The organism is Micromonospora sp. NPDC047730 (genome assembly GCF_043204765.1).
In the GTDB taxonomy this organism is placed as follows: domain Bacteria; phylum Actinomycetota; class Actinomycetes; order Mycobacteriales; family Micromonosporaceae; genus Micromonospora.
Window position 1 is genome coordinate 111,420 of record NZ_JBIDCU010000004.1, and the last position, 54,744, is coordinate 166,163.

Consider the following 54,744-nt stretch of genomic DNA (forward strand, 5'->3'; position numbering starts at 1 on the left):
TGATCGCCTGCGTGGACAGACCGTGCCGGCGCGCCAGGTCAACCGGCCTGAGCTGTGTGCCGTTTTGAGGGTTCTGCCGCACTGTCCCGCCGATGTCGCGCATAACTTTCAACCGTCGGTTCAACGATACCGTTTAAGGCATGATCACCGGTATCACAGACACCGCTCATGTCGTTGACGCTGCCGCTGTCATGGGGCTGCTTCCGGCTCGGCCCCGACTGCTCGCCTTGGGCGAGCCCACCCACGGCGAGGACGCCCTGCTCGACGTGCGAAACGAGCTCTTCCGGCAACTCGTCGAGCGGGAGGGTTACCAGACGATCGCTGTCGAGAGCGACTGCCTGATGGGCCTGGTCGTGGACGACTACGTCGCCTCGGGCACGGGCACCCTCGACGAGGTCATGGAGCGCGGCTTCAGCCACGGGTTCGGCGCGTCCGCGGCCAACCGCGAGCTGGTGAGCTGGATGCGCGCGTACAACGACGGACGGTCCGCGTCCGAGCGGCTGCGCTTCGCCGGTTTCGACGGCCCGCTGGAGATCACCGGCGCCGCGAGCCCCCGGCAGGCCCTCACCGCACTCCACGCCTACCTCACCGCCTGGGTTGACGCCGACCTGCTTCCCTGCACCCCGGAAACGCTCGACCGCCTGATCGGCGCCGACGACCGGTGGACCAATCCCGCCGCGATGCTGGACCCGTCCCAGTCCGTGGGGCAGACGCCCGAGGCCAGACAGCTGCGGCTGCTCGCCGACGATCTGGTAGCCCTGCTCGACGCGCAGACGCCACACCTGATCGCGGCGTCCTCGCCCGACGACTGGGACCGGGCACGCATCTACGGTCGTACCGCCACCGGGCTGCTGCGGTACCACTTCTGGATGGCCGACACGTCACCGAGCCGCATGGCGCGGCTGCTGGGCGGGCGGGCTTCGATGATGGCCGCCAACCTGCTCGCCATCGCCGAACGGGGCCCGGCGCTGGCGCACGCCCACAACGGGCATCTCCAGCGGGACAAGAGCAGGATGCAAATGGGCGGCCTGCCGGTGCAATGGTGGAGCGCCGGCGCGATCGTCAGCGCCCGACTGGGCGAGGGGTACGCCTTCCTGGCCACGGCCCTCGGCACGATCCGCCACCGCGGTGTGGACACCCCACCCCCGGACACCGTCGAAGGGCTCCTGTACGCGCTCCCGGAGGACCGATACGTCGTCGACGCCCGCCGGCTGGTCGTCGCCCTCGACGACGTGACGCCCGCGCCCCGCGTGTCCCCCTGGTTCGGCTACGCCCCGTTCGACCCGGCCCACCTGGCAAGCAATGACGGGATCGTGTTCGTCAAGGACGCCCCTGCGGGGCAAACGTGGTGGCCGGTGGCGTGAGCGTCGGCAGGTTCTTCCGGAAGCCGTCCAGCTAGGTCTCGATGGTCTGCGTGTTGCGCGACATCCTCGTCCTCGGCGGGCCTGCCCCTACGGCAGACCCGCCGAAGCTGGCCCCGCGGTGCGACACCCGAGGCGGAACGCGCCGGCCGGCCCGGAGACCGTCCGGTCAGGACGGGGTGCGGCGGGCCCGGTGGTTGGCGTGCTTGCGGACCGCGAAGTCGTACGCGTCGGCCAGCAGCGTGCGCACCGTGTCCAGGGTCGCCTCGCCGGGGTTCACCACGCACACCCAGTGCTGCGCCGCGTAGACCGGATGCGGCAGCACGACGTCCGTCGCCGCGTGGTCGACGCGCGCGTCCGTCTCGCCGTGCTCACCCCGCGTCGACGGGGCCCCGAACAGGGCCGCGTACCCGGACCGGGTCAACCCGATGTTGAGCCGCCAGAAGCCCGGCCGGCTCAACGCGGAGGCGGTGTCGTAGTGGTCGCCGGTCACGATCGTCGCGAACGGCAACTGCCGCTCGGCCGGCAGGTCCCGTTGCGGGTCGTAGAGGAAGAAGGTGTCCCCGTTCGCCTCGGGTGCGGTCACCCCGGCGAAGGTCCGGCAGATGTGGTGCTTCATTTCGTCGACGTCCATGCCTCAAGTTTTTCATTGAAATGCTTATTGAGGCCTGCGTACCATTTGTCTAGGTTCAGTGGCGCTAACCCTCAACTCGCGGCGTAACCCGGCCGGGCGCCGCAGCGACCGCGCGCCCCCGGCGGCGGGCGAGGCCGCCGGGGGCGCGCACACCACGGGCGGCCGCTAGCCGGTCGCGTCGAGGACGGGGATGAGCTGCTCCTCCTCGTACGCCAGATGGGCCTCCAGCTCGGTGGTGAGCCGCGCGACCTCCCGGCGGACCTCGGCCGGGTCGGCGTCGGGAGCGCCGACGACCTGCTGGAGGCGTGCGACGAGCGCCGCGATCCGTTGGTGTTCCTCGCGCAGCCGCGCCAGGGTCGGGGCGAGGTCGGGGCGTTGCCCGTCGAGGGCGGCGAACATGCCGTCGTCCTCGTTGGTGTGGTGGTGGTGCAGGCCCTGGCAGACGGTCAGGCAGTTCACCCGCAGCTGCGCGCCCAGGCCCGCACCGGAGCGGTCGACCTCGTCGCGGATCAGCGCGAGTTCCCGCCGGAACGCGTCGTGGACCAGTTTGAGCGCCGCGCCCCAGGACGGCGCGTTCGGCGGCCCGCCCGCCACCTGGTGCAGCGCCAGCACCGGGATCACCCGCGACGTCTTCGCCTGGTACGCGGCCCAGCCCGGGTCGGCCTCCACGGCCCTGGCGAAGACCGCGTCGCGTTCGTCCCCGGTCAGCACCTCCGCGCGCGCCTGGTAGGTGAAGACGCCGTCCTCCACGGTGGCGAGCGGGTCGGCACGCAGGTTGTGGTACCAGTCCGGGTGTTTCGGGCCGCCTCCGGCGGAGGCGATGACCAGGATGCGGTCCGAGTCGGGCAGGTAGCCGACCGGGGTGGTGTGCGGGGCTCCGGATCGGGCCCCGGTGGTGGTGAGCAGGATGAGCCGGGCGCCCTCGAAGGGGCCGCCGACGCGGCCGGCGTTGGCGCGGAACTCGTCGATGATCTGCTGGTTGAAGTCGTTGGGCATGCTCTGCTTTCTGTTGGGCAGGAGGAGTGCGGCCACAGTGGATCGCCCGTCCGGCGACCGGTGGCGGCGAAGGTGGAGTCGCGCCGGCGTACGACCGGCGTGGACGGTGGGAAGGGCGCGCGAGGCGGTGGACGCGACGTCGACACCGGAAGATGTGGCGCATCGGCGGGCCGCGGGCCCGCCCCCGGCTCACCGGATGGCCGGGTGCCCTGTCCGCTCGTGGCCTATGGCCGACCCGGCAGTCACGGGTCCGACCCTAGCGGCCCGCGGCGGCCGAGGGCAACGATGTTCGGTTGCGCCGTGCGTGGGACGCTGGCACGGTCGGGGAATGATCGAACTGACCGGCGCCGACGTGGACCGCGCGGTGGCCGAGATGACCGCCGTCCTCGGCCCGCACACCGGACGGGACTGGAGCGTGCCCGCCGGCGGGTTGGAGTGGAGTTGCTGGACCACCGCCGCGCACGTGGCGCACGACCTGCTGGCGTACGCCGGTCAGGTCGCCGGGCGACCCGAGGCGGCATACCTGCCGTTCGACCTGGTCGTCTCCCCCGCCGCCGGGCCGGCCGAGGTGCTGCGGGTCGTCGCGGCCTGCGGTGGGCTGCTGCGGGTGGCGGTCGACGCCGCAGCGCCGCAGACGCGCGCCTGGCACTTCGGCCCGTGCGACCCGGCGGGCTTCGCCGCGATGGGGGTGGCGGAGACGCTGCTGCACACCGACGACATCGCCCGTGGTCTCGGCGTGCCGTGGCAGCCGCCGGAGCGGCTCAGCGCCGGCGTCGTGCGTCGGCTCTTCCCGGACGCCCCCGCCGGGCCGGCGCCGCAGGTGCTGCGGTGGCTGACCGGCCGCGGTGAGCTGCCCGGCCGGCCGCGCCGCACCTCATGGTCGTGGCGGGCCGCGGTGGTGTGACGCGGGCTACGCCGCCCGGCGGCGCCAGGGCAGGCGCCAGGCCCGCCGGGGCCTGGCGCGCGGCGGGGCGGGTGGCGCGGGCGCCGGTGCCGTCGCGGCGGCGAGGTGCCGCTCGGCTCGCCAGCGGCGTACGACGTCGTCGGCGTTGACCGGCCGCACAGTGACCCGCGGGCCGGTGGGCATGCGCAGCCAGGAGATGATCTGGGCGTTCAGGTCGGCGACGAAGGCGCGCACCGACTCCTCGGTGGGCAGGTCGCGCACCTCGTCGGGCACCTGCTCGACGCGGCGGCGCAGTTGCAGCGGGGTCGGCAGCAGCAGGTCCGTCGGGAGCTTCTCCCGTTCCAGGAAGCTCTTGATCCACCACGACTCGTCGTACGGCTCGCCACGGCCGGGAATCGGCTTGCCCGCGCCGGGCAGGTTGTCGAACTCGCCCTGCTCCTGGGCCGCGCGGATCCGCGCCTCGACCGTCGCTTCCCAGCTGTCCACCCGCCGACACCTCCCCGGCCCACGGTAACGCGGCCCCCGCCCGCGGGGCCGCCGGAAGGGACAGCGTGGTGGCGGTGCCGGGCATTCCCGGCGGTCAGGCCCAGCGGGCGTGCCGGTGGCCGTCGCGGGGAAACGGCGGGCGGGCCGCCAGCACCTCCTGGAAGCGGTAGCCGGCCTTCTCGGCGACGCGGCAGGACGCCGGGTTGTCGACCTGGTGCATCAGGTCCAGCCGCCGCAGGCCGGCGAACCGGGCGAACGCCCAGCCGGTGACCGCGTCCAGGGCGTGCGGGGCGATGCCCCGGCCCCGGGCGGGCGCGGCCGTCCAGTAGCCGACCTCGGCGTCCCCGCGCCCCGCGGCGACGTACTTGAGCACCACCTGGGCGACCAGCGTCTCGCCGGCGGGGTGCGGCTCGACCACGGCGAAGCTGAACCGGCACCCGTCGTCCCAGTCGCGTCGGGCCGCGGCCACGAAGCGGCGCGCCTCGGTGGTCGTGGTCACCGGCGCCCGGGTCCAGCGGAGCAGCACCGGGTCCCGGTACGCCGCCACCAGGGCGTCGGCGTCGTCGTCGCGCCAGGGACGCAACGACAGTTCCGGCAGGGTCGGGGTGGCCGGTGCGCGCAACATCGGCCCAGTCTCCCCGCTGCGGCCGCCGCCGTGGGGCGCGGGTCGGGCACCCCCACGCGCTGCCGGCCCGGTCGCCGCCGTCGTCGGGCGGCGGGCTCGGCCCGGCCGTACCCCCGGTTTTGCCGTTCCGGCAACGATGTTTGCCACCTTTGACGCTCCCGGTGGACAGTCGGGTCGGCGGCGGGCGTGGGGACCCGCCGACGACGGAGGGAGAGTTCCGTGCGTGAGACGTACGACGTGGTGGTGGTGGGCGGCGGCGCGGCCGGGCTGAGCGGGGCGCTGGCCCTGACCCGGGCCCGCCGCTCGGTGCTGGTCGTGGACGCGGGCGAGCCGCGCAACGCGCCGGCCGGGCACGTGCACAACTACCTGGGCCGGGAGGGCACGCCACCGGGTGAGCTGCTGACGGCCGGCCGGGCCGAGGTGGCCCGCTACGGCGGGGAGTTCGTCCACGGCGCCGTCCGCTCGGCGGCGCCGCGCGACGGCGGCGGGTTCCGTGTGGCCCTCGCCGACGGCCGCACGGTCGACGCCCGGCGGCTGCTGGTGACCACCGGCCTGGTCGACGAACTGCCCGACGTGCCGGGGCTGGCCGAACGGTGGGGCCGCGACGTGCTGCACTGCCCGTACTGCCACGGGTGGGAGGCGCGCGACGAGCCGCTGGTGGTGTTGGCCACCGGTCCGCTGGCCGCGCACCAGGCGCTGCTGTGGCGGCACTGGAGCGCCGACGTGACGGTCGTGCGGCACGGCGGGTGCACGTTCACCGCCGAGGAGGACGAGCAGCTCGCGGCCCGCGGCGTGCGGGTGGTCGACGGCCCGGTCGCCGCGCTGGAGGTCGCCGGTGACGCACTCACCGGTGTGCGGCTGGCCGGCGGCGAGGTGCTGCCGTGCGGGGCGGTGGTGGTGGCTCCCCGCTTCCACGCCCGCGCCGACGTGCTGACGTCGCTCGGCCTCGCGGCGGTGGAGCAGGAGATGGGCGGCCAGGTGATCGGCAGCGTCGTGCCGTCCGACCCGACGGGGGCGACCGCGGTCCCCGGCGTGTGGGTGGCCGGCAACGTCACGGACCCGCGCGCCCAGGTGGTCACCTCCGCGTCCGCCGGTTCGGCGGCCGGCGCGGCGATCAACGCCGACCTGGTCGCCGAGGAGACCCGCGCGGCCGTCGCGGCCCGCCGGGTACCCGATGCCGGACGCCGGCCGGCGGAGGTCCGGGCGTAGGGTCGGCGGCAGCCGAGTGGGACGGGACGGGGGTCGACATGGTCGGTACGGGTGCGCTCGTGGGCATCGTGCTGGTGGCGTTGGGGCTGGTGCTGACCCCCGGCCCGAACATGGTCTACCTGGTCTCCCGGTCGGTGACCCAGGGCCGACGGGCCGGGCTGGTCTCGCTGCTCGGTGTCGCCGCCGGCTTCGGCGTCTACCTGGTCGCCGCGGTCGCCGGCATCGCCACGGTGTTCGTGCTGGTGCCCGCCCTCTACACGGCGGTCAAGCTGGCCGGGGCGGCGTACCTGCTGTGGCTGGCCTGGCAGGCGCTGCGCCCCGGCGGGCAGTCGCCGTTCACGCCGGCGCCGCTGCCGCCCGACCCGGCTCGGCGGCTGTTCGCCATGGGCCTGGTCACCAACCTGCTCAACCCGAAGATCGCGATCCTGTACGTGTCGCTGCTGCCGCAGTTCATCGACCCGGCCCGGGGCCACGTCGCGGCGCAGAGCCTGGTGCTGGGGCTGACCCAGATCGCGGTGGCGCTGACGGTGAACGCGCTGATCGTGCTCACCGCCGGCGCGCTCGCCGGGTTCTTCGCCCGCCGGCCGCTCTGGCTGAGGGTGCAGCGGCTGCTGACGGGAACGGTCCTGGCGGCGTTGGCGGTGCGGATCGCCGCCGACCGGTCCCGCGCCGCCGTCGCCATGCCCTGACGCCGCCGCCCGACATCGCCGTGCCCACCGCCGACGCGGTGGGCAGGTAGCCGGGGCGCTGACGGTCCGTTCAGAGCGCGTCGGGCTGGTCGAGCGCCGGGTGCCGCTCGCCGGGCGGGGCGTGCCAGGTGGGGGCGTCCTCGCGCAGGGTGGTGTCGATGCGCAGCCGCGCCCAGTCGTCGAGCTCGGGCAGGTCGGCCGGGTCGAACCAGCCCACCTCGAGGGACTCGTCGTCGTTGACCCGTGGTTCGCCGCCCACCGCGTGGCACCGGAACCACACGTTCAGGTACTCGCAGGCGTCGCCGTTGGGGTAGACGACCGGGTGGGTGGCGACGCCACCCACCCGGTCGATGCGTACGTGCACGCCGGTCTCCTCGTACACCTCCCGCAGGAGGGCGTCGGCCGGCTGCTCGCCGGGGTCGATGAGGCCGGCGGGCAGGGACCAGCGGCCGTTGTCGGCGCGCCGGGCCAGCAGCACCCGGCCGGCGTCGTCGCGCACGACGGCGCTGACCCCGGGCAGCAGGAGCAGGTCCGTGCCGACGTGGGCGCGCAGCTTCGCGACGTACAGGGAGACGGCCACACCGGACACGCTAGTCGGCGTCGGCGCGGTGCCGGCGGACCATCCCTCACCGGGCTCGGCCGCCGCGCCGGCGGGGGCCGGGCAGCGCAGTAGACTCCGCCCTCGATGGACGCCCAGCCCACCGCCGCCGACACCCGCCCCTGCGCCCACTGTGGTCGGGAGGTGCCGCAGCGCGTCGGCGCCGGCCGGCCGTTCCGCTACTGCCGCGACAACGACGGCGCCTGTCAGCGGGCCTCACGCAACAGCCGGATGCGGCACCGCAACGCCCCCGGCCTGCCCGGCCAGGTGGCCCGCACCTGGGAGGCCGTGGACCGGCTGGAGCAGGTCGCGGAGACCCTCGCCGAGGCGCTGCACGCCGAGCTGTCCCCGGTCGGCGTGGAACGACAGCTGGCGCAGGCCCGCGCCGACGCGGCGACCCAGGTGGCGGCGGCGCAGACCGAGCGGGACGAGGCCCGTCGCGACGCCGAGGACGCCGCCGCGGCGGCCGTCCGGGCCCGCGAGGAGGCCCGCTCGGCCGCCGCCGAGCGGGACGCCGCCCGCGTGGAGGCCCGACGCGCCGCCGAGCAGGCCACGACGGCGGCCGAGCGCGCCGACCGGGCCGAGGCGGCCCGCGACGAGGCCCGCCGGCAGGCCAGCGCCGCGGAGGCGCTGCGGACGCAGGCCGAACGCGACCGCGACGCGGCCCGCCACGAGCTGCGTGCCCTGCGCGCCGACCTGGACGCGGAACGCCGCCGGGCCGCCGACCTGACGGGCGAGCGGGACGCCGCCCGCGGCGACGCCGACCGGGCGGCCCGCGCCGCCACCGAGGCGCTCGACCGGGCGCAGCGCCTGCACGCCGACGCCGACGCCGCCCGGGACCGGGCCGACCGGGCGCGTGAGCAGGCCGACCAGGCGCGGGCCGAGGCCGAGGCGGCCCGGACGGCGGCCGCCGAGGCGGCGCGGGCCCGGCAGGAGGCCGAGGCGGCCCGCGCGCAGGCCGGGGCGGAGGCCGACCGCGCCCGCGCGGAACTGGCCGCGCTCGCCGGCCGCCACGACACGCTGGGCGCGGAGCTGGCCGCCGCGCGGGACGCCGCCACCGCCGCGCAGGGCCGGCTCGACGAGCTGGCGGTACGGCTGCGCGCCGCCGAGACCGACCGCGACGAGGCGCACCGGCGGGTGGCCCAGCTCGCCGAGCAGGTGGGCCACCTCGCCGCCGCCCTGGCCCACCTCGGCCCCCGCGACGCGGGCCCGCCGACCACCTGAACCGTCCCGACGGGCCGACGGTGTGGGCCGGCCCGGCCCGCCGACGGTCTGGGCTGGCCCGACTCCGGCGGGGCCGGCGGGCCGGCACGCCCTGCCCGGGTGAAGTGCGCCCCCGTCGTCCGGGTCGGGGACGGCGTCCGGGGTGTGGGACGCCACCGAGGGCGGGACGGCGGCGACAGTCGCGGCGGGACGATGATGGCCGGGTGGGAAAGACACACGAACGCATCGAGGGCCGGCTGCGCACGTTCATCGAGGAGCAGCCGCTGTTCTTCACCGCCACCGCGCCGCTCTCCGGCGACGGCACCATCAACCTGTCCCCCAAGGGCCTGCGTGGCTCCTGGGCGGTGCTCGACGCGCACACCGTGGCGTACCTGGACTTCGCCGGCAGCAACGCCGAGACGATCGCGCACCTGCGGGAGAACGGCCGGATCACGCTGATGTGGTGCGCGTTCCAGGGGCCGCCGAACATCGTCCGGGTGCACGGGCGCGGTGAGCCGGTGTTCCGCGACGACCCCCGCTGGGCCGAGCTGACGGGCCACTTCCCGGACGTCGACACCAGCGTGCACGGCCTGCGGGCGATCATCGTGGTGCGTGCCGAGCTGATCCGCGACACCTGCGGCTACGCGGTGCCGTTCATGACCTACGACGCCGACCGCGACCTGCACGGCAAGCGGTTCGCCCGCGAGGATGACGCCTCACTGAGCGACTACTTCGCCGGCAAGGAGCACATCGCCCGCAGCATCGACGGGCTGCCCGGCCTGCCGCTGCCGCTGCCCCCGACCCCGGCCGCCTGACCCGGCCGCCGCACGCCCGGTCCCGGCCGCGCCGGGCCCCGGCGTGTGGCCTGGCCGTCCGGCGGCGCCAGCCGGCCTGCCGCGGCGGCCGGGCATGGCCCGCCGCCCGGGTCAGTGGATGCCGGCCATCAGGCCCCGGATGTGCCGGGCGAACATCACCGCGCCGAGCCCGAGGGCCGCCGAGGCCAGGCCGAAGGTGAGGAAGTACGTCGGCTCGGGCCAGGTGTCGGCGAGCCGGGCCACCTGCCCGCCGATCGCGTCGCCGACGGCGGTGGCGAGGAACCACAGCCCCATCATCTGGCTGGCGTACTTGACCGGCGCCAGCTTGGTGGTGGCGGACAGGCCGACGGGGCTCAGCGACAGCTCGCCGGCGACCTGGATGGCGTACACGGCCACGAGCCACCACGGCGAGACCAGGTCGCCGCCGACGGCGGCCTGGGCGGCGGCGGCCATCAGCACGAACGACAGGCCGTTGAGCACCAGGCCCACGGCGAACTTCACCGGTGTGGAGACCCGGTGGCCCAGCCGCAGCCAGAGCAGCGCGAACAGCGGCGCCCCGATGATGATCAGGATCGGGTTGACCGACTGGAGCCACGACGCGGGGAAGGTGAACCCGGCGACGTCGCGGTCGGTGTTGTCGGCGGCGAAGATGTTCAGCACCGACCCGGCCTGGTCGTAGATCAGCCAGAACGCGGCGGCGAAGACGAACAGCCACACGTACGCCTTCATCCGGCTGCGTTCGGTGGCGCTCAACTCCCGGTCCACCATGATCCGCACGAAGTACCCGATGGTGATCAGTACGGTGGCGGCGGCGAGCAGGTTGACCACGGTGTCGACGGTGAACGCCCCGGCCACGGCGAGGACGACGACCGCGAGCACGACCAGGGCGGTGACCGCGCCGACGCGGGTCAGCGCGCGGCGGCGGTCGGCGCCCAGCAGCGGGTCGGCGGGCCGCGCGCCCGCGTCGCCGAGGTTGCGCCGGCCCAGCACGTACTGCAGCACGCCGAAGGTCATGCCGACCGCGGCGGCCCCGAAGCCCAGATGCCAGTTGACCTTCTCGCCGAGGAAGCCGGTGACCAGTGGGGCGGCGAACCCCCCGATGTTGATTCCCATGTAGAAGATCGAGAAGCCGGCGTCGCGGCGTGGGGAGTCCCGGTCGTAGAGGTCGCCGACCATCGTCGAGATGTTGGGCTTGAGCAGCCCCGTGCCGACGACGATCAGCGCCATGCCCGCGAAGACGCTCCACCGCGTCGGGATCGCCATCACGTAGTGCCCGGCGGCGATGACCACCCCGCCCCACAGGACGCTGCGGCGGGCGCCGATGAGCCGGTCGGCGACCCAGCCGCCCGGCAGCGCCATCAGGTAGACCATCGCGTTGTAGGTGCCGTAGACGGCACTGGCGCTGGCCTCGCCCATCGCCTGCCCGTCGTCGGCCACGGACGCGGTTAGGTACAGCACCAGGATCGCCCGCATGCCGTAGAAGCTGAACCGTTCCCACATCTCGGTGAGGAAGAGGGTGGACAGCGCCCGCGGGTGCCCGAAGAACGTCCGCCCGGAGGGCGGACGGGACTGCACCGGCGCGTCACCCACCATCGCAACCTCCGCTCCCCTCGGGCGGTTAACATCCCCGTTGGCAACGGAAACACTCCACCCAACCGACCCGGCCGGGGACGACCCCGCCGGGCGGCTGGCATGGCCGGCTACCCTTGTTCAGGCTCGCCCGGCGGCGCGGCAGCGCCCGGGGCGGGAATGGCCCGGCGGGAACGGACCGTTACACCAAGAAGACCAGCACCACCAACGAGGGGAAGTCGATCATGGGCGAGCGTATGCTGCGCGGAAGCCGTCTGGGCGCGGTGAGCTACGAATCCGACCGCAACACGGAGCTCGCGCCGCGTCAGACCCGCGAGTACCTCTGCGCCAAGGGTCACCAGTTCGAGGTGCCGTTCGCCGTCGACGCCGAGGTCCCCACGACCTGGGAGTGCAAGTTCGACGGCAGCGTCGCCCGGCTGGTCGACGGCAGCGAGCCGGAGCAGAAGAAGGCCAAGCCGCCGCGCACCCACTGGGACATGCTGCTGGAGCGGCGCTCCATCGCCGAGCTGGAGGACATCCTCGCCGAGCGGTTGCAGGAGGTTCGCACCCGCCGCGGCCGCGCCTGACCCGCACCGCACACGCCACGGCGCCCCGGGAGCCACGCTCCCGGGGCGCCGTCGTGTCTGGGCCCGTTACGGCCGCCGTGTCCGCCTCCGGCCCGTTGCGGGCCGGGCGTCCCGGCGACGATGCCGCCGGCCGTCCTCAGGCCCGTTCCGGCCGTCGTGTCCGGGACAAGTCCGCTGCCCGGATCAGTTCCGGCCGGGCTCGACGATCTCGCCCTCGATGGCCCGGCCCCCGTCGACCACGGTCGGCGGCTCGGCCGTCGGGCGCGGCGCGGGCTGCGGGGCACCCCGGCGCACCCGCACCCGGCGGGGCCCGAACAGGTCACCGGCGACCATCGACGACACCCGGCGTTCCGCGGCACGCTGCACCCCGCCGCGGGCCAGCCGACGCAGCGGCGGCACCAGCAGCAACAGCCCCACCAGGCCACTGACCAGGCCGGGGGTCGCCAGCAGCAGCGCGCCGACCAGCCCGACGAGACCGTCGGTGACCTGCCGTCCCGGCGGCTGGCCGGCCTCCGCGGCGGCCCGGAAGCCACGCCAGGCGCGCATCCCCTCCCGGCGCAGCAGCACCAGCCCGAGCAGCGACACCGCGAACACCGCCAGCAGCGCCGAGCCGAACCCGATCGCCCGGCCCACCACGACGAACACCGCCAGCTCCAGCAGCACCGCCAGCAACAGGCCCAGCGGCACGTACCTCAGTCCTCGGCGCATCTCACCTCATCCGCCATCCGCGGCGCGGTCGGTCCGCGCAGGCACTGCGTCCAGCATGACACGCCGACGCTCAGGGCCACCGAACCTGACCGTCGGGGGTGCCGTGCAGGCCCCGCCGCACCGCCAGCCGCCGGTCCTGCAGACCCCACGCGGTGATCCGCCACAGCGCCTCCGCCACGATCAGCGGGCTCATCTTGCTGCTGCCGCGTTCCCGCTCGGCGAACGTGATCGGCACCTCGACGATGCGCGCCCCGGCCCGGTGCGCCAGCCGCGACAGCTCCACCTGGAACGAGTAGCCCTGCGAGCACACCGACCCCAGGTCGATCTCGTCCAGGGCGGACAGCCGGTACACCCGGTAGCCGCCGGTGGCGTCGGACACCGGCATACCCAGCGCCAGCCGCGCGTACAGGTTGCCGCAGCGCGACAGCAGCAGCCGCCGCAGCGGCCAGTTCACCACCCGCGCGCCGGTGGTCCACCGGGAGCCGATCACCACGTCGGCGTCGCGGGCGGCCGTCAGCAGCGTGGGCAGGTCCTCGGGGGCGTGCGAACCGTCGGCGTCCATCTCCACCACGGCGTCGAAACCACGCTCGCGGGCCCACGCGAACCCCGCCAGGTACGCCGCGCCGAGGCCCTGCTTGCCCTCGCGGTGCAGCACGTGCACGTGCGGGTCGGCGGCGGCCAGGGCGTCGGCGACCGCCCCGGTGCCGTCGGGGCTGTTGTCGTCGGCGACGAGGATCTCCACGGCCGGGGCGGCGCGGCGCACGCGCGCCACGATCGACGCCACGTTGTCGGCCTCGTCGTAGGTCGGGATCACTACGAGCACCCGACCCAGCCCGGGGTGGCCGGCGCGTGGCCCTCGGGTGTCGGTCGTCTCGCCCACCGTCGCTTCCCCTCCGCCGGATTGCCGGCTGGTGTCATCCGGCGCGGTGCCGGCGGCGCAGCACGGCCGCGCCGACCAGGGCCGCCACCGCCAGGGTGGCCAGCGCCGCCTCCGGCCACAGGCCGACCCGGGTGGCCAGGGTGCGCCCGTCGTCCAGGCGCAGCTGCCGCACCACGACCGCGCGGGTGTTGAACCCGGTGGCGTCGCTTACCCGCCCGTCGGGGGCAACGAACCCGGACACTCCGACCGTGGAGGCCATCAACGCCGGCCGGCCGTGCTCGATCGCCCGCAGCCGCACCATGGCCAGCTGCTGCCGCGCCTCCGCCACGTCGAAGGTGGCGTTGTTGGTCTGCACCACCAGCAACTGCGCCCCGCCGGTGACGGTGTCGCGGACCACCTCGTCGTAGGCGACCTCGAAGCAGATCACGTCGCCGAGCACGGCCGCGCCGGCACGCAGCACGCCCGGCTCGGTGCCGGGCACGAAGTCGGCCCGCACCCGGTCCACCTGCTTGCTGACCATCCGGGCGAGGTCGCGCATCGGCACGTACTCGGCGAACGGCACCGGGTGCCGCTTGACGTACACCTGCTCCAGGTCAGGGCCGGTGCCGGGCCGCCAGAGGATGCCGGCGTTGCGGACCTCGCCGTCGCCGGGGCCGCGCAGCACCGCGCCGACCAGGATCGGCGCGCCGATCGCGTCGGCGGCCCGGGAGATCAGGGCGCCGGCGTCAGCGTCGCGCAGCGGGTCGATGTCGCTGGCGTTCTCCGGCCACACCACCAGGTCGGGGCGGCGCTGGGCGCCGTCGGCGACCTGCTCGGCCAGCTCGACGGTGGCGTCGACGTGGTTGCCGAGCACCGCCTTGCGTTGGGCGTTGAATTCCAGCCCCAGCCGGGGCACGTTGCCCTGCACGATCGCCACGGTGACGGTGTCGCCGCCCCCGGCGGCGGCCACCGGCACCAGCAGCCCGGCGACGGGCACCGCGACCGCGCCGGCGGTCAACCCGGCGATCGGCGCCCACCGCCGCCGCCCGTCCCACGGCCGCCACAGCGCCGCGACGAGCAGCCCCCCGGTCAGCGCCACCGCGAACGTCACCAGCGGCGCGCCGCCCAGCGCGGCCAGCCGCAGCAGCGGCGAGTCGTCCTGACTGAACGCCAGCCGCCCCCACGGGAACCCGCCGAACGGGGTACGGTCGCGCAGCGCCTCCTGCCCCACCCACAGCACGCCGGTCAGCGCCGGCCAGGCCCACCGGAGGCGGTCGGCCAGCGGGGAGGCGTACGCGCTCGCCGCGCCCAGCAGCGCCAGGTAGGCGGCCTGCAACAGCGACAGCAGCGTCCACGGCAGGTAACCGGTGTGCAGGTTCGTCCAGCTCAGCAGCGGCGCGAACAGCGCCACCCCGGTCAGGAAGCCCAGCCCGGCGCCGGCCCGGACACGGCGGCGGTGCGTCGCCGCGGCCAGCAGCGCCACACCGACCGGCGCGAGCGGCCACACCCCGTACGGGGGGAACGCCGCCAGCAGCGCCAGCCCGGCGGCCACCGCCATCGGCGCGGCCACCCGCAGCGGCAGCGCCCGCGGCGCGACGTCGGGCACGCGCGGGGCGTCGGCGCGCGGCTGGCTGCTGTCCACGGTCGTCACGGGCATCTCCACCTCGATCACAGAGCGGAAGGCTACCCGGCGGCCGGCGCGGCACCGGCGTCGCCGGCGGTCACCGGGCGGGTGAAGCAGCCGAGGAATCGTTCGGCGACCCGCCGCTCACCGGTGACGCGCAGCGCGCCGTGGTGTTCCGCCTCGTCGCGGGGCCGGTAGCCGAACACGACCTCCAGCAGGGTGCGCGGGTCGGTGTCGACGACGGCGGCGCAGCGCTCGCCGCCGCCCCGGCTGATCCGCAGCCCGGCCCGGTCGGCCTCGGCGACGAACCGGTCGGCGCCCAACCGCAGCGCCACCGGCGCCGCCGGCACGCCGGCGGGGCCCGGGTCGTACGTGGTGCGCAGGGCGAGCATCAGGGCGTCGACGCTCAACCGACCGGTGGCGGGCAGCGGCTGCCGGCTGCCCCACCGGCCCAGCGCCAGCAGGCTCTCCTCCAACTCCCGGCCGCGCGGGGTGAGCTCGTACACGCGGGCGCTGGCCGGGGGGCCCAGGGTGCGGCGGGTCACCACGCCGGCCCGTTCCAGCTCGCGCAGCCGCGCGGACAGCACGTTCTGACTCATGGTGGGCAGGCCACGGCTGAGGTCGGAGAAGCGTTTCGGGCCGAGCAGCAGCTCCCGGACGACCAGCAGCGCCCAGCGTTCGCCGACCACGGCCAGCGCGCGGGCCAGCCCGCACAGATCGTCGTAGGAACGCACCCGCCCAGCGTAGCCGTGGCGCTTGCCCGAACGAAGCGAGCACTCCTAATGTAGGAGCAAACGGTTCGAGGGAGGCCCCCATGACCGCGACCACCGCCCTGCCGCAGGGCGACGTACGACTGCTCGACCATCCGGTGGCCCGGCGCCTGGGCGACGGCACCGCCGAGGACTTCGCCGCCCGGGGCCGGTCGTGACCTACGTGCTGATCCCCGGCGCGGGCGGCAGCGCCGACTACTGGCACCTGCTCGTCGACGAGCTGCGCCGCCGCGGCCGCGAGGCGATCGCCGTGGACCTGCCCGCCGCCGACGACACCGCCGCCCTGCCCGAGTACGCCGCCACCGTCCGCGCCGCGATCGGCGACCGGAACCGGGTGGTGCTGGTCGCACAGTCCCTCGGCGCGTTCACCGCCCCACTGGTCGCCGACGACCCGCGGGTGACGATGGTCGTCCTGGTCAACCCGATGATCCCCGCCCCCGGTGAGACGGCCGGGCAGTGGTGGACGGCCACCGGCCACGCGCAGGCCCGCGCCGACCACGCCGTCGCGCAGGGCCGCACCCCCGGCGACCACGTCGACCTGGCGGTGGACTTCTTCCACGACGTCCCCGAGCCGGTGGTGGCGCGCCTCACCGCCGCCGACGCGCCCGACGAGTCGCCGGCGGTGTTCACCCGCCCCAACCCGCTGCGCCGCTGGCCCGACGTGCCCACCCGCGTGGTCACCGGCCGCGACGACCGGTTCTTCCCCGCCGACTTCCAGCGCCGCCTGGCCCGCGAACGCCTCGGCGTCGACGTCGACGTGCTGCCCGGCGGGCACCTGATCGCGCTGAGCCAGCCGCGACGCCTCGCCGACCAACTCGACGCCTACCACACCCCGGCCCCACCCGCCGACCGCTGAGACGCGGTGGTCAGATCGAGCCGTTCGCCGTTTGTTCATCGCCCACGGGAAGCCCGTCCCGGCCGGCAGGCGACACCGCGCCGGTGGAACACGCTCCGCCCGCTGAACGGAGCCTGGCCGCAGAGACGAAAATCGGGGCGCGGCTTGCGCCGCGCCCCGATGCTCCCAGGCCCTTCCCGGCCGGTGGGGCGAGAACGAGCTACGCCGACCTTCGGACCGACCCGACGCGGACTGGCTGCCCCCGCCTGGCCGTTGTCTACTGGCCGTGCACCTCACCCTGCCCGTACACCGGTAACCGCGGCCGGTTCGCGCCGCCCCGCCGACCCCCGCCCGCTGGACCTGGCCGCCGCGACGCACTGCACATGTCGCTCGGCCAGCGGACGAAGGGACGAAGCGAACAACAGCCGCTTCCCGTAGTAGGACTCAAAGACGGTACGGCGTGGACCCCCGCCGCTGTCAACCCACCCGGGCCTGTCGTGTGTTGCAACACGGCGTGTCGCGTCGGCGAGTCTCAATCCGTGGCCAGGTGGCGGCGCAGCAGCGCCCCCGCCGCCGCCGGATGCTCGGCGGCGAGCAACCCACCGGCCGCCAGCACGTAGTCGGTGTCCACGACCGGCCGGGCGGCACGCGGCAGCGGCCACCCGCCCGCGTGGTCGGTCAACACCGCGGAGAGCACACCCGCCGCGTCGGCCGGCGCGGCGTGCCGCAGCACCCCACCGGAGCCGACGAGCAGCCGCACGTCCCGCAGGTCCCGGCCGGCCCGCTCACCCGTCGCCGCGCCCCGGGCGTGCCGCCGCAACGCCACCGTCGCCGCCAGGGCCGCGATCCGGGCGTCCACAGCCCGGTCGACGTCCCCCGCGGGCAGGAACCCCGGGTCGTCGGCACGCACCACCGCCGCAGCCGCCAGATCGTCGCCCTCGACGTCGCTCAGCAGCCGCTCCTCGACGGCGGCCCGCACCACCCCCGGCGCGCTCCACCGCATGCCCAGGTCCCCCTCCACGGTCCGGGCCCGCCACAGCGAACCCGCCACCTCCCGGCCCGGCCCCGTGGCCCGCTCGTCGGGCGTCAGCACCGAGTACACGTCGGTGGTGGCGCCACCGACATCCACCACCACCAGGTCACCGCCGAGGGCGTCGGCGAGCACCTCCACACCGGTCAGCACCGCGTCGGGCGTGGCAGCCCGCACCAGCCGCGCGAACCGGGGCCCCCGCGACAGCCGCTTCCCGCCGATGACGTGCCGCAGGAACACCTCCCGGATCGCCGCCCGCGCCGACGCCGGCGCGAGGACCCCGATACGGGGCAGCACGTTGTCGGCCACCGTCACCGGCACCCCCGCGCCGGCCAGCAGGGCATACAGGTCGTCGCGGACGTCGACGTTGCCCGCGAGGACCACCGGCACCCGCCAGCGGGCCTTAGCCAGCCGGGTCGCGTTGTGCGTCAACGTCTCGGCGTCACCGCCGTCGGTGCCGCCCACCAGCAGCACCACGTCCGGGCGGGCCGCCCGCAGCCCCGCCAGCTCCGCCGCGCCGAGCCGCCCCGCCGCCACGTGCACCACGTTCGCGCCCGCCGACAGACCCACCCGCCGGCCCGCCTGCGCGGTCACCAGATGCTCGTAGCCCACCACGGCCAGCCGCAACCCACCACCGGCCGACGAGCACACGTACCACGGCACGTCACCCACCGGCAGGCCCGCCGTGGCCGCCCCGACCGCGGCGTCCAGGCCGTGCAGCACGTCCGTGCCCACCGTCGTGGGGGCCGCCGCCGCCGCGACCAGCGCGCCGCCGTCGAGGTCCACCACCGCCACCTTCGTGTACGTGGACCCGACGTCGGCGCAGACCGCGTGCCTCACGCCGCCGGCGGGACGACCACCGTGCCGGTCGCGGTGACCGCCACGATCGGTTCGTCGAGGACCTCCGCCGCCGACTCGCCCCGGTCCGGGCGACCCCGGCACACCACCCGCGCCACGAAGTCGATCGTGCGGCTGCGGGTGCCCACCCGGGTCACCGTCGCCGTCACCTCCAACACGTCCCCGGCCCGCATGGCACCGCGGAACTGCACGTCCGAGTACGACGCGAACAACCCCTCGTCGCCGTCGGTGCGGATGCACACCTCCGTCGCCACGTCCCCGAACAACCCCAACGCGTACGCCCCGTCGACCAGGTTGCCCGCGTAGTGCGCGTGCGAGTAGGGCACGTACCGCCGGTGGGTGACGGTCAGACCGACCCGGGAATCACTCATGCCTTCGCCTTCTTCTCCGTGATCAACGCGTGCACCAGATAGCTCGCCACCTCGCCCGGCGTGGTGCCCCGGCCGAAGATCCGGTCCACGCCCAACTCGCCGGCCATCGTCTCGTCGAACCGCGGCCCACCCACGATCAGCAGCGGCCGGCGTCCCGCCGGCATCGCCTCCCGGAACGCCGCCGACATCTCCCGCGTGTTGTGCAGGTGCGCGTCGCGCTGCGTCACCACCTGCGACACCAGCACCGCGTCGGCCTTCTCCACCCGGGCCGCCTCCACCAACTCCGGCACGCTCACCTGCGCACCCAGGTTCGTGACCTTCAACTCCCGGTAGTACTCCAGGCCCTTCTCCCCCGCGATGCCCTTCACGTTGAGGATCGCGTCGATGCCCACGGTGTGCGCGTCCGTGCCGATACACGCCCCCACCACCGACAACTTGCGCCGCAACCGCTGCTTCACCACCGCGTTGACCTCCTTGGCCGACAGCAGCGGGAAGTCACGCTCCACCACCTGCACCGCCGACAGGTCCACCAGGTGGTTCACCCGCCCGTACACCACGAAGAAGGTGAAACCGTCACTCATCGGCTTGGCGTGCACCAGCATCGCCGGGTCGATGCCCATCTTGTTCGCCAACTGCACCGCCGCGCCCTCGGCCCGCTTGTCGTGCGGCACCGGCAACGTGAACGACACCTGCACCATGCCGTCGCCCGTGGTGTCCCCGTACGGCCGCACGATCTTCTTCTCGGCGGCCCCGCCGCCCGGCGCCACCGCGCCGACCTCGACGGCGCTCACGCCGCATCCCCTTCCAGGATCTCCGTGGCCGGGTTGAAGTAGTCGGCCTCGTGCGCGGCCACCCCCGCCAGACCCTTGCCCCGGTCCGCCGGCCGCTTCATGATCCCGAACGTGCCCTCGGCGATCGCCGTCAACAGCGACTGCTCCCCGATGCGCTCCAGCAGATCCACCGCCTCACCGAGCACCCGGTTGGCCCGCTGCTGGATGAACCCGCCCGGCGCCGGCACGAAATCCTCGTGCAACCCACCGGCCGCACCCAGCACGTACCGCACGTTCTGCAGCGCGATGTCCCGGTCCGACAACCACGGCGTCACCACCGCCTCGGTCATCATCCCCACCAGCAGGATCCCCTGACCCGTCATCGTGCCCACCAGGTTGAAGAACCCGTCCAGCAGGTTCCCCCGGAACACGTCCCCCGTCATGTGCTTCGTCGGCGGCATCCACTTCAGCGGCGCGTCCGGGAACAACTCCCGCGCCAGCAGCGCGTGCGCCAACTCCAACCGGAACGACCCCGGCACATCCGGGTTGATCTCGAACGCGTGCCCCAGGCCCAACTGCCAGTCCTGCAGCCCCGCCTCGTGCGCGAAGAACTCGTTCAGCAACTGCGACACCGTCACCGTGTGCGCCTCGTCCACCGCGTCCGCGGTGGTCAGGTAGTTGTCCTCACCGGTGTTGATGATGATCCCCGCCCGCGCGTGCACCTGCCGCGAGAACCGCTGGTCCACGAACGTACGGATCGGGTTGATGTCGCGGAACAGGATCCCGTACATCGAGTCGTTCAACATCATGTCGAGCCGTTCCAGGCCGGCGAGGGTCGCCATCTCCGGCATGCACAGCCCCGACGCGTAGTTCGTCAGCCGCACGTACCGGCCCAACTCCTTCGACGACTCGTCCAACGCCGCCCGCATCAGCCGGAAGTTCTCCTGCGTCGCGTACGTGCCGGCGAACCCCTCCCGGGTCGCGCCCTCCGGCACATAGTCCAGCAGCGACTGCCCCGTCGACCGGATCACCGCGATGATGTCCGCACCCGCCCGCGCCGCCGCCTGCGCCTGCGGAATGTCCTCGTAGATGTCCCCCGTCGCCACGATCAGGTAGATCCACGGCCGCTGCTTCGGATCCCCGTACCGCTTGACCAGACGCTCCCGCTCGACACGGCGCCGGTCGACCAGCCGGATACCGGCCGCCACGGCCTTCCGCGCCGCCTTCCGCGCCACCGTGGCCGCCTTCCCCGACGGCACCTCGAACCGCACCGACCCCGCCGCCGCCTTCTGCGCCAGCAACGTCACATCGGCGATCTGCTCCCGCGCCATGGCGTCGAACACCGGCACCGCCACCCCGTGCCCCAACCCCACGTCCGCGACCACCGCGTCGACGAGCCGGTTCACCCACGGAATGCCATCCGGGTCGGCGCCGGTCACCCCCGCCAACCGCAGCACCGCCCGCTCCACCGACACCGTCGTGTGGCTACGCGCCAGATCCACCACCGGCTGCCCGGCACGGCGCGCCAACTCCCGCGCCCGCACCACCAACCGCGGATCCAGGTCAAGCTTGCCCGTCACACCGTCACCTCACTCCGGCCCGCGACGACGCGACCCGCGCCCCCACCGAACCACCCGCCACGCTCGCTCACGCCGACCCTTCCTCGTAGATCACGTCACCACGCAGCACCGTGCGCCGACACACCGGCAACGGCGTCGGATCCTCCGGACCCCGCGCCTCCAGGTCCTCGGCCAACAACACCGGCAGACCCCGCTCCACCCCCGCCGGCGTCGACCACACCGCGAACGTCGCCGGCGCCCCCAACGCCAGCACACCCTCGTTGTCCAGGTGCACCGCCCGCCACCCGCCACGCGTGTGCGCCGCGAACGCCGCCCGCACACTCATCCGCTGCGTCGGATTGTGGTGCCACACCGCCGCCCGCACCGAACCCCACGGATCCAACGGCGTCACCGGCGAATCCGACCCGAACGCCAACGCCACCCCGACCCCGTGCATCGCCCCCATCGGGTTCGACTCCAACGACCGGTCCAGGCCCAACCGCGACTCGTACATCCGGCCCGCACCGCCCCACAACCGGTCGAACGCCGGCTGCATGCTCGCCACGATCCCGTACTCCACGAACCCGGCGATCAGCCGCTTGTTCATGATCTCCGCGTGCTCCACCCGGTGCCGCGCCGCCCGCACCCGATCCGTGCCCAGCTTCTCCGCCGCGCCCGCGAAACCCTCCAGCACCGTCGAGATCGCCGCGTCACCGATCGCGTGGAACCCGCCCTGCATGCCGTGCGCCGCGCAGTCCAACAGATGGTCCCGCACCTGCTCCGCCGAGACGTACCCGTGCCCGCAGCCCCCGTCGCCGTCCAGGTAGTCCCGCGACACATGCGCCGTACGCGACCCCAACGCCCCGTCGGCGAACAGGTCACCCCCCGCCCCGACCGCGCCCAACTCCCGGGCCCGCGCCGCACCCAGCAGCTCACCCCAGTACCCGTACACCTCCGCCACGCCGTCGCCCGACAACGCCAGCAGACCCGTGAAGTCCTCCTCGTCGGAGATCTCCGGACCACCGCACTCGTGCACCGCCGCGATGCCCAACGACGCCGCGTGCGCCAACGCCGCCCGCTGCGCCGCCACCCGCTGCGCCCGCGTCACCGACCCGAACGCCGCCGCCCGCACCACGTGGTGCGCGTCACGCCGCAACCAACCCGACGGGTCGAACCCCGCCGCCGACGCCGCCTGCGGACACGCCGCCAGCAGCGCCGCCGACACCAACGCCGAATGGATCGACGCCTGCGACAGATACACCCGCCGCCCCCCGGCCGCACGATCCAGCGTCGCCGCATCCGGCAGATCCGGCACCGGCCAACTCGACTCGTCCCACCCGTGCCCCAGCACCACCGCGTCCGACGGCAACCCCGCCACGAACGCCGCCACCGCGTCCAGCAACTCCCCCGCCGACCGCACCGCCGACAGGTCCAGCCCCGACAACGCCAACCCCGTGTCGGTCGCGTGCACGTGCGAATCCACGAACGCCGGCGTCACCAACGCCCCGTCCAGGTCCACCACCCGGTCGGCCGCCGGCGCGTCCGCGTCCGCCCCCAACCACGAGATCCTGCCGTCGGTCACCAACAGGGCCGTCGCGCTCGGATCGGCCGGACAGTGCAGCACGCCGCCGCGGTACAGAGTCGAGGGGTTCGTCATGACAATCAGTCTGCCGCCAACCGCGACTCGAACAGCGCCCGGACCCCCGGCTCCGACCGCAACAACCCCAACGCCAGCTCCCCGTGCCCCGGCACGTAGCCGTTGCCCACCAGCATCGTCACGTCCGCCGCCAGACCCTCCGCGCCCAACGCCGCCGCCGCGAAACTCGTCGCCATCGAGAAGAAGACCACCGTGCCGCCGTCCGCGGTCGCCAGCACCGCCCCGTGCTCACAACCCGGCACGTCCACGCAGACCACCGTCACGTCGGCCGGCGCACCCAGCGCCGCGGTCACCGCCGACGACAACGCCACCGGATCCCGCGCGTCCGCCAACGCCACCACGTCCGCCAGACCCGCCGCCGTCAGCGCGTCCCGCTCCGCCGCCACCGGCACCACCCCGACCGTACGGCCGGCGCCCGCCCGCCGCGCCGCCGCGAGGGACAACGACCCGCTCTTGCCCGCGCCACCGATCACCGCCACCCGCACCGGCGACGCGTCCCCCGCCCGCTCCCGGTCCGCCACGTGCCGCGCCACCACCCGCGCGGTCAACGCCGGCGCCCCGCACACGTCCAGCACCGCCAGGGACAACTGCGGATCCAGGTCCGCCGGCAGCACCGCCGCGATCGACCGGGCGAACAGGATCGCGTACCCGTCGCACGGCACCTGCTCGCTGCGCCCGTCCCACCGCGCCAGCCCGTCGAGGATCGTCAGCGGCGTCAGCGTCAGCGACACCAGCGTCGCCACCCGCTCCCCCGCCTTCAACCCCAGCGGGGAACGCCGCCCCGCCTCCTCCACCGTGCCGATCAGCATCCCGCCGGAACCGGTCACCGGGTTCTGCATCTTCCCCCGGGTCGACACGATCTCCAGCACCTCGGCGCGGACCGCGTCGCCGTCACCGCCGTGCTTCTCCCACAGCTGCCGGAAGCTCGCCGCGTCCAGGTTCAACCGCTCCACCCGGATGCGGACCTCGTTCGCCGCGATCTCCGGGCTCGCGTCGAGCCGCCACGCCGCCTGCGGCAGCACCCCCGCCGGTTCGACAACGCGGTGCAGACCCACCGGTGACGTCACGCCGACCACCCCCTGTCAAGCCGCCCGAAGCCCCGGCCAGGGCTCGCGTAGCGGGAAAACTTCCGGCAGACTAATTTCTTCACCGGATATTTTCCAGTAGCCTTCGGAATCGCTGATCAACCGCACCACCCGAGGAGGGGCCGTGACCCAGACACAACCGGTGGAGACCATCCCAGCGTCCCGCCCCGCGCCGGTCGCGGTCCCCACCGCCGGACAGCCCTACGAATACCGCCGCGCACCCCTCGTCGAACCCGACTGGACCCGCTTCCCCGGCTGGCGCCACGTCACCCGCGACCAGTGGGAGAACGCGCAGTGGCAGCGCGTCAACTGCGTCAAGAACATCAAGCAGCTACGCACCGTGCTCGGTGACCTCGTCGACGAGACCTTCTACGCCGACCTCGAGGCCGACCAGAAGGCCCTGGCCACCATGTCCATGCTGGTGCCGCCGCAGATGCTCAACACCATGGTCCCGTTCGCCCCGATGACCACCGAGGCGCTCCTCGCCGACCCCATCCGGCGCTACATGATCCCCGTCGCCTCCGACCGGCGCACCGACTGGCCCTCCCACCCGTACGCCAGCCGCGACTCCCTGCACGAACACGACATGTGGGTCGCCGAGGGCCTCACCCACCGCTACCCCACCAAGGTCCTCGCCGAACTGCTCTCCACCTGCCCGCAGTACTGCGGCCACTGCACCCGCATGGACCTCGTCGGCAACTCCACCCCCACCGTCGACAAGCTCAAGCTCACCCTCAAGCCCGTCGACCGCTACGACGCCCACATCAGCTACCTCAAGGCCCACCCCGGCGTCCGCGACGTCGTCGTCTCCGGCGGCGACGTGGCCAACGTCCCCTGGAAGAACCTCGAGTCCTACCTGATGCGGCTGCTCGAGATCGAGACCATCCGCGACATCCGGCTCGCCACCAAGGCGCTCATGGGCCTGCCCCAGCACTGGCTCCAGCCCGACGTCGTCGAGGGCCTCGAACGCGTCGCCCGCACCGCCGCCCGCCGCGGCGTCAACCTGGCCATCCACACCCACGTCAACCACGCCCAGTCGCTCACCCCGCTGGTCGCCAGGGCCGCCCAGACCGCCCTCGACGTCGGCGTCCGCGACGTCCGCAACCAGGGCGTGCTCATGCGCGGCGTCAACGCCACCGCCCCCGACCTGCTCGACCTCTGCTTCGCCCTCCAGGGCGAGGCGGGCATCCTGCCGTACTACTTCTACATGTGCGACATGATCCCCAACGCCGAACACTGGCGCGTCCCGGTCTGGCACGCCCAGCAGCTCCAGCACGACATCATGGGCTACCTGCCCGGCTACGCCACCCCGCGCATCGTCTGCGACGTCCCCTTCGTCGGCAAGCGCTGGGTGCACATGCTCACCGAGTACGACCGCGAGCGCGGCATCTCCTACTGGACAAAGAACTACCGCACCTCGATCGAGTCCGCCGACACCGAGGCGCTCAACAAGCGCTACGCCTACTACGACCCGATCGACACCCTGCCCGAGACCGGGCAGAAGTGGTGGGCCGACCACCGCGTCGACGACTGACCCACCCGCACCCCACCACCCCCGGCGCCGACCACCGGCTCCGGGGGTGGCACGTCTCCGACCCACGACGACACGTCCGCACGACGGTTCACCCGGTTTGCCGTAGGCGGCGGTCACCTCGATCAGTACATCACTGGGTGTACTATCCGCAGCGTGGAGACGTTGACGCACGGGCAGGTGTTGGCCCGCTTCGGTCATGCCCTGTCGGACCCGACCCGGGCGCGGCTGCTGCTGGCGCTGCGCGACGGGCCGGGATACCCAGCGGAACTGGCCGAACTGCTGGGCACGACCCGGCAGAACCTGTCGAACCACCTGTCGTGTCTGCGCGGCTGCGGCCTGGTCGTCGCGGCGCCGCAGGGCCGCCGCACCCGGTACGAGCTGGCCGACGCCCGGCTGGCGCACGCCCTCGCGGACCTGCTCGGTCTCGTGCTGACCGTAGACCCGGCCGCCTGCCCGGATTCCGACGCGCAGGGCTGCTGCTGATCAACCTGACGCCGGTGGCGCCATCGACCGTCAGCAAACGGATGGCACGCTACGGGCCGGACACCACCCAGATCCAGGCCGCAGTCCTCAGGCCGCGTTCTGGGCTGGAAGCTGCGACCGGGCCCGTTCCCCGTGCGCGATGACGGACCCCGGCATGCGCGCCAGGGTCCGTCATCGCGCACGGGTCACCGGGTGAAGGCGTCCTTCGCGTCGCGGCCGGCTTCCTTCATGCGCTCGCCGGCCTGCCGGGCACGCGCGTCGCTCTGCTGCGTGGCGCCCTCGCCCCGCATCCGCTCGTTGTCGGTGACGTCGCCGATCCGCTCCTTGGCCGCGCCGGTCAACTGCTCGACCTTGTTCTTCGCCTTGTCGGTGAAGCTCATGTCGCCTCCCCTGCCTCTGCGCCGGGCCGGCCCCTCCGTGCCCTCGTCCGACTGCGTGCCCGTACCCGGCTGCCGGAAACCTCGGCTGTGTCGTGTGGTGGGTTGCACACCCTCTATGGCGTCCTAGGAAGCTAGGTGAACGGGAGTGACGGGCTTCTGGTTGACTGGACGAATGGGAGAGATCCTGCTGATCCGGCACGGCGAGACCACCTGGAGCGCCAGCCGCCGGCACACCTCGTACACCGACCTGCCGCTCACCGCCGACGGCGAGCGGCAGGCCCGCGCCCTCGGCGGGTTCCTCGCCGGCCGGCACGTCGCCGCCGTCCTCACCAGCCCCCGGGCCCGGGCGCTGCGCACCGCCCAGCTCGCCGGCCTCCCCGTCACCGGCACCGACGACGACCTCGCCGAGTGGCACTACGGCGACTACGAGGGCCGCACCACCGCCGACATCCACGACGACCACCCGAGCTGGAACCTCTGGGCGGACGGCTGCCCCGGCGGGGAGTCCCCCAGCGAGGTCGGCGAGCGCGTCGACCGGGTGCTCGCCCGGGTCCACCCGCTGCTCGACCGGGGCACCGTGGCCCTCGTCGGGCACGGCCACAGCCTGCGGGTGCTCGGCGCCCGCTGGGTCGGCCTGCCGCCGTCGGCCGGCGGGCTGCTACGGCTGGACACCGCCACCGTCAGCGTGCTCGGTCATGAGCACGGCCGGCGGGTCATCCAGTGGTGGAACCAGCCGGTTCCCCCGCCGAGCGGGAACGCGCCCGAGCCTGGAGCTCGGCACTGATCTTCGGCGGCCGGTTCTCGTACGGGGTCGACAGCACCACCGTCGTGCGGGTGGTCACGTTCGCCGCCGTCCGGATCTCCTGGAGCACCCGCTCCAGGTCGGTCGGGCTGGCCACCCGCACCAGCAGCAGGTAGAAGTCCTCCCCCGCCACGGAGTAGCACGAGTCGATCTCCGGCAGGTGGGCCAGCCGCTCCGGGGCGTCGTCCGGCTGGGACGGGTCGAACGGCCGGATCGCCACGAACGCGGTCAGCGGCAGGTCCAGGGCCTCGAAGGAGACCCGGGCGGCATACCCCTTGATCACGCCGCGCTGCTCCAGCCGGCGCACCCGCTGGTGCACCGCGGACACCGACAGGCCCACCTTCTCCGCCAGATCCGTGTACGACAGCCGACCGTCAGCGGTCAGTGCGGCGACGATGGCGCGGTCGATCTCCTCCACGGCGTGCAACCTACCGGGAAAACCGCCCGGCTGCGACGACGCGCCCCCGCCGGCACGACACGGCGTAGGCGTCGTGCCGGCCCGTCGGGGCACCGTCAGCCCTTCGCGAGCGCCCGGGAGATGACCAGCCGTTGGATCTGGTTGGTGCCCTCGACGATCTGCAGCACCTTGGCCTCACGCATGTAGCGCTCCACCGGGTGGTCGGTCACGTAGCCGGCGCCGCCGAGCACCTGCACCGCGTCGGTGGTGACCCGCATCGCCACGTCGGTGGCGAACAGCTTCGCCTTCGCCGCCTCGATCGAGTACGGCCGGCCGGCGTCGCGCAGCCGGGCCGCGGAGAGCATCAGCGCCCGGGCGGCGGAGATCTGGGTGGCCAGGTCGGCGAGGGTGAAGCCCAGCCCCTGGAAGTCGATGATCGCCCGACCGAACTGCTGCCGTTCCTTCGCGTAGCCCACCGCGTAGTCCAGCGCCGCCTGGGCCAGCCCCACCGCGCAGGCGGCGATGCCGAGACGCCCCGAGTCCAGGGCGGACATGGCGATGGTGAAGCCCATCCCCTCCCCGCCGATGAGCCGCTCGGTCGGCACCCGGGCGTCGTCGAAGGCGACCTGTGCCACCGGCGAGGCGTGCAGGCCCATCGTCCGCTCGGCGGCCTGCGGAGCGATGCCCGGCGTGCCCCGGTCGGCCAGCAGGCAGGAGATGCCTTTCGGGCCGGGCCCGCCGGTGCGGCAGAAGATGTTGTAGAAGTCCGCCACCCGGGCGTGGGTGATCCACGCCTTGGTGCCGGTGACCACGTAGGAGTCGCCGTCCCGCACGGCCTTCGTGGTCAGGCTGGCCGCGTCCGACCCACCCTGCGGCTCCGAGAGGCAGTACGCCCCGAGCAGTTCCCCGCCAACCATGTCCGGCAGCAGCTTGCGCTGCTCGTCGGTGCCGAACTGGGCGAGCGGGTAGCAGGACAGGGTGTGCACGCTGACCGCCTCGGCGACCGCGAGCCAGCGGCTGGCCAGGATCTCCAGCACCTGCAGGTAGACCTCGTACGGCTGGGCGGCGCCGCCGTGCTCCTCGGCGTACGGCAGGCCGAGCAGGCCCGCCCGGCCGAGGGTGCGCAGCACCTCGCGGGGGAACTCGGCGCGCTCCTCGAACCCGGCCGCCTTCGGGGCGAGCTCCCGGTCGGCGAGTTCGGTGGCGAGGTCGAGCAGGTCGTGGGCCTCGTCGGTGGGGAGGATCCGGTCGACAGTCATAGCGCGATGAGCTCCGTGGGGGTGGTGTTGAGCCGTTGCACGCCGTCCGTGGTGCAGACGACGATGTCCTCGATGCGGGCGCCGTGCCGGCCCGCCAGGTAGATGCCCGGTTCGACGGAGAACGCCATCCCCGCCTCCAGCGGGCGGGCGTTGCCGGCCACCACGTACGGCTCCTCGTGGCCGTCCAGACCGATGCCGTGGCCGGTGCGGTGCAGGAACGCCGCGCTGTGGCCGGCGGCGGCGATCGGCTCCCGCGCGGCGGCGTCGACGGCCTCGGCGGTCACTCCGGGGCGGACCGCGGCCACCGCCGCCGCCTGGGCGGCACGCAGCACCTCGTAGTAGTCGGCGAACTCGGCCGGCGGCGGACCGCCGGCGACGTAGGTGCGGGTGCAGTCGGAGCGGTAGCCCGAGGGCATGGTGCCGCCGATGTCCACCACCACCGGCTCGCCGGCGCCGATCGGCCGGTCGGAGGTGCCGTGGTGCGGGCTGGCGCCGTTCGGGCCGGCGGCGACGATCACGAAGTCGACGGTGACGTGGCCGGCGGCCCGGATCGCCGCGGCGATGTCTGCGGCGACCTCCGTCTCGGTGCGCCCCGGCCGCAGCCACTCCCCCATCCGGTCGTGCACCGCGTCGATCGCCGCGCCCGCCTCGGCCAGCGCCGCCACCTCCGCCGGGGACTTGCGGATGCGCAGCTCGCGCAGCACCTCGGAGGCCAGCCGCTGGGTGGCGCCGGGCAGCGTGGCGCGCAGGGCGAGGACCTGCTCGGCCCACATCCGGTCGGCCAGCCCGACCGCCGCCACCGGCCCGCCGAGGGCGGCGGTGACGAGAGGGTACGGGTCCGTGCCGTCGGCGTGGTCGACGATCCGCACGCCGGTGGCCGGGGCCGGGGACGCCTCGGCGGCCGGCCGCTCCAGGGCGGGCACGACCAGCGTCGGCTCGCCCTCGGCGGGCAGCACCAGGCAGGTCAGGCGCTCGCCGGCGTGCGCGTCGTAGCCGGTCAGGTAGCGCAGGTCTGAGCCGGGGGTGAGCAGCAGCGCATCCAGCCCGGCGGCGGCGGTGGCGCGCTGCGCGGCGGCCAGCCGCTGCGGCGGGTACAGCTTCTCGGATCCCACACCGGTCAGCTTAACGGTCGTTCGGGCGCCGACCCAGCCCACCCGACGCTCCGGCGGGCGCTCCCGGACGAGGCGCGGGCGGCGGCCCGGCGCGCCGACGGGCGCTGCCCGGCCGGACGCTCAGAGGGCGGCCCGGCGGCGGACGAGGGCGAGCATCTCGTCGACGGAGCCGGCGGGGTCGGTCACCGGGAACTGCACCGCGCGGACGACGGCGTCGGAGCCGACCAGCAGGGTCAGGCGCTTGAACCGCTCGACGCCGCCGGCGCGGAAGGTGGGCAGCGACAGGCCCGCCGCGAGCCGGCCGTCCTGGTCGGACAGCAGCGGGAAGGGCAGCTCGGCGTGCGCCACGAAGTCGGCGAGCTGGTCGGGCCGCTGGGTGCTCACTCCGAGGACCCGCGCGCCGGCGGCCCGGAAGTCCGCGTGCCGGGCGGCGTAGCTGGTGGACTCCAACGTGCAGCCGGCCGCGCCGGGGATCTCCCCCCAGCCCGGCGGAAGGGCCCGTGCCCCGGGCGCGAACGCCCCGGGGAAGAAGTAGAGCACGTTCCAGCCCCGCGCGTCGGCCGGCGCGACCGGCTGGCCGTCGTGCCCGGGCAGGACGACGTCGGGCAGCCGCCGGCCGACCAGGTCGTGCACGCGGCGCGCCTCGGCGGAGGCGGCGTCGGCGGTCGCGGTGAGGTCGCCGTCGCCCATCACGTACCGGGTGCCCCAGTCCTGCAGGGCGATGAGCACCGGCAGCAGGCCCTCGCCCTTGGCGGTGAGCAGGTAGTCGAAGCGGGGCGGGTGCGCGGAGTAGGGCCGTCGCTCCAGCACGCCGTGCGTGACGAGCCCGGCCAGGCGTTCGGTCAGCGCCCGGCGACTGACGCCCAGCTCGCGGTGGAGCGCGTCGAAGCGGGTCGTCCCGCCGGCGACCTCGCGCACGATGAGGAACGTCCACCAGTCGCCGAGGACGCCCAGCGCCTGCGCGATGCCGCAGTCCGCGTCCGCCAGGTCGGCCCGCCGCACATCCCACCCCCGCCCGCTCCGTCGCCCTCGACTATAGTCCGTTTCAAATTGGAACTCACTGGCTCGCGGACGGGGGCGGACGACATGGGCGTCGGGCATGCAGCCGGGGTGTTCTGGCGGTGGTGGGCCGCCGGCACGACCAGCGCGGTCGGGTCGGCGGTCGGCGCCGTGGCGCTGCCGTTGACCGCGCTGACGGTGCTCGACGCCACCGCGTTCGAGATGGGCCTCATCGCGGCGGCCAGCTACGTCGCCTGGCTCGTGATCGGGCTGCCGGCCGGCGTCGTCACGCAGCGGCTGCCGCTGCGCGGGACGCAGGTGGGCGCCGACCTGGCCCGCGCGCTGGCCGTCGCGTCGGTGCCGGTCGCGTGGTGGTCCGACCGGTTGACCGTCGCCCACCTGGTGGTCACCGCGCTGGTGGTCAGCTTCGCCACGGTGCTCTTCGACGTGGCCAACTCGACCTTCCTGCCGAGCATCGTCGACCGGGACCAACTGCAGTCCCGCAACAGCCTGACCTCCGCCACGCACGCCACCACCCAGCTCGGCGGGCCGCCGCTCGGCGGCCTCGCGGTGCAGGCGCTCGGCGCGGTGCCGACCCTGCTCGTCGACGCCGCCGGCTATCTCGTCTCGGCGGCCCTGCTCCGTTCCCTGCCCGCCCGCCGCGTCGACGCGCCGGACCGCTGGCCGCCGGTCGGGGAGATGATCCGCGAGGGCTGGCGCTTCGTGGCGTACCACCCGGTGATGGGCCCCGGCATGTGGGCCGCGACGGCGGTGAACTTCGTCTGCGGGGCGCAGCTCGCGCTCTACCCGCTGCACCTGGTGCGCGAGCTGCACGCCCCGGCGGGCCTGGTCGGCCTGCTGCTCGCCGTCGAGGGCATCGGATCGCTCGTGGGGGCCGCGCTGACGTCCCGGATCACCGCCCGGATCGGGACCGCCCGGGCCCTGGTCGTCGCCGGCTTCGTGTCGGTCGGCGGGGCGTTCGTCGTCCCCTGGGGCACCGGCTGGCCGGCGTACGTCGCCTTCGCGGTCGGCAACGTCGTCTTCGCGGCCGGCGTCGTGGTGCTCAGCGTGACCACCCGGACCTACCGGCAGATCGCCAGCCCGCCCGAACTGCTCTCCCGGGTGATGGCGACCGTCCGGTTCGTCTCCTGGGGAGCCATCCCGGTTGGCGGCCTGCTCGCGGGCGCCCTCGCCGGCGTCGCGGGGACCCGCGCCACCCTGCTGGTCTTCGCGTTCGCGGCGGTCTGCACGCCCCTGGCGCTGCTGCTGTCCCCCGTCCGGCGCCTGCGCGACCTCACCGACCACGACCGGGCGGCCGACGACCGCCGGGCGAGCCCCGTACCGACGGGCCGCTGACGGCCCGACCCCGCGCTCAGCCCGGCCCGTCCGGCACGACGGGCAGCGCGCCGGCCAGCCGGCGGGCCCGGTCGGCGTGGGTCAGCAGGTCCACGCTGTCGACGAACTGGTCGACCGCACCGACCGGCGGCCGCTCGCGCAGGGCCGGGTCGGTGACGGCGGCGTGCAGCGCGGCGGCGACCCGGCCGGCGTCCAGGACCAGGAAGGGCCGGCGGTGGAAGGGGCGCGGCCGGGCGCCCACCGGCGCCGCCAGCCCGGTGTCGTCGGTCCAGGCCGCGACGGCCTCCAGCGCCCGGACCAGCCCGTCCTCCCGGCGCGGCCAGTCGCCCGGGCCCAGCGCGTCGGCCAGGGCCGCGACCACGGGCCCCGCGCCGGGCAGCCGGCCGAACACCGTGCCCAGCCACTTGTCGTACGGCGGCCAGCGGCGGCGCAGCAGCAGGCCGAGCCGCATCACGTCCCGGGCCAGCCCGGCGGTGACCATCCGGCTGCCGACGTCGTCGCCGACCTCGGCACAGCGGCCGGGCAGGTGTTCCGCCTGGGCGACGCGGGTCCACCCGGCGGCGAGCACGTACCGCCACACGTCGTCCGGGTACCACCGCAGCGCCGCCCGCGCCCCGGTGAGCGCCCCGTCGAGGCCGTCGTGGAAGACCTCGCCGCCGGTCACCTCGGCCAGCCGCTGGGTCGGGATGGCCAGCCAGTCGGCTGTGGTGACCCCGGCGGCCGGGTCGAAGCCGAGCCGGTCGCGCCACCAGCCGACCAGCTCGTCGATCTTCACCCCGTGCCGGACGCCCGCCGGGTCGACCACGCCGAGGCGGCCGTGGCCGGCGAACCGGGTCGGCCAGCCGAGGAAGTCGGCCGGCAGGTCGGCGTCCAGCGCGGCGTGCAGCCGCGGGATCCGCCACGCGTCGGCGGCCGCCACGAAGAGCTGCGCCCGCGGCCCCCAGTCGTGGTCCGTGGAACGCGCGGTGTCCAGCCCGAGCAGCTCCGAGCCGCCGTCGAGCAGGCCGGCCGCGTAGCGCAGGCCGGGAAAGCGCCGGCGCAGGATCGGCGCGAGCACCTCGTCGTGGAACCGTCGGCCGAGCGTCAGGCCGGGAACGAACGTCACACCGGCCAGTCTGCGCCCCTCGTCGGGGCGCTCGCAGCACGGTTCCGGCGCGACCGGCCGGTCGCGCCGATAGCCTGGAGCCGCGAGCGCATCGCCGGCGGAGAGGAGCTACAGCCGTGGCACCGAACGACCCGGCCCGCGCCGCGGCGCGCCGCCGCCGCCTGCTCTGGTCCGGGATCCTCGCGGTCGCCGGCCTGGTGCTGCTGATCGTCGGCCTGACGATCGCCGACGGTACGGCGGCCTGGATCGAGGTGGCGCTCGCGGTCGCCCTGCTGGTCACGAGCTACGCGGTGCAGTACCTGGCCCGCCGCGAGACGCTCTACTCCGGCGACGAGCGCCCCTGACCGCCGGGCTGTCCCCGCCGTGCCGTACCCCCCGAACGTCGGTGCGGTGTGCCAGGCTGTCGGGCGTGGCACAGCGACCCCCGATCATGCTCATCGACGCGCCCAGCCTCTACTTCCGGGCCTTCTTCGGCATCCCCGAGTCCGCGGCCCGCGCCGCCGACGGCAGCCCGGTCAACGCGGTGCGCGGCTTCCTCGACATGCTGGCGGCCCTGATCCGCACCCGCCGGCCCGACCGGATGGTCTGCGCCATGGACCACGACTGGCGACCCGAGTGGCGCGTCGCGCTGCTGCCGTCGTACAAGGCGCACCGGCTGGCTCCCGAGGGCGGCGAGGTGGTGCCCGACACGCTCAGCCCACAGGTGCCGCTGATCCTGGAGGTGCTCGACGCCGTCGGCATCACCCACGTCGGCGCGGCCGGCTACGAGGCCGACGACGTGCTCGGCACCCTGTCGGTGACCCAGCCGGCGCCGGTCGAGGTGGTCTCCGGCGACCGGGACCTGTTCCAGCTCGTCGACGACGCCCGCCCGGTGCGACTGCTCTACGTCGGGCGGGGCGTGGCCAAGCTGGAGGACTGCGACGACGCCGCCGTGCGATCCCGCTACGGGGTTCCGGCCGCCCGGTATGCCGACTTCGCCGCCCTGCGCGGGGACCCGAGCGACGGGCTGCCCGGGGTGCCTGGCGTGGGCGAGAAGACGGCCGCCCGGCTCGTGGAACGCTACGGCGACATCGCGGGCATCCTGGCCGCCCTGGACGAGCCGGGTTCCGGCTTCGCCCCCGGGCTGCGCACCAAGCTCGCCGCCGCGCGGGACTACCTGGCCGTGGCGCCGAAGGTGGTCCGGGTCGCCCTCGACGTGCCGCTGCCCGAGCTGGCCACCGCGCTGCCCAGCGCCCCGGCCAACCCGGACCGGCTGCTGGAGCTGGCCGGCGAGTGGAACCTGGCCGGCTCGGCACGCCGTCTGGTCGACGCCCTCGCCCAGCGCGCCTGACCACATCCGCGAGGGTCGGGGTCTCCACGCCGGGGATGTACGCCTCAGCAGGCGTTCGTTCATCGCCATCTCGGTGTTGACCATCCCCGGGTTGACGGGGTTCACCCGGATGTCCTCAGTTCGTTCGCGAGGGTGGCGACAGCCGCGGCGGCGCTTGCCGAGAGAGGGGGGCCTACGGATCGGCCACCACCTCGATGCGCTCACGCGTCACCGAGCCGATCAGGACCACCGCCAAGGCCGATCGGAAACGGCGGTCGGTGCGACCGTTGCCGGCGCCCCCGGTGTCGCCAATCCGTCGGTGTCTATGCGGCGTGCGGCACGTAGCGTCGTGGCAACCGATCGGATGCGTGGAAGGGGTTCTCGTGACTGAGCTCACCGCACCGCAGCTCGTGGTGAACAGCCGGATGATCTATTTCGGTTGGGTTCCGGCCGACCCCGACGCGGTTGCCGCGTTGGTGCCGGAGGGCCTCAAGCCCGCCCCGAACCGGCAGGTCTTCATGAACCAGTACGTCGTTGACGACGCCACGCAGACGTCCGGCTTCGGCGCATACTCGCTGACGTATCTCGGTCCGGACCTGTCTGGAGTCGACGCCCCGGACGGGGTGACCCCCGGCCGCTGGTGGACGCACTACTTCAACTCCAGCCCGGTGGTACGCGACTACGCCGCCGCCCGGGGCGCGCCGGCGAGCGCGGGTACCACCACGATCGAGGTGAGGGGGCACCGGATGGTCGCCACCACGGAGGCGGACGGCGTACCGGTGATCCGCACGACGGCCCGGGTCGGCCGCACCGGTGATGCCGTGAACCGGGGACAGCTCCGCTACCTCACTCAACTCGGCGGCAGGCTGGTGAGCGGGAACTACCCCTTCGTGGCGGAGCCGGTCGACCCCTTCGAGATCGAGTCGGTGGAGTTCCTGGCACCCGGCCACTCGGTCTACGCCCTGCGCCCCGCTGAGCCGCTCGAAATCGTCTGGGGCTTCTATTCACCACGCTCGTCCTTCGCCTACCCTGGCGGTGAGTCGGCGCTCGACTGAGCGGGACCCGCGCTGCGACGGCGAGGGCCTGCGGATCGGCAGCCAGTGTGGCGGCGCCGGGTGGTCGAGGTGGTCCGACATCACCTCCTCCAGCTCCGGCAACAAATCAGTGACCTGCCGAGCGCGATGATCAGCACCATGCCGTGGCCGAACCACCTCGCATCGGGTGTCATCATGGCCGCAAAGATCCTCGGTCACGTCGGAAACATCAGGCGTTCCCCGACATAGCGGCCACCGCACTAGCGGGCGGCCTTGTCACGGATGGATCGCGCGTGCTGAAAGGCACCCAGCAGGGCGGTGACGAGGCCAGCCACCAGCAGAATCCTCACCACGTTGAACAGCACCGCGTCGGCCGTGGAGTGGGGCGGGAAGATGTCCTTGACGAGCCAGCCGACGCCCACCCCCAGCCCCAGGCAGGCGTGCATCGTGGCCCGCAGGCGCGGGAAGGGCTGCGGGCGGCCGAAGATCCGGGGCACCGCCGTGCCGCCACGGCTCCTGGCGAGCAGCACGGCGGCGACGGCCAGGTTGGCCACGGCGGCCACGACGGCCAAGACCAGGTCCACGGATCCCATGTGGCCGCACGCTATCGCACGGATGCTCGCGGCTGGGATCAGCGGAAGTCGAACTCCTCGTGGTGGATCGACGTGGCCGGCACACCCATCCGACGGGAGGCGCGGGACAACGCCCGCGTCATGCGCGGCGGGCCAGCCGCCACCGCCGCGCGGACAGCTCGTCCATCAACCGGCATCTACATAACGAACCCGGGCTGTCATATTAGACTCCGCAGGTGGGTGTCGATGTTGAACTGATCCGAGTCGAACAGCAGGGCACGAGCCCGTGAAGACGTCGCGAGTCGCGGGTAGCACTGATCGGCGATGTTCAGTTTCGCCTCGCATCGGCGCTGGAGCGGGTCCAGCATCGCGGGAGGACGCCGATGCTGGACCGGATCGACCCGTACGGTCTGCTGGAACTCACGTCGGTCGACATGCCTCAGTTCCTCAGCGAGTTGGATTTCCTTGCCGAGCAGGCAGAAGGTGCGGGCGAGGAGCAGATCCTGAGTGAGGTACGACGCGTGGCCGAAACATGTCGGGACAGCGAGGCCCTGTGCCTCCGCTTCCTCGGTGATTAGGATCGACATCGACCCAGGTCCGCCGTGCCGGCCAATGCCAGCCGAAGGCCGCCAGCAGGCCGAGTGTGGCGGATCTGCGCAGCGCAGATCCTAGAGGGATTTTCCGGCAGCGCCGGGCGTAGACCCTGTGCCATGACCTGCGCCGTTACGAGTCGCTCCCCCGGCACTGGTCATTGGCCTGGTCCGCGTTGCCGGCACGGTGTCCCGGTCCGCGACCTGTCGCACATGCTCGCCGACTGGCTGCTCGTTTGGCCGCTGCCCTGTCTCTCGCTGGGATCATTCGGGTTGCTGCGACAGGGATGGCTGGCTATGACGGACGAGATGGTCTCCACCGGGACGGCCATAACTGGCCCCACCCACGGGCTGACTGTCGCTGTTCCCGGTTAACGAACGTAGTCGGCGCTGGTGCTTACCGAGCGGCGATTGGCGCCGACCCGCGCGTTGTCTGCGGCAGATCCGGTAAACGACAGAGATCGAGAACGGTTCGGGAGGCGAACACGCTGTAGTCCGTCCGCGGGGCTCGTCGCCGCGGTCCAGCAAGGTCTCGGGGCATCTTGGTCATCAGCAGGACAGGGACGTGGCAGATATCCTTCACCCGTTGGGGTAGGTGACAACCGGCTCCGCTTCCGGATCGGAATACGCCCAATGGGCGCCCGGCTGAGCCTGACGGGTGAGGACCGCAACTGACGGCTCCGACAGCGGCCGGTAGGGCAACTCATGAAGCAAGCGGCTTGCTTCTTCGACGGGGAACCAGCGGGCCTCCTGAACCAGACCATCTGGGTCGCGGACGTGCAGGGTCGGATCCACCACGTCGACGGTGAAGTTCCACACCCGGCTGACGGTGACTGCTCCGGTCACCGCCGCCGTGCCATGAAGAACGAGGTCCGCGGTTGCGACGACCAGACCTGTCTCCTCGGCCAACTCTCGACAGGCGCCCTCAAACGGCGTCTCGTGGTCCTCGATCCGCCCGCTCGGGATGTTCCAGTAGGGGCCGCCCCACCGTGGGTACTCCTCGTACACGAGAACGACTTTGTCGTCGTGATGTGCGAGAACGCCGGCGTACCGGGACCGACTCATGCTTGGCACGGGGGCCATTCAACCTCACCTCAGCACCGCGCACGGGCACGGGCACGGGCACGTCACAGCTTTCACTATCTGCGGCATTTCAGTGCGTTCCACCGCACCAGTCCCTGGCGCTGATCGCGAACCGTCGGTAGTGGGTCGGCTGGCCGAGGAAAGTACCCTCGTCGCCTCTGCCGGTTTCGACCAGACCGAGGCGCTGAAGGATGCGGACGGAACGCTGGTTGGCATCCATGGCCTCAGCCCAGACCAGCTGCAGCCCTAGGTGGTCGAACGCGTAGTCGAGAGCTGCAGCCCCGGCGAGGCGCCCAAGCCCCTGACCCCAGCGACCTCGCTCGCCGATTACGAACCCCAGTTCACGTCGGTGGGGCTCGTCGCCGTGGAGATCGACATAGCCGACGAGGAGGCCTCCGTGGATCGCCCCCAGTCTGATCAGGCCGGGGGGAGGTGACTCGATGAGAGTCTGGTGAAAGCGCTGGCGCTCGGTGAAGGGCAGGTCGGCAGTCCAGTCAGCAGTTCGACAGAACTCGGGGTCTGCTGCCCACTCTGCGATCACATCGGCGTCCTGCAGTTCCAAGGGGCGCAGGGTCACGGGATCTTCTGATTCATCCACATCGCGGAGCCTAGGAGGACGCTGCGCATGCAGCCACCCAACTTCCGGTCATCGGCAGAGCCGTGAGCGGCTGATCATGTTCCAGAGGCCATGTAGGCAGCGAGGATGTAGTTGGGGTGCCGGTCGAGGTTCTTACGGGCGCGGTCGTAGCGCATGGTGGTTCGCGGATCGGCATGGCGGGCGGCGATCTGCACGTCACGCAGGCTGACGCCGGCGTCGAGCATGGTGGTCACGAAGGTGTGGCGCAGCATGTGCGGGTGCATCCTCGGCATCCGGATCCCCGCCGTGTGGGCCAGGTGCTTGAGCCGGCGGGTGGCGGCATGCCGGTCCATCCGAACACCGAGGGTATTGCGCAGGATCGGCCCGCTGGTGCGCTCGTCGACGGCCCGGTCGATGGCTCGGGCCACCGCGGGTGGCAGCGGGACGAGCACGACCTTGCCTCCCTTGCCGCGTACGCGTAGGACCCGGTGCCCGTGCTCCTCACCCAGGTCGGCGATGTTCGACCCGCAGGCTTCGAAGATCCGCAGCCCGAGCAGGCCCAGGAGTGCGACGAGGGCGAAGTCGTTCGGGTTCGAGGACTGTCGGGCGGTCGTGATCAAAGCCTCGAACTGTAGGTGCCCCAGTCCGAGGGTCGGCGACTCGGCCGGCACCATGGGGCGACGGACGTAGTCGGCTGGCGAGTGCTCCAGGATCGCGTCGATGACGCAGACCCGATAGAAGCCGACCACGACCGACAGTCGACGGGACACCGTCGAGGGCTGGTACCGGCGGACGCCCTGCAGCCAACGCACGTACCGCTCGATATCCACCCGCGCCGCAGCCAGCGGGTCAAGGCCGCGCTCGGCGCACCAGCGCAGGAAGACCCGCAGGTCGGACTCGGTGTGGACGCGAGTCTGGCCACGGTAACGGCCGAGGAAGGCCGACACCGCGGCGCGCACAACGAGTTGATCGGCCAGCACGACAGGGGAAGCGGAAGCAGGAGAGATAGCCATACATCACCGTGCGTCACCACCTGCGATGAACACCAGCCCACCTGAAGCGGCATGAACGAGCACCTGATCGAGCGCGCGCTCGCACGGTCCCTCGGTGCGAGCCTGGCGTGCCTGAGAAGTTGTTCGACCACCCAGGCCTGTCGGTGCCCGGGAAGGCAACCACAGCGTGAGCCGGGATGTACTCAACGGCGCCACCGGCCAACTGGCGGAAACTGCTGACCGCCGGCCCGGCACCCCACCGCCGTACGGGCTCCGGTCGACTGACCGCCGGCCACCGGCGCCCGTCTGTGACCGCGCGGACAGCCGGAAACGCGTTTCTCCGATTGGCGTTCGCTGCGTAGGATCTCCGGCGATCAAGGGGGATGAAACGGTGGGCGATTTCCAGCAGTTCGTGACGGATGTGACTTCGCGTCTGTCCACGATGTCCAGGGGTGAGTTGTACGCCGTCGGCGACGGTCTCGACCGGGACTCACTCTGGCTCACCTTTCTCGATTCCTTCCCCGCCGGCACCAATCTGCGGTTCCGTGAGCGATCCGAGTACGACTGCTCGACCTGCCGCAGTTTCATCAAGCACTTCGGCAACGTCGTCGAGATCCACGACGGGCGGGTCCGTACCGTCTGGTCCGGGGTGTCGGCATCCGACCCGGTCTTCTCCGTCGTCGCCGCCGCTCTGGACGAGTTCGTTCTTTCGCTGCCGTTGTCCACCATCTTCCGGTCCACTCAGGCGCAGTACGGGACGAAGACGACCCGAACGCTGCGCGACGGCCGGGTCGAGGTGTGGCACCACCTGCACGGCCGGGTGGAGAAGCGGCATCGCATCGAGGACGTCGGCGCGGCACAGGGCAACTTTGACGCCGCGGTGCAGGTCTTCCAGCGTGGCTTGGCCGAGCTGACCCGGCACGCTCTGGACACCGTCGTCGACCTCGTCGACGACAACGCCCTCTACCGCGGCGCGGAGCATCGCCGGACGGTGACCGAGTTCCGCTCGCTGCAGAACCGGTGGACCCAGGCGACCGACCGACGTGCCTTCGTCTTCGCCAACGCCATGAACCCGGCGGCCCGGTTCCGCAACACGGTGATCGGCACCCTCGTCCAGGATCTCTCCGCGGGCGTCGACCTGGAGCAGGCGGTCCGGTCGTTCGAGGCGAAGGTGGCGCCGCAGAATTACCAGCGCCCCAGGGCGTTGATCACCCCGGGCATGGTCAAGGCCGCCATGAGGACCATTGCCGAGCTGGGTATCGAGGAGTCGTTGCAGCGACGGTTCGCCCGGCTGTCCGACGTGTCGGTCACCAACGTGCTGTGGGTCGACAACGACACCCAGGCACGGATGAAGGACGGCATCGAAGGGCTGCTCATGCAGGCGGCCACCACCCGGTCGTCAGGTGCGCTCCTTCGCGACGCCAAGCCGGAGGAGATCCCCGTGGTCTCCTTCATGAAGGACATCCTGCCCGGCGCCGCCACCATCGACCTGTGGGTCGCCAACACCTACGAGCCGCACCTCGTCAGCCTCACCACCGGCCGGTGCCCGGCTGCTCCGCGGTTGTTCAAGTGGGACAACGATTTCGGCTGGTCGTACGGCGGCAACGTCACCGACTCGATCAGGGAGAAGGTGAAGCGGGCCGGCGGCAACGTCACCGGCAAGCTGCGGGTGAGCCTGTCCTGGTTCAACCACGACGACCTAGACCTGCACGTGTACGAACCCAACGGCGACCACATCTGGTACCAGGAGAAGCGCAACAAGCTGGACGTCGACATGAACGCCGGCGGGACGCTCTCCCGCGAGCCGGTGGAGAACGTCACCTGGACCGACCGTGTCCCCGACGGTGAGTACCGGCTCGAGGTGAACCAGTACCGCAAGCGGGACAGCACCCAGGTCGGCTTCGTCATCGAGACCGAGAGCAACGGGAAGATCGAGCATTACAGCCACGAGCGCGCGGTCAGCCACAAGGAGACCGTCGAGGTGGGCCGGATGACGGTTGCCGGCGGGGTGATCACCGCTTTCCGGCCGGGTAAGGACGTGCAGCCGGGCAGTGCGGGCAAGGAGTTGTGGGGCATCACCACCGAACAGTTCGTACCGGTGTCCACCATCATGTACTCGCCGAACTACTTCGACGACAACGAGGTCGGGAACCGGCACTACTTCTTCATCCTGAAGGGGTGCGTGAATGACCAGCCGACGCGGGGGATCTACAACGAGTTCCTCCGCAGCGACCTGCAACCGCACCGCAAGGTGTTCGAGGTTCTCGGCGACCGCACCAAGTGCGAGCCGTCTCCGGATCAGCTGTCCGGCCTCGGCTTCAGCTCCACGGTCCGCAGCTCTGTGGTCGCCAAGGTGACCATGACCGGCGGCCGGCGCCGCCTCATCAGCATCCAGTTCTGATTCCCTACCCAGATATTCCAGAGAGGCTACCGTGACCATTTTCGAGAAGGCCACACGGGAGAAGTTCCGCTATCCGTCGGCCAAGGGACTGCTGACCACTGAACAGCTGTGGGAGCTTCCGCTGACCGCCAAGTCCGGCTTCAGCCTCGATGATGTGGCCAAGGCGGTCAACGCCGAGCTCAAGGCCGTCGACACCGAGTCGTTCGTGGCCACCGAGGCCAATCCAGCCAAGGCAACCTTGGAGACCAAGCTGGAGGTCGTCAAGCACGTCATCGCCGTCCGCCTCACGGAGGACCAGGCGGCGAAGGCGGCGGCGACCAAGAAGCTGGAGAAGGAGAAGCTGCTGGCGGTCCTGGCCCGCAAGCAGGACGCGGTCCTGGAAAACCTGACCGAGGCAGACCTACTGGCCCGAATCAACAACCTGTAGCCCGCCGACAATCAGCGTCTGCCAGCGGACCCGCACATCGCCGAGAAGTACGGTCGCCATGCAAGACCTGTGCGGCCAGGCCGGCGCTCACGGCCACTTCTCGGCGAACTCACATCGGTACAACAGCGACCGCGACGCCCTCTCATCGGCAGATCCGCACCGCGAGCCGCGAGCGGTCACGTAACCCTGCGTAGCGCGCGGATCGCGGCAGATGAGGATGCGCCAGTGCTCGCCGACTAAGACGTCACCGGGCTCGGTCCAGTCGGCTTCCTCGAACTGACCGTCGAGGAACTGCGCGGGGTGCGAACTGGCTTGCCCTCCTCCACGCCGGACAACTCGATGTCCGCGCGCCGCCGCGATGCTCCCAGGCCGGTCGCCGGCGTAGCGGAGATGTCTCGTGCCGATGCAGGCTTCTCACACCCGCACGCGGGGGTCGGCCAGCACGTTGGCGACCGCGGCCGTCATCCCGTCAACGCACAGCGTCGGCGCGCCGACCATGAACTCCTCTCGGTCGAGCCACTCCACGCGCTCGACGCCCGGCGCGGCCAGGATGCCCACGTCGAGCTGCAGCGACGCGTGGTCGTCGAGGTTCTGGCACCGAACGTGACGATGGTCAGCGACGGCGGCGGCCTCACCGGTGCGCCACGCAAGCTCATCCACGGTTCGGACCTCGTGGCCCGGGCCATCGTCGTTCTCTCCCGGCAACAGCCGGTGGGCTCGACGGCCGGGGTGCTCCACCTCAACGGTGGCCCCGGTGTCGTCGTCCGCTGTGACGGAACGCCGGTGCTCGCGATGACCCTGCACACGGTGGAGGGTCTGGTTCAGACCATCCACGTCGTCAGCAACCCACAGAAGCTGACAGCCATAGCGCTGTGAGTTAGAACACTCAACACCGTGTCACACATCGGGGTCGTCACCTCGTCTGTGAGCGACTGGTCAACCGCCACTTTTACACATACGGAGACGCCGATGTTCGCCATCTATCTCACGGTGACCCTGCTCGCCTCAGCCCTCAACGGTTCGGCCGCCATCGCAAACGTGATCGGCCACGAATACCCAAAGACGGAGGCGGACCGTAATCGGATACCCCGATCGTGGGTACGACCATTGGGAATGCTCCTGGGCGCGGGCGCGCTCGGCTTGCTGGCCGGGTTGGTCGTGCCGGTCGTGAGTACGCTCGCGGCAGCCGGTCTGGTCTTGTACTTCCTTGGCGCGCTGGGCGCACATATTCGGGCGGGTAATTTCCGACTCGGCGCCTGGGCACTTTTCTTCGGACTCGCTCTGGCCGCACTCACCGTCAACCTCGCCTACCATCCGGACGCTTGATGCAACTGGTGGGCGGGGGTCGGCGCTGAAGGTCATATCGGCGTCGGTGCCTACCAACGTGTCTGACAGCGTGAACCGCCGCACTCGCGTCCGAACCGGCACGTCGCCGGTGGACGGCCGGTGCGCTATGCCGATGAGCGAATGGCATCCGCTCATCGGCAGATCCGCGCACTGCCGCGCAGCCGCACCAGCAGTCTTGGCCTCACGCACCGTTACTTGACTCTTGGCGAGATCGGCCCCGCGGGTGGGGCCAGTGGTGAACCGTCACGCCAGCTCCACGTCAGGGTTGAAACAGCTCACTGGCAGGCTTGCGGCTCAGGCACGTTCCGGGGGTTCTTGGCCTGCGGCGCGAAGCCTCCTGAGACACTGAGCGCGTGCGACAGGCGTTCGCTCATGAGGCAGTCCTCGTCATGGAGGCGGGGGCAGATCTGCGGGCCCCGGGGGCAGCGATCACGGCGGCGTTGTGCGGACGCTGGGATCATGAGCCGCCGTGCCCCCTGGCGCCGCACCACAGTCACGCGGACTGGGTCGATGGCGAGTTGCATTTGAGGATCTTGTTCGCTGTCGAGCCCGACATGGAACCTGTCGTCCGTCAACGCATCGACCTGGCGCTGTCCAGCGGCGAGCTGCGGGGCCCGGACGACACAACCACTCGGTGGCGGCTGCACCGCAGTCGACACAGCGACGTCTCAACGAAGGAAACTGAGCACGCTGAGCGCCTGACGCGGGATTGAACCACTGATCAAGGTATCTCCAGGACGGGACGCACCGGAGTCTCTCCGGTGAGGCCGCCGTCGTAGACGGCCTCCGCCAGGTCCGGGTCGCGGTAGGCGGTGGCGAGGGTGAGCCAGGTCAGAAACCTGCCATAGCCACCGCACAGTGCCGCGCCGCCGTCTCCGCCGCACAGGACCGCTGGGTCGGTGGTGAACTCGGCCCGGTACGGGTCGTCTCCGATGACCAGGCCGAACAGGTTCGGTTCTTGGATGAGGGGCACGTCGCCGTAGGGTTCGCCCTCGGGATACTCGTCGCCCCAGCGGAACAGGTGGGTGGCCCCGGCGGCGCAGGCGTACTCCCATTCGTCGGGAGTCGGCGGTCGCAGGCCGCGGCGATCGAGTCCGGCCATCAGCCAGGCGTGGTCGTACTCCTCGTCGCTGTCGTCGAGATCATCGGCCTCGTCGTCGGCTGCCAGCAGCGCGTCGGCTTCCTCGGCGCGAACCGCGACGAGCCGGGCCGGTAGAAACACGTGGCGCGGCGGCGAGGTGGCCTCGGCTACGAAACGGCCGAGCGGCCTGGTCAGGTCGTACTGTGCGGTGGCCGTGGTGAAGTCGGTGAGCTGCCGGGCGCTGGGAACGAAGCGGTCGGCGTCATGGCCGAGCTGTACGGTGCCGCCTGGCACCAGGGCGTAGCGGATGCCGTCGCGATCGAAAAATGCGACCCGCCCGGTCCGGCCAACGTACGCATGCGGACCCATGCCAGCGAGACGGACCTCGGTGCTACGCGCGATGGCAGCGGCGGTGCGGCCGGCGGCCTCGTCGGACAGGTCCAACCAAGCAGACAACGTGAGATCGGCGTGCGACACGTAGGCATTATGCCGGCGGGCCGTGCTCTGGACACGGGGCGACAAGCAGGGCCGACCAGCTGGGGCGCCACGGACCTCGGCGGCTCGGCGTGCACCATCAGCTGGTGGAGGCGCAGGCGCGGCACGAAGACCAGGCGCGGGTTGATCGGGGTCACGGTCACGTCGTCGCGCTACGCGAGCGGTTCATCGCAGCGCGGATGCTGCGCCTGGCCGCGGCCGGCATCGGGTCACCACTGGGCGATGAGCGGCGTGTCCGGTTCGTGCTGCCGCCAGGCTTCGGCGAGGCGGGCGAGGCGGGTGGGGGCGGCGATGCCGCGCACGGTTGCGATCTTGCCGTTGGTGATGTCGAACGCCACGGCCCCGAGGACCTGGTCGCCGAGCACGAAGAGGATGGCGGGGCTGCCGTTGACGAGCGCGTAGTGGATGGCGGGCGTGCCGCCGGCAAGTCGCCGTTTCGCGGGTGTGGGTTTGAAGCCGGCCCGTACGACGGCGGCGACGCGCTGCGGAGTGTCGTACCGCTGCAGCGTCTCGGTCAGGCCGGCGCCGTCGGAGATCGCGGTCGCGTCGTCGGTGAGCAGCGCTACCAACCGTTCGGTGCGGCCCGAGGAGGCAGCGGCGAGGAATTCCTCGACGATCCTGCGGGCGGACGCCGGGTCGACTTCGCCGCCGCCGCGTCGGCGCGCGGCGGCGATGTGGCGCCGCGCCCGATGGAGGTGCTGCTGGCTCGCGGACTCGGTGATGTCGAGGATCTCGGCGATCTCGGCGTGGCTGCAGGAGAACGCCTCGCGCAGAACGTAGACGGCCCGCTCGAGGGGTGACAGGCGCTCCATGAGAGTCAGCACGGCCAGGGAGACCGATTCGCGCTGCTCGAACGTGTCGGCCGGGCCGAGCATCGGGTCGCCGGCGAGGAGCGGTTCGGGTAGCCAGGCGCCGATGGTGCGTTCACGGCGTGCTTGTGCCGAGCGGACCCGGTCGAGGCACAGGTTGGTGACGACCTTGGTCAGCCATGCTTCCGGCACCTTGATCCGCTGCCGGTCGGCGGCCTGCCAGTGCAGGAACGCATCCTGCACGGCGTCTTCGGCGTCGGCGGCGGAGCCCAGCAGCCGGTACGCCAGTGAGGCCAGCCGGTTCCGGCTGGCCTCGAACCGACTGGCATCGAAGCGATCGGTGGTGGTGCTGTCCACGCGGATCACCCTAGGCGGCTACGCCGACCGCCTTCGTGGCGGACGCATCCGGCGCGGCGGCCAGGCGGTGCTTACGCTTGGGCAGGCCGAAGGTCGGGTGCGAGGTGGCCCACAGCGAGACCTTGAGGATGCCCGACTTGATCCGCGCGGCCTTCCGGCCGCCCACGTACTTCGGCTTTGCTTGCGCTTCGTCGTCGACCAGCTGCAGGATCCCGTCCCGCCGCCCGAGGCTGATGTGGTTGCCCGGGTAGACCAGCTTGGTGTTCGCGATCTTACGGCCGGTGAGGCGTCCCACGATCGCCTCGATGGCCTGCTGGCCGGTGAAGCCGGCCGAAGCGCAGGACATCGGCAGCGGCCGGCCATTGTCGCCGATGGCGTAGGCGCTGTCGCCGGCGGCGTAGACGTTCGGGTGCGAGACCGACCGCATGGTGCGATCGACGACGATCCGACCGTTTTCGGTGACCTCCAGCCCGCTGGCGGCGGCGATGGGGTTGACCGCGAACCCGGCCGTCCACACGGTTGCGTCGGACGCCAGGGCGGTGCCGTCGGCGCACAGCACCCGCGTCGCTTCGACGGCTTCGACCTTGGTGTGCTCCAGGACGGTGATGCCCAGCCGGGCGCAGGCCTGGCGCAGGTGTCTGCGGGCTCCGGCGGAGAGCCGGGCGCCCAACTCGCCGCGGGCGACCAGCGTCACCGACAGGCCGGGCCGGGCTTCGGCGATCTCGGTGGCGGTCTCGATGCCGGTCAACCCGTCGCCGACGACCAGCACACGCCCGCCTTCGCCCCGCCTGCCCAGGCGCTCGCGCAGGCGCAGGGCCGAGGGCCGGGCGGCGATGTCGAAGGCGTGCTCGACCACGCCGGGGACGCCGTGGTCGTCGCCGTGGCTGCCAAGCGCGTAGAGAAGCGTGTCGTAGCCGAGCTCGCCGCCGCCGTCGGCGTCGGCCACGGCGACGACCTGGCGCTCGGGGTCGACGGCGGTGACACGGGCCAGGCGTAGCCGTATCCCCGTGCCCGCGAAGACGTCGGCGAGTTTCGGAGCCTTGATCTCGTGGCCGGCCGCAAGCTCGTGCAGCCGCAGCCGCTGGACGAAGTCCGGCTCGGCGTTGACCACGGTGATCTCGGTGTCCGCCGGGGACAACCGGCGGGCCAGGTTCCCAGCCACGTGGGCCCCGGCATAGCCGGCGCCGAGGACGACGATGCGGTGCTTCATGTTTTGCTCCCGTCGGTTCGCTTGCTTCCGCGAGTTGAGCGGAACGGCGCCCCGATTGCTGACAGGAACTGCATGTGGCTTGGGTCACAGAGCGGCAGGGGCCGCCCCCAACCATGCGCGGCGCAGATGCAGGCTGAGCTGAACGAGGTGATCTGGTGCCGATCACCACTTGACCCCGCCCGCATAATGCCAGGATGACTGGCGACCGCGTGATGTTGGACGACTCGCGACCCTTCCAGGAACGCGTCCGGCACCTCCGTGACGCCTGGGTCCGGGACGGACGCGGTCGCGCTTTCCTGGTCACCGGCACGGCGTTCTTCGCGGTGTACTGCTGGAGCTTGAACTGCAAGATCGGCGACCCGACGGCTCCGGCGTACGATGCCGAGCTGGCCGAGTTCGTCGCCGCCTCGTACGAACTCAATGGCGGGTCCGTCGGCTGGAACGCCATGCTCACCAGCCGCGAGATCTGTTCCACCTGCCATGACCGGTACCGGCTGGAAAACCTCGGGATCTGCACCGGCTGCATGCGATACACCTGCTATGGCTGCGGCGATCATGAACGCTGCGCCGGCGAACTGCTTTGATCGCGCGGGTGTCTGGTCAAGCGACGCGCTCTCATCGGCTACCTGGGTGGTCGACGTAAGGCCGGTCAGTCCCCGGTGGTCTTTCCCCCGTTCGCCGCGAGGAGGCGGCGGAGCCTTCGGATCTCACCGATCAGGCGTGAGATGTCGCGGCGGGCGCTGGCGATGAACTGGGCGTTCTCGTCCCAGCGTTCGTCCGCGATATCGACGTAGCGGGGGTGCTGGACGAGGGTGGCGGCCACCATCTCGTGATGGTCGAAGTCCGGCCAGCGTTCAGCGAGCCCGGTGTCCGGGATTGTGCTGATGGCGACCAGGCTCATGGCGAAGTCATCGTCGAGTTGACGCACGTACCATGGACCCGGAGTCGCTGCGTCGGCAAGCTCCTCGATCTCGGCGAGTTCCTCGTCGGTCATCGGCTGGGGGGCGTCCATCAGGCAGCGCGGCTCCTCACGTTCGACCAGGGAGTCCGTTGGTAGACCGCGCGCCAGCGCGGACGAGAGCGACGAGGTGGGGTGCGTCGACCGCCCGCCACCGGTCCTCGGCGGCCTCGATGAGCTTGAACGCTATCGCGAGGCCGGCGGCGCGGCTGCCTGGCCCCCTAGTGACGCGGGTGCGGTGCCGGACGGTGGCGAAGGTGGACTCGATCGGGTTCGAGGTGCGTAGGTGTACCAGTGCTCGGCCGGGAAGTCGTAGAACCGGCCAGCTGCCGCTGTGCGGCTACCTCGCTGGCGGGCGGCCCGCGTGCCGGCGGTCGAGGTGGAGCGGGCGGCGGCAGTGGTAGACCAGGGCCGGCGGCAGGTTGGTCCAGACGGTCCGGCCCACGGTCACCTCGTCGAAGGCCCTGGTCAGCAGCGAGTGGAAGCGCCGCGCCGGGCGGGTCGGCAGCGCGTGCCGGTACGCGAAGGTGGTGAACACTCCGCCAGCGCCGAGCGATCCGACCACGGCGTCGAGGATCGCCCGCTGCCGCCCGGCGGGAAAGGCGGCCCAGGGCAGCCCGCTGATCACCACGTCGGCGGACACCAGCCGGCGTTCCGCCAGCAACTCCCCGAGGGTGGCGGCGTCGGCGCGTACCACCTCGATGGTGGGGTGCCGACGGGCCAGGCCGGTGGCGAACGTCGGATTGAGCTCGACCGCCAGGTGGTGGCCGCGGCCGGCCAGCCGTTCCTGGATGGTCCGGGTGAATGCCCCGGTCCCCGGCCCGAGCTCGACCACCAGGGGATGCCCCACCCGCGGTACCGCGGCGGTGATGTCCCGGGCGAGCGTGGTCCCGCTGGGCAACACCGCGCCGGTGGTGAGCGGGTGTCGGATGAACTGGGCGAGGAAGGTCGGCGCGTCACTGGTCACGCCGGTTGACGCTAGGTACGGGACGGCGGGGCGGGGCTCGTGCCGGCGGTCGGCGTATCGGCCACCTGGAGGAGGCATGGCGGCCGATGGGAGGGCCGGCGGGGACGCCGTCCCTCCGTATGGTTGGCCAGGTGATAGGTGGGCGACGCGGCTGGTGGCGGGAGCTGCTGCTCGGGCTGGTCACGGCTGGCCTCGGGCTGGCCAGCACCTGGCTCGCCCGGCCCGGGGTGGCCCGCGAGGAGTGGGCGGGGGTCTTCGCGGTTCTCGCCGGGCTCGCCCTGGTGGCCGTACGGCGGTGGCCCTGGCCGGTGCTGTTCGCGGAGTCGGCGCTGCTGCTCGTCGCCGACGCGGTGACGCCGGCCGGAGCGGGCACCGCGCAGCTCGCCGCGGCGGTCGCGCTGGGCTACGTCGCGTACTGGTGCGGCCGGGCCTCGACGGCGGCGGCCTACGTCCTCTTCCTCGGGGTGACGCTGGTTGACGTCCTGCGGCACGGCGACGCCGGGGTCCTCTCCGGCGGCACGGGGATGATCCGCCTGATCATGCTGGCCGGGGTCGTTGCTGCGCCGGTGGCGTTCGGTCGGTACCTGCGCGGGGTGCGGCACGCCGCGGTGGCGGCCGAGGAGCGTGCCCGGGAGGTGGAGGAGCGCCGGGCGGCGGAGACGCGGGCGGCCCGGCTCGCCGAGCGGGCGGCCATCGCCCGGGACCTGCATGACATCGTGGCCCACCACATCGCGGCGATCGCCCTGCGCGCCGGCGCGGCGCGGTACGCCGTGCAGCACACGGGCCGGACCGAGGAGGCGGTCTCCGCCCTCGGCGAGCTGCGCGACACGGCCGGGCAGGTGCTGGACGAGCTGCGGGAGCTGCTGGAGGTGCTCCGGGACCCGGAGGCGGTCGAGCCCGCCGACCCCCAGGTGGAGCCGGCGCAGGTGATCCGGGACGCCGCCCGACGGGTACGGGAGGCGGGCGTCGCGGTCCAGATGAGCGACCCGGCCGCGCTGGACCGGGTGCCTCTGGTGGTGGGGACGACGGCCGCGCGGGTGGTGCGGGAGGCGCTGACCAACACCCTCAAACATGCCGGGCCCGGGGCGATCGCCTCGGTGGACGTCCGGGTGGTCGACGGTGGGCTGCTGCTGGAGGTGCTGGACAGCGGGCCGGTGAAGCGGCATCCCGTGCTGCCCGCGTCCGGGTACGGGTTGAACGGGATGCGGGAGCGCGTCGGCCTGCTCGGTGGCACGCTCGCCGCGACGGCCACGGACGGCGGTGGCTGGCGGGTGCGGGCCCGGCTACCGATCAGGGAGAACACATGATCAGGGTGCTCGTGGTGGACGACCAGACGCTCGTCCGGGCGGGGGTCGGTCTGCTGCTGCGGACGGCCGGTGGCTTCGAGGTGGTGGGTGAGGCGGGGGACGGCCACGAGGCGGTCCGCCTCGCCGAGCGGCTGCGGCCGGACGTGATCCTCATGGACCTGCGGATGCCCCGGATGGACGGTATCGAGGCGACCCGGCGGATCCTGGACCGGCAGCCGTCCGCTCGGGTGGTGGTGCTGACCACGTTCGCCGACGACGTCAACGTGTACGGCGTGCTCGGTGCGGGCGCGATCGGCTACCTGGTGAAGGACGGCGCCCCGGAGGAACTGGTGGACGCGGTACGCCGGGCGGCGCGGGGGGAGGCGCTGCTGGCGCCGCCGGTGCTGGCCCGGGTCCTGCGCCGGGCGCTCGCCGCCCACGACCGGGAACGCGAGCCCGTCCGGTCGGCGGCGGCGCTGCGGCTGCTCAGTGTCCGGGAGCGGGAGGTCCTGGCCCTGGTCGGCGCTGGGCTGTCGAACGCGGAGATCGGCGCGCGGCTGCATCTGGGGGTGACCACCGTCAAGACGCACGTGTCCGCGGCGATGGAGAAGCTGGTGCTGCGCAACCGGGTGCAGGCGGCGGTGCTGGCGCACCGGCTCGGCCTGGTCGATGACGACTTCAACCCCGTTCCGGGTGCGGGGGGACCCTAGGGAGGCGTAGACCCGCCGCGCCGGCCACGTCCTCGACGTGGAGTCGCGTTACGTGACAGACGTGCGGGCGCTCGACGTACGATCGTGCCGATGCGCGGATGGCTGATCACGCCGTTTGTCGGACGCCGTGGCGATCGCCGGGTCAGCGGATTGTGGCGGTGAGGCGTTGCAGGGCGGCGTGGGCGGGTGGGCCCCAGTTGGGCTTGCCGCCGGGACGGCCGTGGACACCGTCGTCGCCGATGAGGATGCCGCTGAGGGCGCGTACGATCGCCCAGCCGCGGGCGCGGCGCGTGGTGGCGGTGTCCGGGGTCGGCTGGTAGGCCGCGTAGAAGTGTTCGGTCGTGTCGTCCGGGAGCAGGAGCCACCCGGCGGCGAGGTCATATGCCGGGTCGCCCGCGCAGAGGTCGCCGAAGTCGATCACGCCGCAGAAGGTGCCGTCGGTGGTGAGGACGTTGGCCGGGTGCAGGTCGGCGTGGAGCCATAGCGCCGGGCCCGTCCATTGAGGCGCGGTGACCGCGTCGTGCCAGACGGCGCGGACGGCGTCCGGGTCGTCGATCAGCCCTCGCGCGGTGGCGGAGGTGAGCGCCTTGGCGAATCCCCCGGCGTGGTCGGTCAGCGGCCCGCCGCGGTCCCGGCCTGCGGGCGCGCCGTTGGGGGCGGGTTGGTGGAGAGCCGTCAGGAAAGTGGCCATGGATCTGGCCGCGTCGGAGGCTCGCGTGACGGGGGTCCGGTCGGCGGGCGTGCCCGGAACCCAGGTGGTGATGAGCCAGGGCCGAGGGAAGCTGGCGTACCTGCGTTACGTCGAGGCGCAGCAACAGCGGGTGGTGAACTGGCTGCCGGCGATCCCGAGCGCGCGCTGGAGACGACGATCGCGTACGAGCAGGTGGCGGTGGACCTGACCGCGCGGGTGGCGCGGATGGAGCCCGACCCCTACCTGAAGCAGGCGTACGAGTTCGGGGTGCTGGAGGACTTCGACCACCTGTACCGCTACGCCAACCTGTTCGAGATGATCGAGCACCGCAAGGCGGAGAAAGGTGGTGGACGAGCTCACCGAGGTGATGCCCGGCCGCCCCACGCCGCCGGCTGAACCGGTTGGCAGCCGTCGCGAGCGTAGCGACGCACCCTCATGCCAACGAGCTGAGGTTCCGCGAAGCGAGGCTGACGGCTATTCGCTGTGACGAGGTAGAACCCCGTGTCAGTGGCCGTGTCAGGGTCGTGTCAGGCGGCTGACAGGCCGGGCGCCCATGGTGGTCGCATGACAAGTTCAGCGATCGCGGTCTCAGGATTGCGCAAGGCATACAAGGACAAGGTCGTGCTCGACGGCATCGATCTGGATGTCCGCGCGGGGACGATCTTCTCCCTACTAGGTCCCAACGGGGCGGGTAAGACGACCACGGTGAACGTGCTGACCACGCTGGTGAAAGCCGACGGTGGGACGGTACGCATCGCCGGACACGACGTCGTGACCGAGGCCAAGGCGGTGCGCGCGGCGATCGGGGTGACCGGCCAGTTCGCGGCGGTGGACGAACTGCTGACCGGGCGGGAGAACCTGCAGCTGATGGTGGACCTGAGCCAGGTGCCCGCCAAGGGCGGGAAGCGGCTCGTGACGGAGCTTCTGGAACGGTTCGACCTGGTCGAGTCGGCGCAGAAGCCGGTCTCGACCTACTCCGGGGGTATGCGCCGGAAGCTGGATCTGGCGATGACGCTCGTCGGCAACCCGCGGATCATCTTCCTCGACGAGCCGACGACCGGACTCGATCCGCGCAGCCGACGCACGATGTGGTCGATCATCCGTGACCTGGTGGCCGACGGTGTGACCATCTTCCTCACCACCCAGTACCTCGAGGAAGCCGATCAGCTCGCCGACCGGATCGCGGTACTCGATCAGGGCCGGCTGGTCGCTCAGGGCACCCCCGACGACCTCAAGCGCCAGATCCCCGGGACTCATGTCCGGCTCCGGTTCACCACCGTCGCCGAACTCGACGCGGCTGCGCGGGTCCTCAGCGACTCCACCCGGGACGACGAGGTACTGGCCCTGCGGGTTCCCAGCGACGGCGGGACGAGGTCGCTGCGGGCTCTGCTGGACCGGCTCGACGAGTACGCGATCAGTGCCGAGGGACTCTCCGTGCAGACGCCGGATCTCGATGACGTTTTCCTCGCCCTGACGGGCCGTACCACGGAGGTGGCCGCAAAATGAGCACCAAGTCCCACTCGATGGTCATGTTGCGTCGCAACTTCAAGCACATCGCCCGGAATCCGACCTCGGTGTTCAACGCGGTCCTGATGCCGGTCGTGATCATGTTGATGTTCGTGTACATGTTCGGAGACGCCTTCAACGTCGGTGTCGACTACATCGACTACGCGACGCCGGGGCTGATGCTGTTGGCGGTCTGTTACGGGCTCGGGTCCACCGCGACGGCGGTGAACTCCGACATGACGAAGGGCATCATCAACCGGTTCAAAGTCATGCACGTCTCCCGCGGTGCGGTGTTGACCGGTCACGTCATCGCCACTGTGCTGACCAACCTGGTCGCCATTGCGGCCCTCATCGGGGTGGCCTTCCTGCTGGGGTTCAGCCCGTCGGCGAGTTTCTTCGACTGGCTCGGCGCGATCGGCATGGTCGTGCTGCTCGGTTTTGCGGCCGGCTGGCTCACGGTGGCCCTGGGATTGTCGGCGAAGTCTCCGGAAACGGCGGGTCTGGCCTCCGTGCCGCTGGTCATGCTGCCGTTCTTCAGCAGCGCGATCGTGCCGGCGGACAAGATGGGGCCCGGGCTCCGGGAGTTCGCGGAGTATCAGCCCTTCACGCCGATCATCGAAACCCTGCGCGGGTTCCTCAACGGTGCACCGTCCTCCGGTGACGTGATCCCGGCCCTCGCCTGGTGCGTCGGCATCGCTCTCGTCGGGTACCTGTGGGCGCGTTCCACGTTCACGAAGCGAGCGTGACCTCGACCAGCTGACTCCAGCTCGTCTCGGTGCCCTCCCGAGCCGCCTCGGCGAACCGCGCGTCGCCGAGGCGGCGCCGCACTGTCTGCTCGATCCGGGCCACATCCGGGTGGGAGCGATCCGGCAGTCCACGCACACCAGCGCTCGCGGCGAGCAGCCGCGCGGCCTGCTCGGGCTCGTCGCGACGCAGCGCCAGGTCCGCGACGCCGACGAGCACCTGCGCGATCAACGGTGCGTAGCCGGCCTCGATCGCCGCCTGACACGCCGCCACGCGATGCGTACGGGCCTGGTCGACATCGTCGGTCAGGTAGCCCAGCAGGTCGTGGGTCCCCGCGCGGATGCCGGCCAGCTCCGCGTCGTTGCCCAG

The 54,744-nt window shown here is 72.5% G+C and carries 58 protein-coding genes and 5 pseudogenes (2 of these 63 running past the window's edge); 27 read left to right on the top strand and 36 right to left on the bottom strand.

Annotated elements, in window-relative coordinates:
* Positions 1-103, bottom strand: the 5' end (the start) of a protein-coding gene (locus ACGF5G_RS12490; RefSeq protein ID WP_393262602.1) for a TioE family transcriptional regulator. It extends 674 nt beyond the left edge of the window; 103 of the gene's 777 nt are visible here — the first part of the coding sequence; its start codon is at positions 101-103; its stop codon lies off the left edge, out of view.
* Positions 104-191: 88 nt separating this feature from the next.
* Here ACGF5G_RS12490 and ACGF5G_RS12495 point away from each other — a divergent pair, with 88 nt between their 5' ends.
* On the top strand, positions 192-1,364 hold the full coding sequence (locus tag ACGF5G_RS12495; RefSeq protein ID WP_393261937.1) for an erythromycin esterase family protein: 1,173 nt from the start codon (positions 192-194) through the stop codon (positions 1,362-1,364).
* Positions 1,365-1,530: 166 nt separating this feature from the next.
* Here ACGF5G_RS12495 and ACGF5G_RS12500 read toward each other — a convergent pair whose 3' ends face one another.
* Positions 1,531-1,995, bottom strand: a complete 465-nt coding sequence (locus ACGF5G_RS12500) for a DUF6194 family protein (protein WP_393261940.1) — start codon at positions 1,993-1,995, stop codon at positions 1,531-1,533.
* A gap of 165 nt (positions 1,996-2,160) precedes the next feature.
* Positions 2,161-2,991 carry a nitroreductase/quinone reductase family protein gene (locus ACGF5G_RS12505; RefSeq protein WP_393261942.1) on the bottom strand — a complete coding sequence of 277 codons (831 nt, stop codon included), beginning with the start codon at positions 2,989-2,991 and terminating at the stop codon, positions 2,161-2,163.
* Positions 2,992-3,319: 328 nt separating this feature from the next.
* Between ACGF5G_RS12505 and ACGF5G_RS12510 the strand changes: the two genes are divergently transcribed.
* The gene (locus ACGF5G_RS12510; protein WP_393261945.1) at positions 3,320-3,895 is read left to right on the top strand and encodes a maleylpyruvate isomerase N-terminal domain-containing protein; all 576 of its coding nucleotides are present in this window, start codon (positions 3,320-3,322) and stop codon (positions 3,893-3,895) included.
* Positions 3,896-3,901: 6 nt separating this feature from the next.
* Here the strand turns inward: ACGF5G_RS12510 and ACGF5G_RS12515 are convergent, their stop codons facing one another.
* On the bottom strand, positions 3,902-4,381 hold the full coding sequence (locus ACGF5G_RS12515) for a DUF1992 domain-containing protein (RefSeq protein ID WP_393261948.1): 480 nt from the start codon (positions 4,379-4,381) through the stop codon (positions 3,902-3,904).
* A gap of 94 nt (positions 4,382-4,475) precedes the next feature.
* Positions 4,476-5,006, bottom strand: coding sequence for a GNAT family N-acetyltransferase (locus ACGF5G_RS12520; protein WP_393261951.1), 531 nt, complete (start codon positions 5,004-5,006; stop codon positions 4,476-4,478).
* 219 nt (positions 5,007-5,225) lie between these two features.
* Between ACGF5G_RS12520 and ACGF5G_RS12525 the strand changes: the two genes are divergently transcribed.
* Both ACGF5G_RS12525 and ACGF5G_RS12530 read left to right on the top strand, forming a co-directional pair.
* On the top strand, positions 5,226-6,215 hold the full coding sequence (locus tag ACGF5G_RS12525; RefSeq protein WP_393261953.1) for an NAD(P)/FAD-dependent oxidoreductase: 990 nt from the start codon (positions 5,226-5,228) through the stop codon (positions 6,213-6,215).
* A gap of 38 nt (positions 6,216-6,253) precedes the next feature.
* On the top strand, positions 6,254-6,904 hold the full coding sequence (locus ACGF5G_RS12530; RefSeq protein ID WP_393261956.1) for a LysE family translocator: 651 nt from the start codon (positions 6,254-6,256) through the stop codon (positions 6,902-6,904).
* 70 nt (positions 6,905-6,974) lie between these two features.
* Here ACGF5G_RS12530 and ACGF5G_RS12535 read toward each other — a convergent pair whose 3' ends face one another.
* Positions 6,975-7,484, bottom strand: coding sequence for an NUDIX domain-containing protein (locus ACGF5G_RS12535; RefSeq protein ID WP_393261958.1), 510 nt, complete (start codon positions 7,482-7,484; stop codon positions 6,975-6,977).
* 105 nt (positions 7,485-7,589) lie between these two features.
* On the opposite strand from ACGF5G_RS12535, the gene ACGF5G_RS12540 reads away from it, so the two are divergent.
* The gene (locus ACGF5G_RS12540; RefSeq protein WP_393261960.1) at positions 7,590-8,726 is read left to right on the top strand and encodes a hypothetical protein; all 1,137 of its coding nucleotides are present in this window, start codon (positions 7,590-7,592) and stop codon (positions 8,724-8,726) included.
* A 203-nt stretch (positions 8,727-8,929) separates the two neighbouring features.
* Positions 8,930-9,520, top strand: coding sequence for a pyridoxamine 5'-phosphate oxidase family protein (locus ACGF5G_RS12545; protein WP_357698621.1), 591 nt, complete (start codon positions 8,930-8,932; stop codon positions 9,518-9,520).
* 111 nt (positions 9,521-9,631) lie between these two features.
* On the opposite strand, the gene ACGF5G_RS12550 is transcribed toward ACGF5G_RS12545, so the two are convergent.
* A complete protein-coding gene (locus ACGF5G_RS12550; protein ID WP_393261963.1) occupies positions 9,632-11,113 on the bottom strand; it encodes a peptide MFS transporter in 1,482 nt (493 codons plus the stop codon).
* A 221-nt stretch (positions 11,114-11,334) separates the two neighbouring features.
* On the opposite strand from ACGF5G_RS12550, the gene ACGF5G_RS12555 reads away from it, so the two are divergent.
* Entirely contained in the window at positions 11,335-11,676 is a 342-nt protein-coding gene (locus tag ACGF5G_RS12555) for an RNA polymerase-binding protein RbpA (protein ID WP_046564157.1), read from the top strand.
* Positions 11,677-11,859: 183 nt separating this feature from the next.
* Here ACGF5G_RS12555 and ACGF5G_RS12560 read toward each other — a convergent pair whose 3' ends face one another.
* The 4 genes and pseudogenes from ACGF5G_RS12560 to ACGF5G_RS12575 all read right to left on the bottom strand — a co-directional run.
* Positions 11,860-12,384, bottom strand: a complete 525-nt coding sequence (locus ACGF5G_RS12560; protein ID WP_393261965.1) for an FxsA family protein — start codon at positions 12,382-12,384, stop codon at positions 11,860-11,862.
* Positions 12,385-12,454: 70 nt separating this feature from the next.
* Positions 12,455-13,264 carry a polyprenol monophosphomannose synthase gene (locus tag ACGF5G_RS12565; RefSeq protein WP_393261966.1) on the bottom strand — a complete coding sequence of 270 codons (810 nt, stop codon included), beginning with the start codon at positions 13,262-13,264 and terminating at the stop codon, positions 12,455-12,457.
* A gap of 8 nt (positions 13,265-13,272) precedes the next feature.
* Positions 13,273-14,968 (bottom strand): annotated as a pseudogene (gene lnt, locus ACGF5G_RS12570) (apolipoprotein N-acyltransferase); the annotation flags it as partial.
* A 342-nt stretch (positions 14,969-15,310) separates the two neighbouring features.
* Positions 15,311-15,601, bottom strand: a pseudogene (locus ACGF5G_RS12575) (winged helix-turn-helix transcriptional regulator); the annotation flags it as partial.
* A gap of 190 nt (positions 15,602-15,791) precedes the next feature.
* Here ACGF5G_RS12575 and ACGF5G_RS12580 point away from each other — a divergent pair.
* A complete protein-coding gene (locus ACGF5G_RS12580) occupies positions 15,792-16,493 on the top strand; it encodes an alpha/beta fold hydrolase (RefSeq protein WP_393261969.1) in 702 nt (233 codons plus the stop codon).
* A 511-nt stretch (positions 16,494-17,004) separates the two neighbouring features.
* Here ACGF5G_RS12580 and ACGF5G_RS12585 read toward each other — a convergent pair.
* From ACGF5G_RS12585 to ACGF5G_RS12610, 6 genes are all read right to left on the bottom strand, one after another.
* Positions 17,005-18,342 carry a glutamate mutase L gene (locus ACGF5G_RS12585; protein WP_393261971.1) on the bottom strand — a complete coding sequence of 446 codons (1,338 nt, stop codon included), beginning with the start codon at positions 18,340-18,342 and terminating at the stop codon, positions 17,005-17,007.
* Positions 18,339-18,731, bottom strand: a complete 393-nt coding sequence (locus tag ACGF5G_RS12590) for a hotdog domain-containing protein (protein ID WP_393261972.1) — start codon at positions 18,729-18,731, stop codon at positions 18,339-18,341. Before ACGF5G_RS12590 ends, ACGF5G_RS12585 begins: the two co-directional genes overlap by 4 nt.
* Positions 18,728-19,429 carry an OAM dimerization domain-containing protein gene (locus ACGF5G_RS12595; RefSeq protein ID WP_393262604.1) on the bottom strand — a complete coding sequence of 234 codons (702 nt, stop codon included), beginning with the start codon at positions 19,427-19,429 and terminating at the stop codon, positions 18,728-18,730. Before ACGF5G_RS12595 ends, ACGF5G_RS12590 begins: the two co-directional genes overlap by 4 nt.
* A gap of 89 nt (positions 19,430-19,518) precedes the next feature.
* Positions 19,519-21,081, bottom strand: coding sequence for a lysine 5,6-aminomutase subunit alpha (locus ACGF5G_RS12600; RefSeq protein WP_393261975.1), 1,563 nt, complete (start codon positions 21,079-21,081; stop codon positions 19,519-19,521).
* A 67-nt stretch (positions 21,082-21,148) separates the two neighbouring features.
* Positions 21,149-22,717, bottom strand: a complete 1,569-nt coding sequence (locus ACGF5G_RS12605; RefSeq protein WP_393261978.1) for an amidohydrolase — start codon at positions 22,715-22,717, stop codon at positions 21,149-21,151.
* Between the two features lie 5 nt (positions 22,718-22,722).
* Positions 22,723-23,772 carry a zinc-binding alcohol dehydrogenase gene (locus tag ACGF5G_RS12610; protein WP_393262606.1) on the bottom strand — a complete coding sequence of 350 codons (1,050 nt, stop codon included), beginning with the start codon at positions 23,770-23,772 and terminating at the stop codon, positions 22,723-22,725.
* A gap of 154 nt (positions 23,773-23,926) precedes the next feature.
* On the opposite strand from ACGF5G_RS12610, the gene ACGF5G_RS12615 reads away from it, so the two are divergent.
* On the top strand, positions 23,927-25,336 hold the full coding sequence (locus tag ACGF5G_RS12615) for a lysine 2,3-aminomutase (protein ID WP_350705418.1): 1,410 nt from the start codon (positions 23,927-23,929) through the stop codon (positions 25,334-25,336).
* 153 nt (positions 25,337-25,489) lie between these two features.
* On the top strand, positions 25,490-25,819 hold the full coding sequence (locus ACGF5G_RS12620) for an ArsR/SmtB family transcription factor (protein WP_393261981.1): 330 nt from the start codon (positions 25,490-25,492) through the stop codon (positions 25,817-25,819).
* A gap of 185 nt (positions 25,820-26,004) precedes the next feature.
* Here ACGF5G_RS12620 and ACGF5G_RS12625 read toward each other — a convergent pair whose 3' ends face one another.
* The gene (locus ACGF5G_RS12625; RefSeq protein WP_393261983.1) at positions 26,005-26,199 is read right to left on the bottom strand and encodes a CsbD family protein; all 195 of its coding nucleotides are present in this window, start codon (positions 26,197-26,199) and stop codon (positions 26,005-26,007) included.
* Between the two features lie 172 nt (positions 26,200-26,371).
* Between ACGF5G_RS12625 and ACGF5G_RS12630 the strand changes: the two genes are divergently transcribed.
* The gene (locus tag ACGF5G_RS12630) at positions 26,372-26,983 is read left to right on the top strand and encodes a histidine phosphatase family protein (RefSeq protein WP_393261985.1); all 612 of its coding nucleotides are present in this window, start codon (positions 26,372-26,374) and stop codon (positions 26,981-26,983) included.
* On the opposite strand, the gene ACGF5G_RS12635 is transcribed toward ACGF5G_RS12630, so the two are convergent.
* The 4 genes from ACGF5G_RS12635 to ACGF5G_RS12650 all read right to left on the bottom strand — a co-directional run bounded on the left by ACGF5G_RS12635 (position 26,913) and on the right by ACGF5G_RS12650 (position 30,771).
* Complete coding sequence (locus ACGF5G_RS12635) at positions 26,913-27,419, bottom strand: Lrp/AsnC family transcriptional regulator (RefSeq protein ID WP_393261988.1); 507 nt, start codon at positions 27,417-27,419, stop codon at positions 26,913-26,915. The genes ACGF5G_RS12630 and ACGF5G_RS12635 overlap by 71 nt on opposite strands.
* Positions 27,420-27,514: 95 nt before the next feature.
* The gene (locus ACGF5G_RS12640) at positions 27,515-28,657 is read right to left on the bottom strand and encodes an acyl-CoA dehydrogenase family protein (protein ID WP_393261991.1); all 1,143 of its coding nucleotides are present in this window, start codon (positions 28,655-28,657) and stop codon (positions 27,515-27,517) included.
* Complete coding sequence (locus ACGF5G_RS12645; protein ID WP_393261993.1) at positions 28,654-29,769, bottom strand: M24 family metallopeptidase; 1,116 nt, start codon at positions 29,767-29,769, stop codon at positions 28,654-28,656. The genes ACGF5G_RS12640 and ACGF5G_RS12645 overlap by 4 nt, the downstream gene beginning before the upstream one ends.
* Positions 29,770-29,889: 120 nt before the next feature.
* A complete protein-coding gene (locus ACGF5G_RS12650; RefSeq protein ID WP_393261996.1) occupies positions 29,890-30,771 on the bottom strand; it encodes a winged helix-turn-helix transcriptional regulator in 882 nt (293 codons plus the stop codon).
* A gap of 84 nt (positions 30,772-30,855) precedes the next feature.
* Here ACGF5G_RS12650 and ACGF5G_RS12655 point away from each other — a divergent pair, with 84 nt between their 5' ends.
* Positions 30,856-32,124 carry an MFS transporter gene (locus ACGF5G_RS12655; RefSeq protein WP_393262609.1) on the top strand — a complete coding sequence of 423 codons (1,269 nt, stop codon included), beginning with the start codon at positions 30,856-30,858 and terminating at the stop codon, positions 32,122-32,124.
* Positions 32,125-32,140: 16 nt separating this feature from the next.
* Here the strand turns inward: ACGF5G_RS12655 and ACGF5G_RS12660 are convergent, their stop codons facing one another.
* Entirely contained in the window at positions 32,141-33,229 is a 1,089-nt protein-coding gene (locus ACGF5G_RS12660; RefSeq protein ID WP_393261999.1) for a DUF4037 domain-containing protein, read from the bottom strand.
* 116 nt (positions 33,230-33,345) lie between these two features.
* Between ACGF5G_RS12660 and ACGF5G_RS12665 the strand changes: the two genes are divergently transcribed.
* The 3 genes from ACGF5G_RS12665 (at position 33,346) to ACGF5G_RS12675 (ending at position 35,593) form a co-directional block, all read left to right on the top strand.
* Positions 33,346-33,573 (top strand): hypothetical protein, encoded by a 228-nt coding sequence (locus ACGF5G_RS12665; RefSeq protein WP_393262002.1) that lies wholly within the window; start codon positions 33,346-33,348, stop codon positions 33,571-33,573.
* Between the two features lie 86 nt (positions 33,574-33,659).
* Entirely contained in the window at positions 33,660-34,559 is a 900-nt protein-coding gene (locus tag ACGF5G_RS12670) for a 5'-3' exonuclease H3TH domain-containing protein (RefSeq protein ID WP_393262611.1), read from the top strand.
* 362 nt (positions 34,560-34,921) lie between these two features.
* Entirely contained in the window at positions 34,922-35,593 is a 672-nt protein-coding gene (locus ACGF5G_RS12675; protein WP_393262005.1) for a hypothetical protein, read from the top strand.
* Between the two features lie 239 nt (positions 35,594-35,832).
* On the opposite strand, the gene ACGF5G_RS12680 is transcribed toward ACGF5G_RS12675, so the two are convergent.
* Positions 35,833-36,165, bottom strand: a complete 333-nt coding sequence (locus ACGF5G_RS12680; RefSeq protein ID WP_393262007.1) for a hypothetical protein — start codon at positions 36,163-36,165, stop codon at positions 35,833-35,835.
* Positions 36,166-36,527: 362 nt separating this feature from the next.
* Between ACGF5G_RS12680 and ACGF5G_RS12685 the strand changes: the two genes are divergently transcribed.
* Positions 36,528-36,722: a hypothetical protein gene (locus tag ACGF5G_RS12685; protein WP_393262010.1), complete on the top strand. Its 195-nt coding sequence runs from the start codon at positions 36,528-36,530 to the stop codon at positions 36,720-36,722.
* Positions 36,723-37,313: 591 nt separating this feature from the next.
* On the opposite strand, the gene ACGF5G_RS12690 is transcribed toward ACGF5G_RS12685, so the two are convergent.
* From ACGF5G_RS12690 to ACGF5G_RS12700, 3 genes are all read right to left on the bottom strand, one after another.
* Positions 37,314-37,817, bottom strand: coding sequence for an NUDIX hydrolase (locus tag ACGF5G_RS12690; protein WP_393262013.1), 504 nt, complete (start codon positions 37,815-37,817; stop codon positions 37,314-37,316).
* Between the two features lie 70 nt (positions 37,818-37,887).
* A complete protein-coding gene (locus tag ACGF5G_RS12695; RefSeq protein WP_393262016.1) occupies positions 37,888-38,415 on the bottom strand; it encodes a GNAT family N-acetyltransferase in 528 nt (175 codons plus the stop codon).
* A 74-nt stretch (positions 38,416-38,489) separates the two neighbouring features.
* A complete protein-coding gene (locus tag ACGF5G_RS12700; protein WP_393262019.1) occupies positions 38,490-39,353 on the bottom strand; it encodes a tyrosine-type recombinase/integrase in 864 nt (287 codons plus the stop codon).
* A 424-nt stretch (positions 39,354-39,777) separates the two neighbouring features.
* Between ACGF5G_RS12700 and ACGF5G_RS12705 the strand changes: the two genes are divergently transcribed.
* Positions 39,778-41,787 (top strand): hypothetical protein, encoded by a 2,010-nt coding sequence (locus ACGF5G_RS12705; RefSeq protein WP_393262614.1) that lies wholly within the window; start codon positions 39,778-39,780, stop codon positions 41,785-41,787.
* A gap of 31 nt (positions 41,788-41,818) precedes the next feature.
* Positions 41,819-42,214, top strand: a complete 396-nt coding sequence (locus ACGF5G_RS12710; RefSeq protein ID WP_393262021.1) for a hypothetical protein — start codon at positions 41,819-41,821, stop codon at positions 42,212-42,214.
* A gap of 414 nt (positions 42,215-42,628) precedes the next feature.
* Here ACGF5G_RS12710 and ACGF5G_RS12715 read toward each other — a convergent pair whose 3' ends face one another.
* On the bottom strand, positions 42,629-42,772 hold the full coding sequence (locus tag ACGF5G_RS12715; RefSeq protein ID WP_393262024.1) for a hypothetical protein: 144 nt from the start codon (positions 42,770-42,772) through the stop codon (positions 42,629-42,631).
* A gap of 24 nt (positions 42,773-42,796) precedes the next feature.
* On the opposite strand from ACGF5G_RS12715, the pseudogene ACGF5G_RS12720 reads away from it, so the two are divergent.
* Both ACGF5G_RS12720 and ACGF5G_RS12725 read left to right on the top strand, forming a co-directional pair.
* Positions 42,797-43,090 (top strand): annotated as a pseudogene (locus ACGF5G_RS12720) (RNA polymerase subunit sigma-24); the annotation flags it as partial.
* A gap of 93 nt (positions 43,091-43,183) precedes the next feature.
* Positions 43,184-43,540 (top strand): DoxX family protein, encoded by a 357-nt coding sequence (locus tag ACGF5G_RS12725; protein WP_393262027.1) that lies wholly within the window; start codon positions 43,184-43,186, stop codon positions 43,538-43,540.
* A gap of 742 nt (positions 43,541-44,282) precedes the next feature.
* Here ACGF5G_RS12725 and ACGF5G_RS12730 read toward each other — a convergent pair.
* The 3 genes from ACGF5G_RS12730 to ACGF5G_RS12740 all read right to left on the bottom strand — a co-directional run bounded on the left by ACGF5G_RS12730 (position 44,283) and on the right by ACGF5G_RS12740 (position 47,513).
* The gene (locus tag ACGF5G_RS12730; protein ID WP_393262029.1) at positions 44,283-45,119 is read right to left on the bottom strand and encodes a hypothetical protein; all 837 of its coding nucleotides are present in this window, start codon (positions 45,117-45,119) and stop codon (positions 44,283-44,285) included.
* 227 nt (positions 45,120-45,346) lie between these two features.
* Positions 45,347-46,303, bottom strand: coding sequence for a sigma-70 family RNA polymerase sigma factor (locus ACGF5G_RS12735; RefSeq protein ID WP_393262032.1), 957 nt, complete (start codon positions 46,301-46,303; stop codon positions 45,347-45,349).
* Positions 46,304-46,313: 10 nt separating this feature from the next.
* On the bottom strand, positions 46,314-47,513 hold the full coding sequence (locus tag ACGF5G_RS12740; RefSeq protein ID WP_393262035.1) for an NAD(P)/FAD-dependent oxidoreductase: 1,200 nt from the start codon (positions 47,511-47,513) through the stop codon (positions 46,314-46,316).
* Positions 47,514-47,707: 194 nt separating this feature from the next.
* Here ACGF5G_RS12740 and ACGF5G_RS12745 point away from each other — a divergent pair, with 194 nt between their 5' ends.
* Entirely contained in the window at positions 47,708-48,097 is a 390-nt protein-coding gene (locus ACGF5G_RS12745) for a hypothetical protein (RefSeq protein ID WP_393262037.1), read from the top strand.
* A gap of 65 nt (positions 48,098-48,162) precedes the next feature.
* Here ACGF5G_RS12745 and ACGF5G_RS12750 read toward each other — a convergent pair whose 3' ends face one another.
* From ACGF5G_RS12750 to ACGF5G_RS12760, 3 genes and pseudogenes are all read right to left on the bottom strand, one after another.
* Positions 48,163-48,525: a hypothetical protein gene (locus ACGF5G_RS12750; RefSeq protein ID WP_393262040.1), complete on the bottom strand. Its 363-nt coding sequence runs from the start codon at positions 48,523-48,525 to the stop codon at positions 48,163-48,165.
* 16 nt (positions 48,526-48,541) lie between these two features.
* A pseudogene (locus tag ACGF5G_RS12755) lies at positions 48,542-48,789 on the bottom strand (IS256 family transposase); the annotation flags it as partial.
* Positions 48,790-48,811: 22 nt separating this feature from the next.
* A complete protein-coding gene (locus tag ACGF5G_RS12760) occupies positions 48,812-49,438 on the bottom strand; it encodes a class I SAM-dependent methyltransferase (protein WP_393262042.1) in 627 nt (208 codons plus the stop codon).
* Positions 49,439-49,569: 131 nt separating this feature from the next.
* Between ACGF5G_RS12760 and ACGF5G_RS12765 the strand changes: the two genes are divergently transcribed.
* Positions 49,570-50,745 carry a sensor histidine kinase gene (locus ACGF5G_RS12765; protein WP_393262045.1) on the top strand — a complete coding sequence of 392 codons (1,176 nt, stop codon included), beginning with the start codon at positions 49,570-49,572 and terminating at the stop codon, positions 50,743-50,745.
* A complete protein-coding gene (locus tag ACGF5G_RS12770) occupies positions 50,742-51,434 on the top strand; it encodes a response regulator (RefSeq protein ID WP_393262047.1) in 693 nt (230 codons plus the stop codon). The genes ACGF5G_RS12765 and ACGF5G_RS12770 overlap by 4 nt, the downstream gene beginning before the upstream one ends.
* Positions 51,435-51,576: 142 nt before the next feature.
* Here ACGF5G_RS12770 and ACGF5G_RS12775 read toward each other — a convergent pair.
* Positions 51,577-52,215, bottom strand: a pseudogene (locus ACGF5G_RS12775) (phosphotransferase); the annotation flags it as partial.
* On the opposite strand from ACGF5G_RS12775, the gene ACGF5G_RS12780 reads away from it, so the two are divergent.
* The 4 genes from ACGF5G_RS12780 to ACGF5G_RS12795 all read left to right on the top strand — a co-directional run bounded on the left by ACGF5G_RS12780 (position 52,175) and on the right by ACGF5G_RS12795 (position 54,377).
* Positions 52,175-52,333 carry a hypothetical protein gene (locus tag ACGF5G_RS12780; RefSeq protein WP_393262049.1) on the top strand — a complete coding sequence of 53 codons (159 nt, stop codon included), beginning with the start codon at positions 52,175-52,177 and terminating at the stop codon, positions 52,331-52,333. The pseudogene ACGF5G_RS12775 and the gene ACGF5G_RS12780 overlap by 41 nt on opposite strands.
* Positions 52,324-52,521 (top strand): hypothetical protein, encoded by a 198-nt coding sequence (locus ACGF5G_RS12785; protein ID WP_393262050.1) that lies wholly within the window; start codon positions 52,324-52,326, stop codon positions 52,519-52,521. The genes ACGF5G_RS12780 and ACGF5G_RS12785 overlap by 10 nt, the downstream gene beginning before the upstream one ends.
* A 168-nt stretch (positions 52,522-52,689) precedes the next feature.
* On the top strand, positions 52,690-53,631 hold the full coding sequence (locus ACGF5G_RS12790) for an ATP-binding cassette domain-containing protein (RefSeq protein WP_393262053.1): 942 nt from the start codon (positions 52,690-52,692) through the stop codon (positions 53,629-53,631).
* Entirely contained in the window at positions 53,628-54,377 is a 750-nt protein-coding gene (locus ACGF5G_RS12795; protein WP_393262055.1) for an ABC transporter permease, read from the top strand. The genes ACGF5G_RS12790 and ACGF5G_RS12795 overlap by 4 nt, the downstream gene beginning before the upstream one ends.
* Here ACGF5G_RS12795 and ACGF5G_RS12800 read toward each other — a convergent pair.
* On the bottom strand, positions 54,361-54,744 hold the 3' end of the coding sequence (locus ACGF5G_RS12800) for a BTAD domain-containing putative transcriptional regulator (RefSeq protein WP_393262057.1). 2,754 nt of this gene lie beyond the right edge of the window; the window shows 384 of its 3,138 coding nt (coding positions 2,755-3,138); the start codon falls outside the window, past its right edge — the gene reads right to left on this strand; the stop codon is at positions 54,361-54,363. The two genes, ACGF5G_RS12795 and ACGF5G_RS12800, sit on opposite strands and share 17 nt — an antisense overlap.

Bases quoted from the DNA above. Each gene is read 5' to 3' on its own strand.
- ACGF5G_RS12495 (WP_393261937.1), top strand. From the start codon at position 192: ATGGGGCTGCTTCCGGCTCGGCCCCGACTGCTCGCCTTGGGCGAGCCC.
- ACGF5G_RS12500 (WP_393261940.1), bottom strand. From the start codon at position 1,995: ATGGACGTCGACGAAATGAAGCACCACATCTGCCGGACCTTCGCCGGG.
- ACGF5G_RS12505 (WP_393261942.1), bottom strand. From the start codon at position 2,991: ATGCCCAACGACTTCAACCAGCAGATCATCGACGAGTTCCGCGCCAAC.
- ACGF5G_RS12510 (WP_393261945.1), top strand. From the start codon at position 3,320: ATGATCGAACTGACCGGCGCCGACGTGGACCGCGCGGTGGCCGAGATG.
- ACGF5G_RS12520 (WP_393261951.1), bottom strand. From the start codon at position 5,006: ATGTTGCGCGCACCGGCCACCCCGACCCTGCCGGAACTGTCGTTGCGT.
- ACGF5G_RS12530 (WP_393261956.1), top strand. From the start codon at position 6,254: ATGGTCGGTACGGGTGCGCTCGTGGGCATCGTGCTGGTGGCGTTGGGG.
- ACGF5G_RS12540 (WP_393261960.1), top strand. From the start codon at position 7,590: ATGGACGCCCAGCCCACCGCCGCCGACACCCGCCCCTGCGCCCACTGT.
- ACGF5G_RS12550 (WP_393261963.1), bottom strand. From the start codon at position 11,113: ATGGTGGGTGACGCGCCGGTGCAGTCCCGTCCGCCCTCCGGGCGGACG.
- ACGF5G_RS12555 (WP_046564157.1), top strand. From the start codon at position 11,335: ATGGGCGAGCGTATGCTGCGCGGAAGCCGTCTGGGCGCGGTGAGCTAC.
- ACGF5G_RS12560 (WP_393261965.1), bottom strand. From the start codon at position 12,384: ATGCGCCGAGGACTGAGGTACGTGCCGCTGGGCCTGTTGCTGGCGGTG.
- ACGF5G_RS12590 (WP_393261972.1), bottom strand. From the start codon at position 18,731: ATGAGTGATTCCCGGGTCGGTCTGACCGTCACCCACCGGCGGTACGTG.
- ACGF5G_RS12595 (WP_393262604.1), bottom strand. From the start codon at position 19,429: ATGGTGCAGGTGTCGTTCACGTTGCCGGTGCCGCACGACAAGCGGGCC.
- ACGF5G_RS12605 (WP_393261978.1), bottom strand. From the start codon at position 22,717: ATGACGAACCCCTCGACTCTGTACCGCGGCGGCGTGCTGCACTGTCCG.
- ACGF5G_RS12625 (WP_393261983.1), bottom strand. From the start codon at position 26,199: ATGAGCTTCACCGACAAGGCGAAGAACAAGGTCGAGCAGTTGACCGGC.
- ACGF5G_RS12630 (WP_393261985.1), top strand. From the start codon at position 26,372: ATGGGAGAGATCCTGCTGATCCGGCACGGCGAGACCACCTGGAGCGCC.
- ACGF5G_RS12640 (WP_393261991.1), bottom strand. From the start codon at position 28,657: ATGACTGTCGACCGGATCCTCCCCACCGACGAGGCCCACGACCTGCTC.
- ACGF5G_RS12655 (WP_393262609.1), top strand. From the start codon at position 30,856: ATGGGCGTCGGGCATGCAGCCGGGGTGTTCTGGCGGTGGTGGGCCGCC.
- ACGF5G_RS12670 (WP_393262611.1), top strand. From the start codon at position 33,660: ATGCTCATCGACGCGCCCAGCCTCTACTTCCGGGCCTTCTTCGGCATC.
- ACGF5G_RS12680 (WP_393262007.1), bottom strand. From the start codon at position 36,165: ATGGGATCCGTGGACCTGGTCTTGGCCGTCGTGGCCGCCGTGGCCAAC.
- ACGF5G_RS12685 (WP_393262010.1), top strand. From the start codon at position 36,528: ATGCTGGACCGGATCGACCCGTACGGTCTGCTGGAACTCACGTCGGTC.
- ACGF5G_RS12690 (WP_393262013.1), bottom strand. From the start codon at position 37,817: ATGGCCCCCGTGCCAAGCATGAGTCGGTCCCGGTACGCCGGCGTTCTC.
- ACGF5G_RS12725 (WP_393262027.1), top strand. From the start codon at position 43,184: ATGTTCGCCATCTATCTCACGGTGACCCTGCTCGCCTCAGCCCTCAAC.
- ACGF5G_RS12740 (WP_393262035.1), bottom strand. From the start codon at position 47,513: ATGAAGCACCGCATCGTCGTCCTCGGCGCCGGCTATGCCGGGGCCCAC.
- ACGF5G_RS12745 (WP_393262037.1), top strand. From the start codon at position 47,708: ATGACTGGCGACCGCGTGATGTTGGACGACTCGCGACCCTTCCAGGAA.
- ACGF5G_RS12750 (WP_393262040.1), bottom strand. From the start codon at position 48,525: ATGGACGCCCCCCAGCCGATGACCGACGAGGAACTCGCCGAGATCGAG.
- ACGF5G_RS12770 (WP_393262047.1), top strand. From the start codon at position 50,742: ATGATCAGGGTGCTCGTGGTGGACGACCAGACGCTCGTCCGGGCGGGG.
- ACGF5G_RS12790 (WP_393262053.1), top strand. From the start codon at position 52,690: ATGACAAGTTCAGCGATCGCGGTCTCAGGATTGCGCAAGGCATACAAG.
- ACGF5G_RS12795 (WP_393262055.1), top strand. From the start codon at position 53,628: ATGAGCACCAAGTCCCACTCGATGGTCATGTTGCGTCGCAACTTCAAG.